60 protein-coding genes (2 of these 60 running past the window's edge) are annotated in these 55,071 nt (G+C 55.2%); 28 read left to right on the top strand and 32 right to left on the bottom strand.

The features are described 5' to 3' along the window. The 3 genes in view from H7U06_RS09200 to imuA are tightly spaced (at most 18 nt apart) and all read right to left on the bottom strand, a layout consistent with a single transcriptional unit that may run on beyond the window. On the bottom strand, window positions 1–142 hold the start of the coding sequence (locus H7U06_RS09200; protein ID WP_175625826.1) for an error-prone DNA polymerase. The gene continues 2,990 nt to the left of window position 1, outside the view; the window shows 142 of its 3,132 coding nt (coding positions 1–142); it begins with the start codon at window positions 140–142; its stop codon lies beyond the left edge, outside the window. Window positions 143–160: 18 nt separating this feature from the next. Then, a complete protein-coding gene (locus tag H7U06_RS09205; protein ID WP_175625827.1) occupies window positions 161–1,675 on the bottom strand; it encodes a DNA polymerase Y family protein in 1,515 nt (504 codons plus the stop codon). Then, the gene (imuA, locus tag H7U06_RS09210; protein ID WP_175625828.1) at window positions 1,611–2,405 is read right to left on the bottom strand and encodes a translesion DNA synthesis-associated protein ImuA; all 795 of its coding nucleotides are present in this window, start codon (window positions 2,403–2,405) and stop codon (window positions 1,611–1,613) included. Before imuA ends, H7U06_RS09205 begins: the two co-directional genes overlap by 65 nt. Before the next feature lie 250 nt (window positions 2,406–2,655). Between imuA and H7U06_RS09215 the strand changes: the two genes are divergently transcribed. Further along, entirely contained in the window at window positions 2,656–3,246 is a 591-nt protein-coding gene (locus H7U06_RS09215; protein ID WP_175625829.1) for a GNAT family N-acetyltransferase, read from the top strand. 11 nt (window positions 3,247–3,257) lie between these two features. Here H7U06_RS09215 and H7U06_RS09220 read toward each other — a convergent pair whose 3' ends face one another. Then, window positions 3,258–4,001: a sulfite exporter TauE/SafE family protein gene (locus tag H7U06_RS09220; protein WP_254873197.1), complete on the bottom strand. Its 744-nt coding sequence runs from the start codon at window positions 3,999–4,001 to the stop codon at window positions 3,258–3,260. Window positions 4,002–4,199: 198 nt separating this feature from the next. Between H7U06_RS09220 and H7U06_RS09225 the strand changes: the two genes are divergently transcribed. After that, a complete protein-coding gene (locus H7U06_RS09225) occupies window positions 4,200–5,180 on the top strand; it encodes a formylglycine-generating enzyme family protein (RefSeq protein WP_175625831.1) in 981 nt (326 codons plus the stop codon). An 18-nt stretch (window positions 5,181–5,198) separates the two neighbouring features. Here H7U06_RS09225 and H7U06_RS09230 read toward each other — a convergent pair whose 3' ends face one another. The 5 genes from H7U06_RS09230 to H7U06_RS09250 all read right to left on the bottom strand — a co-directional run bounded on the left by H7U06_RS09230 (window position 5,199) and on the right by H7U06_RS09250 (window position 8,670). Beyond that, entirely contained in the window at window positions 5,199–6,113 is a 915-nt protein-coding gene (locus tag H7U06_RS09230) for an NAD(P)/FAD-dependent oxidoreductase (protein ID WP_175625832.1), read from the bottom strand. After that, on the bottom strand, window positions 6,110–6,553 hold the full coding sequence (locus tag H7U06_RS09235) for an Rrf2 family transcriptional regulator (RefSeq protein WP_175625833.1): 444 nt from the start codon (window positions 6,551–6,553) through the stop codon (window positions 6,110–6,112). The genes H7U06_RS09230 and H7U06_RS09235 overlap by 4 nt, the downstream gene beginning before the upstream one ends. 81 nt (window positions 6,554–6,634) lie before the next feature. Then, on the bottom strand, window positions 6,635–6,949 hold the full coding sequence (locus H7U06_RS09240; RefSeq protein ID WP_175625834.1) for a chaperone modulator CbpM: 315 nt from the start codon (window positions 6,947–6,949) through the stop codon (window positions 6,635–6,637). 12 nt (window positions 6,950–6,961) lie between these two features. Then, window positions 6,962–7,906: a DnaJ C-terminal domain-containing protein gene (locus H7U06_RS09245; protein ID WP_175625835.1), complete on the bottom strand. Its 945-nt coding sequence runs from the start codon at window positions 7,904–7,906 to the stop codon at window positions 6,962–6,964. A 68-nt stretch (window positions 7,907–7,974) separates the two neighbouring features. After that, window positions 7,975–8,670, bottom strand: a complete 696-nt coding sequence (locus H7U06_RS09250) for a VIT family protein (protein WP_175625836.1) — start codon at window positions 8,668–8,670, stop codon at window positions 7,975–7,977. Between the two features lie 195 nt (window positions 8,671–8,865). Here H7U06_RS09250 and H7U06_RS09255 point away from each other — a divergent pair, with 195 nt between their 5' ends. The 4 genes from H7U06_RS09255 (at window position 8,866) to asd (ending at window position 13,349) form a co-directional block, all read left to right on the top strand. Beyond that, on the top strand, window positions 8,866–10,038 hold the full coding sequence (locus tag H7U06_RS09255) for a nitronate monooxygenase family protein (protein ID WP_175625837.1): 1,173 nt from the start codon (window positions 8,866–8,868) through the stop codon (window positions 10,036–10,038). 122 nt (window positions 10,039–10,160) lie between these two features. Then, entirely contained in the window at window positions 10,161–12,080 is a 1,920-nt protein-coding gene (locus H7U06_RS09260; RefSeq protein WP_175625838.1) for an AsmA family protein, read from the top strand. 105 nt (window positions 12,081–12,185) lie between these two features. Beyond that, window positions 12,186–12,413, top strand: coding sequence for a hypothetical protein (locus H7U06_RS09265; protein ID WP_175625839.1), 228 nt, complete (start codon window positions 12,186–12,188; stop codon window positions 12,411–12,413). 60 nt (window positions 12,414–12,473) lie between these two features. After that, a complete protein-coding gene (gene asd, locus H7U06_RS09270) occupies window positions 12,474–13,349 on the top strand; it encodes an archaetidylserine decarboxylase (RefSeq protein ID WP_175625840.1) in 876 nt (291 codons plus the stop codon). A gap of 41 nt (window positions 13,350–13,390) precedes the next feature. On the opposite strand, the gene H7U06_RS09275 is transcribed toward asd, so the two are convergent. Further along, entirely contained in the window at window positions 13,391–13,576 is a 186-nt protein-coding gene (locus H7U06_RS09275) for a hypothetical protein (protein ID WP_124572397.1), read from the bottom strand. A gap of 149 nt (window positions 13,577–13,725) precedes the next feature. Between H7U06_RS09275 and H7U06_RS09280 the strand changes: the two genes are divergently transcribed. Next, complete coding sequence (locus tag H7U06_RS09280; protein ID WP_175625841.1) at window positions 13,726–14,655, top strand: DedA family protein/thiosulfate sulfurtransferase GlpE; 930 nt, start codon at window positions 13,726–13,728, stop codon at window positions 14,653–14,655. A gap of 21 nt (window positions 14,656–14,676) precedes the next feature. After that, complete coding sequence (locus H7U06_RS09285; protein WP_175625842.1) at window positions 14,677–15,357, top strand: MarC family protein; 681 nt, start codon at window positions 14,677–14,679, stop codon at window positions 15,355–15,357. Between the two features lie 25 nt (window positions 15,358–15,382). Here H7U06_RS09285 and H7U06_RS09290 read toward each other — a convergent pair whose 3' ends face one another. From H7U06_RS09290 to fmdA, 5 genes are all read right to left on the bottom strand, one after another. Next, window positions 15,383–15,919 carry an SRPBCC family protein gene (locus H7U06_RS09290; protein ID WP_175625843.1) on the bottom strand — a complete coding sequence of 179 codons (537 nt, stop codon included), beginning with the start codon at window positions 15,917–15,919 and terminating at the stop codon, window positions 15,383–15,385. Next, complete coding sequence (locus H7U06_RS09295) at window positions 15,919–16,257, bottom strand: helix-turn-helix transcriptional regulator (RefSeq protein WP_175625844.1); 339 nt, start codon at window positions 16,255–16,257, stop codon at window positions 15,919–15,921. The genes H7U06_RS09290 and H7U06_RS09295 overlap by 1 nt, the downstream gene beginning before the upstream one ends. A 144-nt stretch (window positions 16,258–16,401) precedes the next feature. Beyond that, entirely contained in the window at window positions 16,402–16,917 is a 516-nt protein-coding gene (locus H7U06_RS09300) for an AmiS/UreI family transporter (protein ID WP_175625845.1), read from the bottom strand. Window positions 16,918–17,081: 164 nt separating this feature from the next. Then, a complete protein-coding gene (locus H7U06_RS09305; protein ID WP_175625846.1) occupies window positions 17,082–17,429 on the bottom strand; it encodes a zinc ribbon domain-containing protein in 348 nt (115 codons plus the stop codon). A 12-nt stretch (window positions 17,430–17,441) separates the two neighbouring features. After that, window positions 17,442–18,674, bottom strand: coding sequence for a formamidase (gene fmdA / locus H7U06_RS09310; RefSeq protein ID WP_124572390.1), 1,233 nt, complete (start codon window positions 18,672–18,674; stop codon window positions 17,442–17,444). 373 nt (window positions 18,675–19,047) lie between these two features. Here fmdA and H7U06_RS09315 point away from each other — a divergent pair, with 373 nt between their 5' ends. Continuing rightward, window positions 19,048–22,425 (top strand): ATP-binding protein, encoded by a 3,378-nt coding sequence (locus tag H7U06_RS09315; protein ID WP_175625847.1) that lies wholly within the window; start codon window positions 19,048–19,050, stop codon window positions 22,423–22,425. Then, entirely contained in the window at window positions 22,400–23,347 is a 948-nt protein-coding gene (locus H7U06_RS09320) for a response regulator (protein WP_175625848.1), read from the top strand. The genes H7U06_RS09315 and H7U06_RS09320 overlap by 26 nt, the downstream gene beginning before the upstream one ends. A 217-nt stretch (window positions 23,348–23,564) precedes the next feature. Here the strand turns inward: H7U06_RS09320 and H7U06_RS09325 are convergent, their stop codons facing one another. The 3 genes from H7U06_RS09325 to H7U06_RS09335 all read right to left on the bottom strand — a co-directional run bounded on the left by H7U06_RS09325 (window position 23,565) and on the right by H7U06_RS09335 (window position 25,187). After that, window positions 23,565–23,984, bottom strand: coding sequence for a GreA/GreB family elongation factor (locus tag H7U06_RS09325; RefSeq protein ID WP_175625849.1), 420 nt, complete (start codon window positions 23,982–23,984; stop codon window positions 23,565–23,567). A 156-nt stretch (window positions 23,985–24,140) separates the two neighbouring features. After that, complete coding sequence (locus H7U06_RS09330) at window positions 24,141–24,305, bottom strand: hypothetical protein (protein WP_175625850.1); 165 nt, start codon at window positions 24,303–24,305, stop codon at window positions 24,141–24,143. A gap of 87 nt (window positions 24,306–24,392) precedes the next feature. Continuing rightward, complete coding sequence (locus tag H7U06_RS09335; RefSeq protein ID WP_175625851.1) at window positions 24,393–25,187, bottom strand: aminoglycoside phosphotransferase family protein; 795 nt, start codon at window positions 25,185–25,187, stop codon at window positions 24,393–24,395. A gap of 96 nt (window positions 25,188–25,283) precedes the next feature. Here H7U06_RS09335 and H7U06_RS09340 point away from each other — a divergent pair, with 96 nt between their 5' ends. Continuing rightward, window positions 25,284–25,739 carry an NUDIX hydrolase gene (locus tag H7U06_RS09340; protein WP_175625852.1) on the top strand — a complete coding sequence of 152 codons (456 nt, stop codon included), beginning with the start codon at window positions 25,284–25,286 and terminating at the stop codon, window positions 25,737–25,739. On the opposite strand, the gene H7U06_RS09345 is transcribed toward H7U06_RS09340, so the two are convergent. Further along, window positions 25,732–26,457: a sulfite exporter TauE/SafE family protein gene (locus H7U06_RS09345; RefSeq protein ID WP_175625853.1), complete on the bottom strand. Its 726-nt coding sequence runs from the start codon at window positions 26,455–26,457 to the stop codon at window positions 25,732–25,734. The genes H7U06_RS09340 and H7U06_RS09345 overlap by 8 nt on opposite strands. A 149-nt stretch (window positions 26,458–26,606) precedes the next feature. Here H7U06_RS09345 and smpB point away from each other — a divergent pair, with 149 nt between their 5' ends. The 3 genes from smpB to H7U06_RS09360 all read left to right on the top strand — a co-directional run bounded on the left by smpB (window position 26,607) and on the right by H7U06_RS09360 (window position 29,317). After that, window positions 26,607–27,056 carry an SsrA-binding protein SmpB gene (gene smpB / locus H7U06_RS09350; RefSeq protein ID WP_124572385.1) on the top strand — a complete coding sequence of 150 codons (450 nt, stop codon included), beginning with the start codon at window positions 26,607–26,609 and terminating at the stop codon, window positions 27,054–27,056. Between the two features lie 23 nt (window positions 27,057–27,079). Continuing rightward, on the top strand, window positions 27,080–27,535 hold the full coding sequence (locus tag H7U06_RS09355) for a VOC family protein (RefSeq protein WP_175625854.1): 456 nt from the start codon (window positions 27,080–27,082) through the stop codon (window positions 27,533–27,535). Window positions 27,536–27,730: 195 nt separating this feature from the next. Continuing rightward, entirely contained in the window at window positions 27,731–29,317 is a 1,587-nt protein-coding gene (locus H7U06_RS09360; protein WP_175625855.1) for a hypothetical protein, read from the top strand. A gap of 16 nt (window positions 29,318–29,333) precedes the next feature. On the opposite strand, the gene H7U06_RS09365 is transcribed toward H7U06_RS09360, so the two are convergent. Both H7U06_RS09365 and aceE read right to left on the bottom strand, forming a co-directional pair. Continuing rightward, window positions 29,334–29,951, bottom strand: a complete 618-nt coding sequence (locus H7U06_RS09365; RefSeq protein ID WP_175625856.1) for an FMN-dependent NADH-azoreductase — start codon at window positions 29,949–29,951, stop codon at window positions 29,334–29,336. Window positions 29,952–29,985: 34 nt separating this feature from the next. Continuing rightward, complete coding sequence (gene aceE, locus H7U06_RS09370; protein WP_175625857.1) at window positions 29,986–32,658, bottom strand: pyruvate dehydrogenase (acetyl-transferring), homodimeric type; 2,673 nt, start codon at window positions 32,656–32,658, stop codon at window positions 29,986–29,988. Between the two features lie 175 nt (window positions 32,659–32,833). Between aceE and H7U06_RS09375 the strand changes: the two genes are divergently transcribed. Then, window positions 32,834–33,277 carry a MarR family winged helix-turn-helix transcriptional regulator gene (locus H7U06_RS09375; RefSeq protein WP_175625858.1) on the top strand — a complete coding sequence of 148 codons (444 nt, stop codon included), beginning with the start codon at window positions 32,834–32,836 and terminating at the stop codon, window positions 33,275–33,277. Window positions 33,278–33,303: 26 nt separating this feature from the next. Here the strand turns inward: H7U06_RS09375 and H7U06_RS09380 are convergent, their stop codons facing one another. Beyond that, window positions 33,304–34,284, bottom strand: a complete 981-nt coding sequence (locus H7U06_RS09380; RefSeq protein ID WP_175625859.1) for an AraC family transcriptional regulator — start codon at window positions 34,282–34,284, stop codon at window positions 33,304–33,306. A 100-nt stretch (window positions 34,285–34,384) separates the two neighbouring features. Here H7U06_RS09380 and H7U06_RS09385 point away from each other — a divergent pair, with 100 nt between their 5' ends. Both H7U06_RS09385 and H7U06_RS09390 read left to right on the top strand, forming a co-directional pair. Next, entirely contained in the window at window positions 34,385–35,617 is a 1,233-nt protein-coding gene (locus H7U06_RS09385) for an MFS transporter (protein WP_175625860.1), read from the top strand. Between the two features lie 110 nt (window positions 35,618–35,727). After that, complete coding sequence (locus H7U06_RS09390) at window positions 35,728–36,333, top strand: class I SAM-dependent methyltransferase (RefSeq protein ID WP_175625861.1); 606 nt, start codon at window positions 35,728–35,730, stop codon at window positions 36,331–36,333. Between the two features lie 92 nt (window positions 36,334–36,425). Here the strand turns inward: H7U06_RS09390 and H7U06_RS09395 are convergent, their stop codons facing one another. Next, window positions 36,426–36,746: a PepSY domain-containing protein gene (locus H7U06_RS09395; protein WP_175625862.1), complete on the bottom strand. Its 321-nt coding sequence runs from the start codon at window positions 36,744–36,746 to the stop codon at window positions 36,426–36,428. A gap of 122 nt (window positions 36,747–36,868) precedes the next feature. Here H7U06_RS09395 and H7U06_RS09400 point away from each other — a divergent pair, with 122 nt between their 5' ends. The 3 genes from H7U06_RS09400 to H7U06_RS09410 are packed head-to-tail and all read left to right on the top strand — an operon-like array spanning window position 36,869 to window position 39,210. Further along, on the top strand, window positions 36,869–37,171 hold the full coding sequence (locus H7U06_RS09400) for a PepSY domain-containing protein (protein ID WP_175625863.1): 303 nt from the start codon (window positions 36,869–36,871) through the stop codon (window positions 37,169–37,171). 12 nt (window positions 37,172–37,183) lie between these two features. Beyond that, window positions 37,184–37,849 (top strand): response regulator transcription factor, encoded by a 666-nt coding sequence (locus H7U06_RS09405; RefSeq protein WP_175625864.1) that lies wholly within the window; start codon window positions 37,184–37,186, stop codon window positions 37,847–37,849. A gap of 29 nt (window positions 37,850–37,878) precedes the next feature. After that, window positions 37,879–39,210 carry a sensor histidine kinase gene (locus H7U06_RS09410; protein ID WP_254873198.1) on the top strand — a complete coding sequence of 444 codons (1,332 nt, stop codon included), beginning with the start codon at window positions 37,879–37,881 and terminating at the stop codon, window positions 39,208–39,210. An 18-nt stretch (window positions 39,211–39,228) separates the two neighbouring features. Here H7U06_RS09410 and H7U06_RS09415 read toward each other — a convergent pair whose 3' ends face one another. After that, window positions 39,229–40,155, bottom strand: a complete 927-nt coding sequence (locus H7U06_RS09415; RefSeq protein ID WP_175625866.1) for a LysR family transcriptional regulator — start codon at window positions 40,153–40,155, stop codon at window positions 39,229–39,231. Window positions 40,156–40,255: 100 nt separating this feature from the next. Here H7U06_RS09415 and H7U06_RS09420 point away from each other — a divergent pair, with 100 nt between their 5' ends. Together H7U06_RS09420 and H7U06_RS09425 are read left to right on the top strand one after the other, a co-directional pair. Next, entirely contained in the window at window positions 40,256–41,224 is a 969-nt protein-coding gene (locus H7U06_RS09420) for a tripartite tricarboxylate transporter substrate binding protein (protein ID WP_175625867.1), read from the top strand. A 27-nt stretch (window positions 41,225–41,251) separates the two neighbouring features. Continuing rightward, a complete protein-coding gene (locus tag H7U06_RS09425; RefSeq protein ID WP_175625868.1) occupies window positions 41,252–41,956 on the top strand; it encodes a bifunctional 2-polyprenyl-6-hydroxyphenol methylase/3-demethylubiquinol 3-O-methyltransferase UbiG in 705 nt (234 codons plus the stop codon). Here H7U06_RS09425 and H7U06_RS09430 read toward each other — a convergent pair. From H7U06_RS09430 to H7U06_RS09455, 6 genes are all read right to left on the bottom strand, one after another. Beyond that, window positions 41,953–43,233: an MFS transporter gene (locus tag H7U06_RS09430; RefSeq protein ID WP_175625869.1), complete on the bottom strand. Its 1,281-nt coding sequence runs from the start codon at window positions 43,231–43,233 to the stop codon at window positions 41,953–41,955. The two genes, H7U06_RS09425 and H7U06_RS09430, sit on opposite strands and share 4 nt — an antisense overlap. 33 nt (window positions 43,234–43,266) lie before the next feature. Next, the gene (locus tag H7U06_RS09435; protein WP_175625870.1) at window positions 43,267–43,866 is read right to left on the bottom strand and encodes a TetR/AcrR family transcriptional regulator; all 600 of its coding nucleotides are present in this window, start codon (window positions 43,864–43,866) and stop codon (window positions 43,267–43,269) included. Window positions 43,867–44,101: 235 nt separating this feature from the next. Further along, the gene (locus H7U06_RS09440) at window positions 44,102–44,338 is read right to left on the bottom strand and encodes a hypothetical protein (protein WP_175625871.1); all 237 of its coding nucleotides are present in this window, start codon (window positions 44,336–44,338) and stop codon (window positions 44,102–44,104) included. 230 nt (window positions 44,339–44,568) lie between these two features. After that, window positions 44,569–45,078: a DUF1993 family protein gene (locus H7U06_RS09445; protein ID WP_175625872.1), complete on the bottom strand. Its 510-nt coding sequence runs from the start codon at window positions 45,076–45,078 to the stop codon at window positions 44,569–44,571. An 89-nt stretch (window positions 45,079–45,167) separates the two neighbouring features. Continuing rightward, window positions 45,168–45,803, bottom strand: a complete 636-nt coding sequence (locus tag H7U06_RS09450; protein ID WP_175625873.1) for a tRNA-uridine aminocarboxypropyltransferase — start codon at window positions 45,801–45,803, stop codon at window positions 45,168–45,170. Window positions 45,804–45,807: 4 nt separating this feature from the next. Next, window positions 45,808–46,731 carry a LysR family transcriptional regulator gene (locus tag H7U06_RS09455; protein WP_175625874.1) on the bottom strand — a complete coding sequence of 308 codons (924 nt, stop codon included), beginning with the start codon at window positions 46,729–46,731 and terminating at the stop codon, window positions 45,808–45,810. Between the two features lie 131 nt (window positions 46,732–46,862). Here H7U06_RS09455 and H7U06_RS09460 point away from each other — a divergent pair, with 131 nt between their 5' ends. Beyond that, window positions 46,863–47,636 (top strand): 3-oxoacyl-ACP reductase family protein, encoded by a 774-nt coding sequence (locus H7U06_RS09460; RefSeq protein WP_175625875.1) that lies wholly within the window; start codon window positions 46,863–46,865, stop codon window positions 47,634–47,636. A 69-nt stretch (window positions 47,637–47,705) separates the two neighbouring features. On the opposite strand, the gene folE is transcribed toward H7U06_RS09460, so the two are convergent. After that, window positions 47,706–48,296 (bottom strand): GTP cyclohydrolase I FolE, encoded by a 591-nt coding sequence (folE, locus tag H7U06_RS09465; protein ID WP_175626100.1) that lies wholly within the window; start codon window positions 48,294–48,296, stop codon window positions 47,706–47,708. Between the two features lie 295 nt (window positions 48,297–48,591). Here folE and H7U06_RS09470 point away from each other — a divergent pair, with 295 nt between their 5' ends. Further along, window positions 48,592–49,092 carry a DUF1269 domain-containing protein gene (locus H7U06_RS09470; RefSeq protein ID WP_175625876.1) on the top strand — a complete coding sequence of 167 codons (501 nt, stop codon included), beginning with the start codon at window positions 48,592–48,594 and terminating at the stop codon, window positions 49,090–49,092. Window positions 49,093–49,218: 126 nt separating this feature from the next. Continuing rightward, window positions 49,219–49,716 (top strand): hypothetical protein, encoded by a 498-nt coding sequence (locus H7U06_RS09475; protein WP_175625877.1) that lies wholly within the window; start codon window positions 49,219–49,221, stop codon window positions 49,714–49,716. 138 nt (window positions 49,717–49,854) lie between these two features. On the opposite strand, the gene H7U06_RS09480 is transcribed toward H7U06_RS09475, so the two are convergent. Continuing rightward, window positions 49,855–50,469, bottom strand: a complete 615-nt coding sequence (locus tag H7U06_RS09480) for an NAD(P)-dependent oxidoreductase (RefSeq protein ID WP_175625878.1) — start codon at window positions 50,467–50,469, stop codon at window positions 49,855–49,857. Between the two features lie 103 nt (window positions 50,470–50,572). Here H7U06_RS09480 and H7U06_RS09485 point away from each other — a divergent pair, with 103 nt between their 5' ends. The 3 genes from H7U06_RS09485 to H7U06_RS09495 all read left to right on the top strand — a co-directional run. After that, window positions 50,573–51,475: a LysR family transcriptional regulator gene (locus tag H7U06_RS09485; protein WP_175625879.1), complete on the top strand. Its 903-nt coding sequence runs from the start codon at window positions 50,573–50,575 to the stop codon at window positions 51,473–51,475. Between the two features lie 351 nt (window positions 51,476–51,826). Then, a complete protein-coding gene (locus H7U06_RS09490) occupies window positions 51,827–53,137 on the top strand; it encodes an MFS transporter (RefSeq protein ID WP_175625880.1) in 1,311 nt (436 codons plus the stop codon). A 246-nt stretch (window positions 53,138–53,383) separates the two neighbouring features. Then, window positions 53,384–55,071: the 5' portion of an FTR1 family protein gene (locus H7U06_RS09495; RefSeq protein WP_230089555.1), read on the top strand. 190 nt of this gene lie beyond the right edge of the window; the window shows 1,688 of its 1,878 coding nt (coding positions 1–1,688); its start codon is at window positions 53,384–53,386; its stop codon lies beyond the right edge, outside the window.

Genomic DNA, 55,071 nt, shown 5'->3' on the forward strand with positions numbered 1-55,071 from the left:
AACATTCATCGGTAATCGCGAGGCTGCTGTAGCCGAGGTCGCAGGCGCGTTCTACCAGCTCTTCCGGATGCGAAGCACCGTGCAGGAAAGTGAAGTTGGAGCGGCAATGCAATTCCGCATAGGAGGGCAGGCTGGGCAGCATGATGTTCTGTGTCGCATGTCAGGCGAATAATCCATGCAGGAACCAGCCCGAGCCATGGGTGCTGCTGGTAGTGCGCAAGCGGAAGATCCAGAGCAATACATGTTGTTCGTTTTGCGCAATGAAGTAATCGCGTGTGGCCAACGCGTCATCCCACCAGCCGGACTCTATGCGCTCGGGGCCGGTCAGCAAGGTCAGCGGGCTTTGGTAAAAAGGTTTGTGTTGATGCGTGTGCAAGGCCAGTGGCTGTGGCAAGAGCCAGGTCGGTCGTACGCAATGCGGATGTGTATCGGTTACTGCATCGCGTGTATTACGGCGTGCCGCCTGTTGATGGCTGAGTACGCTGCTCATCACGCTTTTCTCCGGCCTGTGATCGGCAAAGACCGAGAGCTGGCGCACGGCCTCGTTGCCAAGTCGGCTTTGCAGACGCTCGACCAGACGTCCGGTATTTTCTGCATCCGAGCTCGGGGTCGGGAATAATTCGGTATTCGGCGCCGCCTGTGCGGTGATCTGATCTGCCTTCAGGCTGATCTCGATAACAGGTGCAATCAAGTCCAGTTGCCCCATGCGTTCGCGCAGCAAGAGTGCAAGGTGATCGATGTCGCGACTCGGCATGCCGAGCTGGATGCTGACCGCGGTGCTGCGATGATCGTGCTGTCGTGTCGATTCATGATGCAGATAAAGTGTGATGCCAGCGACGGCGGCATGGCGTGCACTGAGCCAGCCTGTCAGTTGCAGCAGCAGGCGGCGTGCGGCAAACAGCAGGGCTTCGGTATGCTCGACACGCGCTGGTAATTCCAGTTTGACGTCGAAAATGGCGGGCGCTTCAAACCACTGGTGTGCTTCTGCTTCGGTGCCGTAAGCCCGATCCAGTTCACTCAGCAGCGCCTGGCCAAAGCGACGCGCGACACCGGCGCGCGGCAATTGACGCAAGTCACCGAGACGGCGACAGCCTATGCCAGCCAGCGTATCCAGATGCGCTTGCGCATGGTCCAGCACATGCAGGGGCAAGGGATCGAGCGCTGCGCTGATATCGCCATCATGGGCAAACACTTGCGTGATGCCTGCTGTTTGCGCACGTAACCAGGCACCGCCTGCAGTCGCGGCACTGGCCAGGCGTGCGTGCAGGCCGAGTTCCAGCAAACCGCTGAGTAATTGCGTGGCGATGCGTTGATGACCGCCAAACAGGCGCAGGCTGGCACCGACTTCGAGCAACAAACCATCAGGACGTAATACGACATGTGGTGTGAAGTGCAGACTCCACAGCGCGGCTTCTTCCAGTGCCTTGCTTTCCTGCGCCGGATCGCGCGGCAACGCCTGCAAGTCAGCGGCCAGCGCGCGTGCACTGGCTTCCGAGTTGCCCGCACATATGCCTGCGTCATCCGCCAGTTGATTGCACCAGCCTACGACGTTCCGTTCGCATATGACGATGGGGACATGGTCATATGGATCCGGCTCGCAGGAGATATGCCTAAGCCGGCAACGGAGCGCGGCGTCGAGCGGCAGTTGCGGCAAGTGTAGGGCGATCCACAGCATAGGTAGGAATATCGGAAATGGTTGTGCCTGACATGCGATTCGTGAGTGGCTGCCGCAGGATTTCAGGTATGGCGAGCGGCAGGATTAATGGTGCGGCGTGGACTGGCCCACGTCGTTTGATGAGTTCGACTGACATGCGGCCTGCTTTTGCAGGTTGGCAGACGATACGCAGCGGTGCGGGTGACGAAGTGTCTTGTGTATTGAGTGGACGAAAGACAAAGCTCAGGCCTTCACCACCAGCGGCTGCCAGTTGCAGGCGACGCAGATGATCGGTGCGTGCTTGCGGCAGCCAGCACAGCAGCGCACCGAAGCTGGCGCTTTTCAAGGTTTGTTCTATCGCCCAGATACGATCGGCGGGCTTGTCGGTTTCGATCAGGATCAGTTTCTTTAAGCGTATGCCTAACTCTTCCAGCGCAGCCGGATAAGGGATGTGCGGTGGCCCCAGCAGGATCACGGTTTTATCGGTTTGCGTGAGACGTGCGAGAGTCGGTGCGAGCAAGCGCAGCTCGCCTATGCCGGGTTGCGCCATGAGTAATTCAATCAATACGGAGGGTGGCCAACCGCCGTTCGGCAATTCACGGTCCAGTGCCTGGTAGCCGGATGGCACCGGCGTCGAACGGTAAGAACCCATTTGGTCGGCACGCCAGACGGCATCCGGCAACGATGGCGGAATTTCGGGGGCGGCGACAGGAGGGGCTAAGGATCGGGATAAGTGCAGGGCGGCAGCCATACGACCTCCAAAGTATTGCTTGGCGATAAAGCTTCAGTTGATTTACATGCGTCAATATACTGTATGTATGTACAGTATAAAAGCTTTGTTTGAAAAGGTGCGGATTTATTTGCTGAGGCTTGCCGGAATGCTATCGATGCTGTTGCCGCATCCTGTTTGTGGATTCCACTTAGCAATATTTTTGCATCCGTTTTGCTGCTCGTTTTATGATGAGAGTCCGGCAACGTAACGACACGCGCGCAGACCATCAATGAAACAACAGCTCATCCAGCCTGTGCTGACAGGCCCGACCGTAGAACTCCGTCCTTTGCAAAAAGAAGATGCCGCACAGTTGGTACAGGCTGCAGCCGATGGCGACTTATGGAATCTAAAAGTAACCGTGATCCCGGGACCGGATAGCGTGGATAAGTACATTGGCATCGCACTGGAAGGACGTGAGCAAGGCACCGTCATGCCTTACGTCATCATCCGTCGCGATACCGGACAGATCGTCGGCAGCACCCGTTTCTGGAAGGTCGACCTGGCGAACCGCAAGATGGAAATCGGTCATACCTGGCTCGGCAGTTCTATCCAGCGTTCCGGCATCAATACTGAAGCCAAGTATTTGTTGCTGACGCATGCGTTTGAAACTATGCAGGCGATACGCGTGCAATTCACCACCGATGAATTGAATGAGAAATCACGCGCCGCGATTTTGCGCATAGGTGCGAAGCAGGAAGGCATAGTCAGGCATGAACGCATCATGCCGGATGGCCGCAAGCGCAATTCGGTACGCTTTAGCATCATCGATACAGAGTGGAATGATGTGAAGGCGATGCTGGAACAAAAGATGGCGCGCTAAACGGTGATACGTTAAGACCCGCGCAGCAAGAGCCAGCCAAACCACAAGCCAACTGCCAGCAAGAGCAGCGCTACCATACGCTGCAGTTGCGTCACATTCAGGGCGGCCGCCGCACGTTGTCCGGCGAATGAACCGAGCAGCATCAGCACGCCACAGATCAGCGCAAGTTTGATATCGAGTCGTCCTTCCAGCGCATGCACGGTGCTGCTGGCGATTGCAATCGGAAACTGTATGGCCTGCCCTGCGACGACGGCGAAAGGCAGCGGCTGACGCATCAACATCAGTAGCGGCAGGATCAGCACCGGGCCACCGGTACCAGTCAGGGCCGAACCAAAACCGATTACAGCACCCAGCATAAACAGGCTGTGCGTGCTGAGGAAAGCAGCCGGAGTCACCGCCACATCGAGCGGACGCAAACCGCGCCAGCCGGCAAATAAAACCAGCAGCATCACACCCAACATCAGACTACCTGCAGATAGCCAGTGCACGGTCAGCGCGCCACCGGCAGCACCCAGCAAAGCACCACCCAGCAGCGGCAGGCAGCGTTGCAGCAACTCGGGCTGGCGTCGCATCGGACGCACAGCGACGAGGGCGGGCAGGGAAAAACTAAGGGACGCAGCAGCGATTGCTTGTGGCAGCGGAATACCACCGAGATGCGTCAGGATAGGAACCAGCAGCACGCCGCCTATACCGCACGCACCGATCAGTGCACCAGTCAGCAGGATGGCTGGCAGCATCAGGGCCGCGCTGGCCATGCTCAGCATGTGCTGCTGGCTTTCAGGTGGGGTGCTGCTTTTGTCTGTGAAATCATCCCTGTGATTATGCCAGAGATGAGTGACTGCACATGGCGTGTGGCTGATATTGCGCTGCTGATTTTTTCATGTCAGCATGCGTGAACTATCCCCATTCAAGAAGTATCGGGGCTGTGCATTTTTCTTATTTTTTAAGTGTTTATGCGGACGATACTTTTTCTTGGGCTGAGCCTTGCAGCTTCCTGCGCGTGGTCGCTGGACAGCAATATCCAGAATTCATTGGGCATGAAATTCGTGCTGATTCCGTCAGGTGAATTTGTCATGGGCAGCGATGAATCAGCGGAAGTGCTGGCGCAACAGTATCCGCAATACGATCACAAACGTTTCGTCGAACTGAGCGACGAAGGTCCGGCGCACAAGGTGCGCATTACCCATCCTTTTTATTTGGGCCAGTACGAAGTGACGGTCGGCGAGTTCCGTCGTTTTGTCGAGGCTTCCGGCTATCAACCCGAATCAGAAGCTGATGGCACCGGCGGCTATGGCTATAACCCGGATTACGATCCGGCCAAATCAAGTCGCGGCGATGCCTTTGAAGGACGCAATCAAAAGTACTCGTGGCGCAATCCCGGCTTCCCGCAAGATGAACGGCATCCAGTCGTGAATGTGACGTGGAACGATGCGGTGGCAATGTGCAAATGGCTGAGCAAGACGGAAGGGCGCACCTATCGTTTGCCGACTGAAGCCGAATGGGAATACGCTGGACGCGCTGGTACCCGTACCCGTTATTACAGCGGTGATGATCCGCAATCATTGCTGAGTGCCGCGAATGTATTCGATGTCGATGCGGCGAGGAACTGGCAGCAATGGAAGAAGTTTGCGCTGGATGGGCCGGATGGTTTTGCCTTCACCGCACCGGTTGGCAGCTTCGCACCGAATGCTTTCGGTCTGTACGACATACACGGCAATGCCTGGGAGTGGACTGCCGACTGGCATGATGATCGTTACTACAGCTATTCACCGGTCGATGACCCGCAAGGACCCGCCAACGGCACGGTACGCGTGCGGCGTGGCGGTTCCTGGCATACCTGGTCGTTCTATGCGCGCTCGTCGTATCGCAACTGGAATTCGCAGGATACGCGTTACACGCTGGTGGGCATGCGTCTGTTGCGTGAGGCGGATTAGCTGCTTGTCTGTTCAGTCTTATGCATGCGCGACTTCTGCTGCGATCAGCGATTGATGTACGCCCATCGCCGCCATCACACCATCTGCCATCGCCAGCGTGATGTTGTGCGGCACACGTGCCGCATCGCCGGCGGCGTACACACCTGTCACGCTGGTGAGTTTCACGTTACTGGTGCGCACGATTAAACCCATAGGTGTTTCATCGAAGTCGCAGCCGAGCTGCGCTGCGAGCGGGCTGCTTTGCTCTGCCTGCACCGCCACGAAGAGTGCATCCAACTGAATTTTCCGACCATCGGCCAGGCGTAGTCCATCCAGCGCCGGGGATGCACCTTCTATGCTGATGACAGGTGTGGTCTCTATCTGCACCTTGCGTTTTCGTAGCAGGTTTAGTGCTTCATCATCCAGCTCGATTTTGCCATTGGTAAAGAGCGTGACATCACCCCAGTCGGCGACGATGGAGGCCTGGTGTACCGACATCGGTACGCTGGCCAGCACGCCTATCTTGCCCTGATTGATTTCATAGCCATGACAGTAAGGGCAATGCAATACGGTCTTGCCCCAGCGTTCCGCCAGACCTGCCAGATCCGGCAGGCGATCACTGAGACCAGTCGCCAGCAGCAAGCGTTTGCCTGCGTAGGTTTTACCGCTTTCGGTACGTATGCTGAAGTGGTCGCCGCGGTCTTCCGCCTGTGTCGCGTAGTCACTGACGAAAGACACCGTCGGATAAGCAGCGAGTTGTGCGCGTGCCTGCTCCAGCAATTCATTGCCCGGTGCGCCATCATGTGTGAACACACCATGTGAATGTGCGGCAAAGCGATTGCGCGGCTGGCCGCCATCGATGATGAGGATAGGGCGACGTGCGCGTGCCAGTTGCATGGCGGCAGAGAGTCCGGCAAAGCTGCCGCCTATGATGATGGCGTCGTAGGTATTCATTTGTGTTCCTTTCCATGTGCGGCGTAATGCGGGGGCAATTTGATGCCCTTGAATAAATCCGCCAGCGTGATATTGGCCAGGCTGTTTGCGAACTGCGCTTCTGCTTCTGCGTAGGCATCATTCAATGCATTGCTGACCGCACGTTCGAGCTGGCACACCGGCGCATCTGCTTCCAGTTGCAGCGGGACGGGTTCATTTAATGCGATATACACATCGCGCAAGGTGATCTCGGTGATGGGGCGCGCCAGTGTCCAGCCACCGCCGTGTCCGCGTCCGGATTGCACCAGTCCGTTTTCTCGCAGGCCAGCCATGGTGCGCCTGACCACGACCGGATTGGTTTGCAGGCACAGTCCCAATGCCTCGGAAGTCATGGGGTCGGCCTGGTGTGCCATGTGCATGAGCGCATGCAGGGAAGCGGATAATTTGCTGTTCTTTTTCATGTAACTATAATAGTTACAATATCGGATGCAAGTCAAGCAGAGAAAGTAAGTGAGGGAAATAGGGCGGGGTTTTGCTGGCTGTCAGCGGCTTCTGCGCTTGAGCTGCGCTTCCAGCGCGTCTATACGTTCGAGCAAGTCCAGCGCCAGTGCGACACCCGGCGTATTGACCTCAAGGTCTTGCGCCAGGTGCTGCGCGACCCGCGCACGGCGTACGGCCGCACCGCTGAAACGCCATTCCTGTGGTTGCTGTCCGGCTGGTTCCAGTACGCCTTCCACCACCCAGGCGGTGATCAGTTCTTGCGGTGCATTGCAGGCATGCGACAGTTCGATCAGGGTCAGCGTCACATCATCATCAAGCAGCTGGCTTTCGCAGTAAATACTTGTGGTCTGGTTCATGATGCAGCCTCCTTACAGCGATGCGCGTGGATTGAAGTCAAAGGCTTGCTGCAGCGTGCGATAAGCTTCTTTCGCTGCTTCGCTGTCGGCTGGCGGCAAGGCAATGTTCAGTACGACATACAAGTCCCCAGCTTCCTTGCCCGGGATGCCTTTGCCTTTGAGACGCAATTTGCGCCCCGAACTCGAGTTGGCCGGGATCGTCAATTCCACCGAGCCTTCCGGCGTCGGTACCTTGACGCTGGCACCGAGCGCGGCTTCCCACGGTGCGAGGGGCAGGTCGAGATACACATCACGGCCGTCAACACGGTAGCGTGGATGCGGACGGAAGGCGATTTCGAGGTAGAGGTCGCCCGCTTTGCCTTCGCCTATACCGGCGCCGCCCTGGCCAGCGAGGCGCAAGGTTTGTCCGGCACGTATGCCTTTCGGGATGGTGACGCTGAGTGTGCGTTCGCGCGTGGTGACGTGACCGTTTTCATCGACTACCGGCAGGCGCAGCGAGATGCTGCGCTCGGCGCCACGATAGGCGTCTTCGAGGTCGATCTGGACCTTGGCGTGGTGGTCTTCGCCTTGCGCATGCATAGCACGTCTGTGGCTGCGACCCCAGCCGGTTTGCTGGCCGAACATTTGCTCGAAATAGTCACCAAAGTCGCTGCTGTCGCCGAAGCCGGGATGGCCACCGCGACCGCTGAATTCAAAACCGGCATCGCCATTTGGTGGTGGCTGGAAGTCCTGGCCGTTTTGCCAGTTGGCACCGAGCTGATCGTAGGATGCGCGTTTCTCCGGATCTTTCAGGACTTTGTAGGCTTCACCCATTTCCTTGAAGCGCGCTTCCGCATCCGCTTCCTTGCTGACATCGGGGTGGAATTTGCGTGCGAGCTTGCGATACGCATTTTTGATCTCATCTTGCGTCGCGTCGCGTTTTACGCCCAGCGTTTCGTAGTAATCCTTGAATTTCATGGTTACGACCTCGCAACTTGTTCAGGGAAAAAACTGTGTCTGCTTTCCAGGTAATCTCTATAACGTTTTTAAACTATCGTGCCGAAAAAATCACCGATGACAGATGTCACTATCATCGCCAGTGCACCCCAGAAACCGACCCGCAAGGCAGCAGGAAGTAATGGCGCACCACCGACTTTGGCCGCCAGCGTACCAAGGCCGACCAGGAATAGCAGGGAGGTCAGGCCGAGTGCCGGTATCAGGATCGTACCTGGCACCAGCAAGGCCGTCAGTAGCGGTAGTGCTGAACCCAGCGAGAAGGTAAGCGCTGAAGTAATCGCTGCCTGTACCGGACGTGCAGCAGATGCTTCATGTATACCCAGTTCGTCACGCGCATGTGCACTGAGTGCATCGTGCGCCATGAGTTGCTGTGCTACCTGTTTGGCCAGATCAGGGGTCAGGCCACGCGCGACATAAATCGATGCGAGTTCACGGTGTTCGGCATCCGGTTTGTCCAATAGTTCCTGTTGTTCGCGATCCAGCTCTGCCTGCTCGGTATCGGCTTGTGAGCTGACGGATACATATTCACCCGCAGCCATAGACATGGCACCTGCGACCAGTGCGGCGATGCCGGTCAACAGCATTTCATTGCGCGCCAGATTGGCGGAAGCGACCCCCAATAACAGGCAGGAGGTAGAGATAATGCCGTCGTTCGCGCCGAGCACTGCCGCACGTAACCAACCTATGCGGCCATTGAAGTGTTTTTCGGAACGATGATCAGGCATGGACTAGCTCCCTGTTGAATAGTTGTTATGCATGGTAACGGGCGTAACAGCAGGGCGCAACAGCGTTCTGACAGGAATCATGATGGTGGCGACCCGCGGCTGCTTCAAGTCCTGCAGACTCGCGCATTTTTGATCCACATCAATCCATTCTCATTTCGCTTTGCTACAGTCAGCCATCACTATGAAAAGCGAAGGATGATTGTGCTGGATACCGACTTTCCCAAATTGAAACTGAAGAATAAATTGCTGCTGCCTATCGTGCAGGGCGGCATGGGCGTTGGTATTTCTGCACATAAGCTGGCTGGTAGCGTCGCCAGGCTGGGTGCTATCGGCACCATTTCCAGTGTTGACCTGCGTCGTCATCATCCCGACCTGATGGCGCGCACTGATAAGACCCGCGACAAGGCATTAATCAATGAAGCCAACCTGATAGCACTGGATCGTGAGATACGTGCGGCGAAAGAGATCGCAGCAGGCAATGGCGTGATCGCCGTGAATGTGATGCGCGCGGTTGCCGAGTATGCCGCCTATGTACGGCAGTCTTGCGAGAGTGGCGCTGATGCGATCGTGGTGGGTGCAGGTCTGCCTATGGATTTGCCGGAGCTGACAGCTGAGTTCCCCGATGTCGCCTTGATACCAATTTTGTCCGATGCACGTGGTATCTCCCTGATCCTGAAAAAATGGATGCGCCGCAAACGTTTGCCGGACGCTATCGTGATCGAGAATCCGCAATACGCCGCTGGTCACCTCGGTGCTGCCGGACTGGATAGTGTGAACGATCCGCACTTCGCATTCTCGGTGGTACTGGAAGAAACGCTGCAGCTATTCAAGCAGCTCGGCCTGGAGAATGAAAACATTCCGTTGATTACTGCTGGTGGCATACACAACCCGGAACAGGTGCGAGAGTTGTTTGCACTGGGTGCCAGCGCGGTACAACTCGGCACTCCGTTTGCCGTGAGTACGGAAGGTGATGCGCATATCAATTTCAAGAAAGTGCTGACGCAGGCGCAGCCTGAAGACATCGTCACCTTTATGAGCTGTGCCGGTTTGCCCGCGCGCGCGGTGAAGACACAATGGCTGACTACCTATCTCGACAAGGAAGCCAAGCTGCAAGGCAAGGCTGGTCCCAAGGAATGTACGGTCGGTTTTGATTGCCTGCATCAGTGCGGTTTGCGCGATGGCATTGCGAAAGCCGGGCAATTCTGTATTGATACCCAGCTCGGTTTTGCGTTGAAGGGCGACGTCAAGCGCGGCTTGTTTTTCCGTGGCTCGGAGCGTTTGCCTTTCGGTAGCGAGATCCGGCCTGTGCGCGAACTGGTCGATTACCTTTTGAATGGCGTCCTGCCTGCACCGCTGCCTAGCGTGTAAATTTTGCATGCTCATCCCGTTCGTATAACGGGGTGACGTGTGCTGACATCTGTTATATCCTCGTCCACAGGCTATCAAGCCAGTCCGCAGCCCAATGTTGGTTCCAGACAAGGATGGAGAGCATGCGCAGGTGGCATAAGGTATTACTGTCGGTTGTAGTACTGCTGCTTGTGCTGGCGGCGGCCGGCGGCTATGCGCTGCAAAGACTGACCGATAGTACGCATCTCACTGAATTGGCGCGCAGCAGTCTCAAACAAAACTGGAATCGGGATCTGACCATAGGCGGCTTGTCGCTCGACTTGCTGCCATACCCGCGTTTGCGTGCCAGTGATGTCCGCATCTCGAATCCGGATTGGGCGCAAGACAAATATGCACTTCAGGCCGAAGACATACGGGCACGCCTGGCACTCGCTCCTTTATTGCGCGGCGATGTGGTGGTCGAAGGTTTACTCATCAATGGCCTGACCCTCAATCTCGAAGTCGCAGCAGACGGCCGTCGCAGCTGGGACTTGCCTGCCACACGAAAATTGCGCACCTCTCAATTCGATCTGCTGGCCTTGCGTGCCGATGTCAGCAAGATCAATTTCCGCTCAGCTCATCAGGAAAGTAAAAGCTGGCAACTCGATACCTTGCGTGCGAAAGGTAGCAGCGGCCTGCGCAATCTGGTTTTCAATGGACGTCTGGTACGTGCACAGTACACGGTGCAGTTCAATGGCCAGCTCGATGATTTATCCGGTATGGGAACGCCAGGCGCTGTCACCAAGGGTGTACTGACTGTGCAGTCCGGACAGGCGCAAGCGACGGTGACAGGGCAGTTGCCGCTCGATAGTGCGTTACAGGCATACGATGTTGAGCTGGCAGTGGAAGCCGAGTCGCTCAAGGAGTTGTATGGTTACCTGCAGATAGATCGCATCTCTCCGGTACCGCTGCAAGCAAGTGTCAAACTGCAGGCCAGCGAACAGCAGCATGTCTTTAAAGACTTGAAACTGCAGTTGGGCAAGCTGAATTTAAGCGGCGCAGGGCAGTGGAGTAAACAGAATGGCAGAACCAAGCTGAACGCCAGCCTGCATGCTGATCATATCGATATGAAGCAAACCTTTCTCGATATAGGGCAGCCGCCATTAGCGGAGAAAAAAGAAGGAGAGTTGTTTCGTGATAAGCCTCTGGCCTGGCCCTTGTTGGCTCAGGTAAATAATATCGATGCCAAGGTGGCGGCCGCGATAGACAATCTGAAGTTGCGTTCCGGCGTTGAGGTCGAAGGTGTCCAGGCAGATTTGCGCTTGCATGACGATACGCTGACCTTGCCCGAGTTCTCCGGCAAATTGCTGGGCGGTAGCGTGCATGGCGATATCGTGTTGGAAGGCAAGAAGCAGGCAGTCAAACTGAATCTGCAACTCAACGATACCTCGCTGGGTGCGATGCTAAAAGCCAGCGGCAAGAAATTGGTCGTCAATGGTGGTGCCATGAAAGTTGATGCGAAGGTCACGACGCATGGCAGTTCGATGAAGGATCTGGCCGCAGGCTTGAATGGCCCGGTCGAGATACGCATAGGCAGTGCGCAGATACTTTCTCCTGCGGCAGGACAGGCTGAGTTCTGGTTGACCGGATTGTTTTCCTCCAAGGATTCCAAGCGCATAGATATGGCTTGTGCCAGTGGCCGCCTGCCGTTTGTAGCGGGCGTGGCAAAAGGTGTAGGCATAGTCGGTGCCCGCAGCGATGCCAGCCAGTTGCTGACCAGCGGACAGGTGAATCTGCAAAACCAGACCGTGGATTTGCGTGGCAAGGTCAGGGTGCGCTCAGGCTTTAGTCTGGGTATCTCCAATTTTTCCGATGAAGTAAAGATAGTCGGTGCGCTCGGCAAGCCGGAGCTGAAGCTGGATGAATCTGGTGCGCTGGGTGCGATTGCGCGTATAGGTGCGGCTATTCTTACAAGTGGTGTAAGCATAGTCGCGACTTCGATCTGGGATGGTGCGAATCCCAAGTCGGATCCTTGTCAGGTCGTATTTTCCTCGCGCGCAGCCAAAAAGCAGCAAAGTCGCTGACCTTGGCCATAGTCCAAAAGTAAAAGAAAAAAAGCTTAATAAATGGAATTGCAGCGCAACAAAAGCTATGATGGCGGCAGTTTTTGTTTCGTAATGGGGATGGCGATGGCTACAATCGACGATATCGTCAGCAAGCAGAAGGAGGGCGCGCAGTTTGTCGTGTCGGCTCAGATGCTGCGACTGGAACCTGAAGAATTCGATACCCTGGTGCAGGTCTGGCTGGAAGATGGCCCGCCCGGATTCGAGCTGGCAGGTGTGCCACACCGTTGCTGCCGTGATGGCGAGTTCTATATCGACCGGATTACTGTCAGGAAAACCACCTCAGAAGAATAAGGCGGAACAACCGCTACAATCACGCTTTTTTCCCGTTTATACCTAATCACACTATTTATCGTGTCCAATCGCTTGCCTGTACTACCGCAATACCTACTGCCAAAAAAGGCCCTGACTGCCTTTGCCGGGCTGGTCGCGGGCGCCAAAGCGGGACGCCTGACGACTGCGCTGATACGCTGGTTCGTCGGCAAATACAATGTGAACATGACCGAAGCGGCGAATCCGAATATCGCCAGCTACGCCAGCTTTAACGAATTCTTTACACGCGCCTTGCGTTCCGGTGCGCGTCCATTGGCCGATGCCGATTTCATTTGTCCGGTCGATGGTGCGATCAGCCAGTTCGGCAAGATCGAGCAAGACCAGATCTTCCAGGCCAAAGGCCATAGTTACTCAACCACTGCGCTGGTCGGTGGCAATGCCGAACTCGCTGCGCAGTTCGAGAATGGCAACTTCGCCACGCTCTACCTGAGCCCGCGCGATTATCACCGCATCCATATGCCGTGCGATGGTCGCTTGTTGCGCATGATTTATGTGCCGGGTACTTTGTTTTCGGTGAACCCGACTACAGCGCGTGGCGTGCCGGGTTTGTTTGCCCGTAACGAACGCGTGGTGTGCTTGTTTGAAGGGCCGTCCGGCCCGTTTGTGCTGACCCTGGTCGGTGCGACTATCGTCGGCAGCATGCAAACCGTATGGCATGGTGTCGTCAATCCGCCGCGCCTGGATGCGGTGCGTGAGTGGCATTACGACAAACAGTATTTACAGCTGAAAAAGGGCGAGGAAATGGGGCGCTTCCTGCTCGGCTCTACCGTCGTGATGCTGTTCCCCAAGGATACGCTGACCTTTACGGACAAGTGGCAGCCAGCCGCTGCAGTCCGCCTCGGCGAAGTGATGGGAAACGGCGTGCAGCCTGTGCCTGATCAGACTGGGCAGCAATAAGAAAATAGCCGCTCGTTACACGCGTTTACCGGGTTTGTGGCTCAGTTGCCTTTGGAGGGGAAGGGATGGTCTTCATCCACCAGCCCCTTCAGTTTCTCTTCATTCTTGACTTCATCCGATAGCAAGCTGTGATCCGGATGCTTGACCTTACGCAGTTCTTCTACACTACTCAGTTTGCCGCTTTGCTTTTCCTCATCCTTGCTTTCGGTATTCCATGGCTGTGACATAAGAAACTCCTGATCAGGGTAAACGCTAATGGTAGTGGCCGGTGCGACTAACAGCTGTCGACAGGCCGATGCGAAACTTGCATGGAAACGACCTCTGCCTGCTATGCTAGGCAGACCATAAACTGAACGATCAATTGTACTGCAACAACATGAGCTTCCTGCTGAATCTGATAGAACAATATGGACTGCTCTTTGTTTTTGGCAACGTCTTGCTGGAACAACTGGGTGCACCAATACCGGCTTATCCAACGCTGGTGATTACCGGCGCCTTGCTCGGGCGTGGTGAGTATTCGGCTGTCACGCTGTTGGTAGTGGCAGTGGTCGCGGCACTGATCGCTGACTTCGCCTGGTATATGGCCGGGCGTCGTTACGGCGGACGCGTGATGGCGCGCCTGTGCAAAATTTCACTGTCGCCGGATTCGTGCGTGCGGCAAACCGAAGCCATGTACGTGCGCTATGGCCCGGCTTCCTTATTGGTGGCCAAATTCATACCCGGCTTTGCCTCGGTCGCCAGTGCGCTGGCAGGCGCGATCGGCACACGTCCGGCCAAGTTCATTATTTATGATGGCCTGGGTGCTGCACTGTGGTCGGGCTCGGCCATCTTCCTTGGTTCCTTATTCAGTTCTGCGGTCGCAGACTTACTGGATATCCTGGCGAGCCTCGGCAAATGGGGCATCCTGCTGGTGGCACTGGCATTTGCTGTCTATCTTGCAAAAAAATGGTGGCAACGGCATAGTTTCCTGAAGGATTTGCGCATGGCGCGCATTACGGTCGATGAGCTGGACCAATTGTTGAAGAATGGCAAGCCACCGACCATCATCGATGTGCGTTCCGGCCTGGCGCAGCAAAGCGGGAAAATCCCTGGTGCGATGGTGCTATCAGATGATGACATCAGCGCGCTGGTCGTGAATACTGAGCTGGACTCGGAAGTCATTGTCTACTGTGCCTGTCCGAATGAGGCTTCTGCTGCACGTGTTGCGAAGAAACTGATGGCACGTGGTTATCGGCGGGTACGGCCGTTGACAGGCGGCATAGATGCATGGGTCGCAGCCGGATATAACATAGACGAATTCGTCTGATTTCAGAATGGGAATCCCTACATGCTGATTCTTTTCTTCAAGGCGGCGATCCTGGTGCCCATCACCATGCTGCCCATCATCAATCCCTTCGGTAATGCGCCGGTGTTCGCCAGCTTGCTGGGCAATGTCAGTCGCGATGTAGAAAAGAAACTGGCACGCCAGGTCGCTATCAACTGCTTCTTCCTCCTGCTCGGTGCCATGTTCATCGGCTCGCATGTGCTGATGTTCTTTGGTATCTCGATTCCTATCGTGCGTATCAGCGGCGGTTTGCTGGTTGCGTTCACCGCATGGAAGCTGCTCAACGATAACGGGCAGGATGCGATACGTACGCAGGTTGCGACCAATCCGATGGAGGCGTGGTCGGATGAAGAATTCAAGGTGCGCAGCTTTTATCCGATTAGTTTCCCGCTGACGGTCGGGCCGGGTGCGATTGCAGCATCGATTACGTTGGGTGCGAGTACACCGGCGCGTCTGCTGGATCAGGTGATTTCACTCGGTAGTGCTGCGGTGGGTGCCGCAATGACGGCATTCGTGATCTGGCTTTGCTATAACTCAGCCAACAAGATGGTGAAGATGTTGGGCCGACTCGGCACCATGGTCATGCTGCGTTTGTCGGCCTTCATCCTGCTGTGTATCGGTGTCGAAATCTTTTGGACTGGTGTGGTCGGCCTCCTGGTCGAGGCCGGGGTCGCGGTCAAGTAAGCGATACCAGAGTCTTTTTTATCACTCAGAAGGTAGCGGGAATTCGTTTTTCATATTCCGCTTCCAGCCGCGCATGCGTGGCCCAGAACTGGCGCGGTTGCTGCTGATTCAGGCGGTCCTTCAATATGCCCAGATGGATATGCCAGCCGCTGGAAACACTGACCATCTCTTTGCGATTCGGCAGGCGACTATGGGTTAGCGTGAGCAGGGTTTTATCGCCTTGCGCCTTGAGTTCAAAGCGTACTTCTGACGAGCGGCCATCGCGTTCATTCCATGTGAAGCTAAGCAGGTAGGGCGGTTCACAGGCGGTGACATGACCGTGCTGCCGGTGATTCGATTCATAAGGCAGGAAACGTTCCGGCGTGGTTTCGCTGGTCAGGTTCTTGAAGTTGAAACAGAGGTCGGCCGGGCCGCCTACGTGTAAGCCCATGTCGCCGGAAGCCAGCCAGGTCGCACGTTTGTCTGATTGCGTAAGGTATTCCCATACGACATCGACACTGGCCGGTAATAGCTTGTTCATGTGTACGGTTGTGTTGTCTGTTGCTACGCCATATTCGTCCATTACTTTCTCCTTTTTTTCGCCAGTAATTCCTGTTCCAGCGCATCCAGGCGCTCGGTCCAGAATCCTTGATAAAAGCGCAGCCAGTCTTCGGCGGCGGCTAGTGGTGCAGCTTCCAATGTGCAGATATGCGAGCGACCTTGTACGGTACGACTGACCAGTCCCGCATGTTCCAGTGCCTTGACATGCTTGGACGCGCCAGCGAACGACATTTCGAAAGGCGCAGCCAGCTCGCCTATCGTGCGTTCACCGTCGGCCAGCAGGCGCAGCATCTGGCGTCGTGTCGGATCGCTCAGCGCATTGAAGACGGCATCGAGTTTTGAGGAATTTAATTCAACCATGTGGTTGAATATAGCACGGCAAAATTAAAAGTAAACCATTTGGTTTAATTATTTTTGTGCGGGGGTGAAGGGAGGTGCAGATCAGACAGCTTGGGCGGGATGGAAAAACTGCTCGCGTGCATGGCACACGCAAGCAGTGCAGTCTTACTTCAGTACGCCGTTAAGCAGCAGGAAGCCAGGCAGCCAGCCGGTGAAGATGCCGCACAGCAAGGCAACCACACCAGTGATTTTGGCGATTTGCTTTTCTGCCACCAGCAGCAGGAAGAACATAAACCACAATACCGCCCATGCCGCCCAACTCAGGCCGAACCAGGTGCCCCAGGTAGTGGTTGCGGTTTGCAGGGTTTCGATTGCGACCGGAATCGCCGTGATGGCTACGAACAGACTGAACCAGCCGAGGCCGCGTCCGTCAGCACCGTTAAAGCGATTGAAGGCGACCCACAGGTAGGTGAAAGAAAACAGCAGGGTGAGTGCAGCGCCCTTGATAGATCCGGCATCGGCATTGGCACCGAAGGCCATCTGTAGCGAAATCAGCAGTGTGACGCCGCCGGAAAATACATTGATGACCCAGATTTCCTTGTCGCCTATGCGACCGAGTAGCCACAGGCCGTTGAGGCACAGGACTGCGCCTACGTAGAGTAGTGAAAGACCTAATAGCATGACATCTCCTTGCTGAACGAGGCAGCGATTTTAATTATTTGACGTGCAAAAAGATAATAGGAAACTCATATACGCTCCATATCGATAGCCGTATGCGGAGCAGCGGGATGGTGCCGGCGAACCCTTGCGGATTCGCCGGCGTCCCGTTCATGCCAGATATGACTTCAGTGGCTGATCATCCATGGTCGCTTACCGGCGAAAGCCTTGTTGCCATTCGGCGCGACGATGGTGGATTTACTCTTCTTGCCAGATGAAGAGCAGCAACTGCATCCGGAAGGATGCGCTTTGGATGCGTAGTTCTTGGAGCTCATCGGTTCATGCGATGCTCTTTCGTTGGTGCTCATCGCATGTCGACGGGTTTCCGGCATCAGCGCCAGGCTCGGTGCAGACGACCAGGTACGGTCGGCCTTGGCCGCGCAGTGCGGGCAATCGATAGGATCGTTGCGCGCAGCGATAGTGCGCACCGCTTCGAAGAAACCGCAGTCCTTGCAGACGTAATCGTAGGTTGGCATGACTTTCTCCTATTACTTGAGATCGCGCGACAGAGGCATACCCATGCTTTTGAATTTCTGCACCACAGGGCCGGCAGAACTCGGGTTGATATCAAAGTCAAAGATCTGCGTTGGTAACCACAAGGTAGCGCAGGAGTTAGGAATATCAACCACGCCGCTGATGTGGCCTTGCACTGGTGCCGTACCCAGAATCGAATAAGCCTGTGCACCGGAGTAACCGAATTTTTTCAGATACTCAATGGCGTTCAGGCAAGCCTGGCGGTAAGCCACGTTGACGTCGAGGTAATGCTGCTTGCCGTGTTCATCCACCGAGATACCTTCAAAGATCAGGTAGTCGTTGTAATGCGGTGTGATAGGGCTAGGTTTGAAGATAGGATTCTTGATGCCATAGGTAGCCATGCCGCCTTTGATCACCGTGACCTTCATGTGTACCCAGCCTGCCATTTCGATCGCGCCGCAGAAGGTGATTTCGCCATCGCCCTGGCTGAAGTGCAAATCGCCGACCGACAAGCCTGCGCCTTTGACATAAACCGGGAAGAAGATTTTCGAGCCGCGCGACAAATCCTTGATATCGCAGTTGCCGCCGTGTTCACGTGGTGGCACGGTGCGTGCGCCTTCGGCTGCTGCCTTGTCGCGTGCTGCACCTTTCATTTTGCCCATGTGCGCAGTTGGTGCGAATGGCGCATTGGCCAGTGGTGGTACGCGATCAGGTTCGGTTGCGATCAGGCCGGTTTCGCGCTTGTTCCACTCAGCCAGCAGTTTAGGATCTGGCAGGCAGCCGATCAGGCCAGGGTGGATAAGGCCTGCGTAGTTCACGCCTGGTACGTGGCGTGATGAGGTGAACATACCTTTGATGTCCCAGATCGATTTTTGCGCTTCAGGGAAGTGGTCGGTCAGGAAGCCGCCGCCGTTCTTCTTCGAGAAGAAACCGTTGAAGCCCCACATCGATTCCTGCTTGGCACCGATGTCGAGCAATTCGACGACCAGCAAATCACCTGGTTCTGCAGTGTGTACGCCGACCGGTCCGGTCAGGAAGTGGACGGTGGTGAGATCGACGTCGCGGACGTCGTCAGCACTATCATTGTTCTTGATGTAGCCGCCGGTCCAGTCATATGTTTCGAGGATGAAGTCGTCGCCCGGGTTGACCCAGGTCGCCATCGGAATGTCCGAATGCCAGCGGTTATGGACATTCTCATTATCGTAGGGTGATTGATCCAGATCTACTTTAATCAGGGTTTCAGCCATGATGTCTACCTCTCAAAGTTATGTTTGTATGGATGGAACCCGGATTTCCCCGATGCTGACTATCCAGCGCGCGCGCACCTGGAGACTGCGATCCGAGCATTCCGAACCAGATAATGTATGGACTGTGCGTATATCCCAATACGTCAAACGGCGTACATGCAAAACTGCTGATGCTGCTTGCGGGATGGAAACTCACCTTGTGAAATATTTTCAATTCCTGTAATTTGAAAAAGCAGGCAGAATTTGCAGGAGACTATCGTTGACGATGTATGCGATATAAAAATCAAATAACGCGCATGAACGTGACGACAATTAAGAACCGGCTTGTATTGCGACGCAGCATTTGCAGCCTATCCAATTCTTCATCTAGCTGATGGCCCAACAAAAAATCTTTCGCATACGTCGCGAGTACAACCGATGGGTCGCCAACGAGTCGATTGAAGATTACGCATTGCGCTATACGCCGCGCCATTTCCGCAAATGGTCGGAGTGGCAGCTGGGCAATGCCGCATTCGGTGCGGCATCCTTCCTCGCGCTGGAAGCAATCGGTGGGGCGATTGCACTGAACTACGGCTTCGCCAATGCCGTTACCGCGATCCTGACGGTGATGCTGATTACTTTCCTGACTGGCCTGCCTATCAGTTACTACGCAGCACGTTACGGCATCGATATGGATTTGCTGACGCGTGGTGCCGGATTTGGCTATATGGGTTCAACCATCAGTTCGCTGATTTATGCCAGCTTCACCATCATCTTCTTTGCACTGGAGGCGGCGATACTCGCGGTCGCCTTGCAGATGTGGATACCGTGGCCGCTGTGGATCTGGTATGTGATTTGCGCGCTGTTTATCGTGCCGCTGGTGGCGCGCGGGATTACTTTGATTTCGCGTTTGCAGATGTGGACGCAGCCGCTATGGCTGATACTGCTGGTCACGCCGTATATCGCGATCTACTGGAAGAAGCCGGAGGCCTACACCGAGTTTGCACAATTCGTCGGTGCGATTTCCAAAAGCAATAGCCTGGATCCCGTCATGTTTGGCGTGGCGGCGACGGTCGCGTTTTCACTGGTGGCGCAGATAGGCGAGCAGGTCGACTTCCTGCGCTTCCTGCCCGAGCGTACACCTGAAAACAAACGGCGCTGGTGGACTGCCATCATCGTGGCCGGTGCTGGCTGGATCATCCCGGGTGGTTTGAAAATGTTGGGCGGTGCCTTCCTCGCTTACCTGGTATTCCAGAGTGGCGTGCCTGCAGAGAATGCGATGGAACCAACACGCATGTACCTGCTTGGTTTTTCTTATCTGTTCAGTGATCCGCTGTGGATACTGGCAATCACTTTGTTGTTTGTCGTGGTGTCGCAGGTCAAGATCAACCTGACGAATGCCTATGCCGGTTCGCTGGCCTGGTCGAATTTCTTCGCGCGCCTGACACATAGTCATCCGGGGCGGGTGGTGTGGCTGGTCTTCAATTGCCTGCTGGCTTTGCTACTGATGAACCTCGGTGTTTTCGCCGCACTGGAAAACGTACTCGGTTTGTATAGCAATGTGGCAGTGGCATGGGTAGGTGCATTGGTCGCCGATCTGGTCATCAATAAACCGCTCGGCTGGAGTCCGAAAGGGATCGAATTCAAGCGCGCGCATCTATACGACATCAATCCGGTTGGACTCGGCACCATGCTCTTGTCCGCCAGTATAGGGATAGCTGCTTTCTCCGGCGTATGGGGGCACAAGGTTGCAGCCTTCTCGCCGTTCGTTACGCTGGGCATGGCCTTTATTGTTTCGCCTGTGCTGGCGTGGCTCACGCGTGGTCGTTACTATCTGGCGCGGCGTCCGACTGCAGTCGGTATGCCGGGACAAGCGGTGAAATGTGGCGTTTGCGATAACAGCTTTGAATCAGAAGACATGGCGCATTGTCCGGCATATGGCGCGCCTATCTGCTCGCTCTGCTGCACACTGGAATCGCGTTGCCATGACTTGTGCAAAAAGGAATCGCGTACTGCCGAGCAGGCGCAGCAACTATTGTCCGCCTTGCTGCCGAACGCCTTGTCGCATCTGGTCAACCGTCGCGTCGGCAACTACATGGTGGTGGTGTTGTCTTTATGCGCAGTCGGTGCTGCAGCGCTCGGACTGGTCTATGCACAGGAAATTTCTACACTCACTTCATTGAGTGATCGTGTACTGCTCGACAGTATCTTCCTCAAGATATCTGCCGTGTTGTTGATCATCGTCGCTGTTTCCAGCTGGTGGGTGGTGCTTGGCAGTGAAGGGCGGCATCTGGCGCAGGATGATTTGAACCGGCAAAACGAATTGCTGACGCAAGAGATAGACGCGCACCAACGCACCGATGCCGCCTTGCAAAGTGCGAAGGAAGCTGCCGAGTCGGCAAACCAGGCGAAGACGCGTTACGTTGCCGGTATCTCGCATGAGTTGCGCTCGCCATTAAACAGCATCCTCGGCTATTCGCAAATCCTGCTGAAGAATGAACAGCTGGATGCCGCACCGCGTACCGCGATCCAGACCATACAGCGCAGCGGTGAACACTTGCTCGGGCTGGTGGATGAGTTGCTGGATCTGGCACGCATAGAAGCGGATCGCATGCGGCTGGAACCGACACCGATTTTATTTGCGGCCTTCCTCGATGATTTGCTCAGCATGGTGCGGCCACAGGCAGAAGCCAAGGGCTTGCGTTTGCAATACACGCATGGCGGCGACTTGCCGCATTACGTGCTGGCGGATGGCAAACGTTTGCGGCAGATATTGATTAACCTGCTGACGAATGCGTTGCGCTTTACTGATACTGGTTCCGTTACGCTGCACGTCGAATGCACCAGTGCATCCATGCGCTTCGATGTGATCGATACCGGCATCGGGATTGCAGTGCAGGACAGGCAACGTATCTTCCAGCCGTTTGAACGTGGCGCTGCCGGACGCTTGCGTGGCGAGCCGGGTGCAGGGCTGGGACTGGCGATTACCGAGAAGCTGATCCTGATGATGAATGGCAGCCTCAACCTGATCAGTACGCAGGGACAGGGCAGTACCTTTGTCGTGCGTTTGCCACTGATGGAAATCAATGCATTCGAAGCCTTGCCGCAGCGCGATGTGATCGGTCATACCGGCGCTACACGTACCTTGCTGGTGGTGGATGATCAGCCGGTGCAAAGGCATATGTTAAGCGGCATGTTGATTCCTTTAGGTTTCAATGTGCGCGAAGCGGCTAGCGGACATGAGTGCCTCGATTTGCTACGTGATTTTGTGCCGGATGTGATTCTGCTGGACATCGGCATGGATGGCATGGACGGTTGGGAAACGGCGCGTCATGTGCGTGCATTCAGCGGAACCAATGTGCCGATTATCTTTGTATCCGCTGATTTGTTTGAGAACGATCAGGAAAAATTACGCGCTGCAGGATGCCAGGACTTCGTCGGCAAACCGGTGCTGGAGTCGGAGTTGATGCTGGCCTTGCAAAGACAGTTGGGGCTGGAATGGATTTATGCCAGCACACCGCCGCTCGTGCCTGTTACCGAAGCGGTACCGGAAAGCTTGAGCTTCAGGCAACCTGCGATAGGGCAATTATTACAACTCACACGCATGGGCCACGTCGCCGGTTTGCGTCGTGCGCTGGATCGTCTGTCGCTGACAGAAGACGCGACAGTCGTGGCATCCTGCAACGTAGTAAGATCATTGCTGGACCGTTTTGAGTTGGGCGCATTGGAGAACGCATTAATGGAGAATGAACGTGTCGCATCACCTGATTGATAATCCTGATGACCGTCCGGTGGTATTGCTGGTCGACGATGCTCCGAGCAGCCTCGGCGTACTGTGCGAAACACTGGAAGACGCCGGTTATACCGTGCTGGTGGCCTGCGATGGCGATACCGCCTTGCGTCGCCTGAGCCTGGTGACGCCGGACGTGATCCTGATGGATGCGGTGATGCCGGGTATCTCCGGTTTTGACGCCTGTCGACGCATCAAGGCGGATCTGGCGACCAAACATATCCCGATTATTTTCATGACTGGCTTGTCGGATACCTCGCATGTACTCGAAGGCTTTGCTGCCGGTGGTGTCGACTACGTGGTTAAACCGGTGCGCGCACCGGAAGTGCTGGCACGTCTGCATACGCATTTGGGCAATGCCCGTATGGCGCGCTTCGCGCTGGATGCGATAGATGTATCCGGCCTCGGCGTCATCATGCTGAACAACGAAGGCAGTATCTCCTGGTGCTCGCCATGCGCGCGTCAGTTGCTGACGCAGTTCGGCATCAATCCGGATGCACTGACCGTACCGCAATCGTGGTGGAAAGGCAGCAGCGGCATGGAGCTGGTGGCATCTGTCACCGAACCGGCCGGAGCCAGCCTGCTGGTGCGGAATATGGGCGCGGCAGGTATGGATGAAATCATGTTGCTGATCGAGCTGAGCGGCAGTCACGCATTGCCGACCGGACGCCTGGCCAGTGCGGCGCTCACGCCACGCGAAACAGAAGTTTTGTCGTGGCTGGCCAAAGGCAAGACCAATCGCGACATCGGTGAAATCCTCAAGATGAGCCCACGCACTGTGAGCAAGCATCTCGAACATATATTTGAAAAGCTGGGTGTGGAAACACGCTCTGCTGCCGCAGCGATGGCCAGCGCACAGGAAAGTGCCGACACACGCCTCGGCTCACCGAAGTGGCCGCATTAGCAAGCAACTAGTGTTGGACGGGCAGAGGCCTGCATATTGCATGCAGGCTCTCCTTCAGATCATCCGCGTAAAACGCTGCCCTTATCATCAACACTCCTGCATATTTAATCGACGGCCATGACCAGCATGGCCAGCGTGATGCTGACCGCGATACCTGCGGCAAACCATTTTTTCAGCCGTTTGCCTCGCTCTACCAGCTGTATGGCTGTTACGCGTTTCATGAGAGTGCGAGTTCTCCAATATTTGTATCCAGTGGCAAGACCTCAAGAATCTTGAGTTTCTCGACACGGTTGGATGGCAGGTTAACTTCGACTGTGCTCAATGCCTTGCGTCCGAGCAAAGCCAGGCCGATAGGCGTCAATGCGGAGATCAGTGCCAGTTGCGGATTCGCATCTTGCGGACAGACGATGGTCAGCTTGCGTACTTCTTCGCTGCCGACCGGGCTGTACGAGATGGTTGAGTACAGGGTGACATAGCCTTTGCGCTGTACATCAACCGGCAGGATGATCGAAGTCGAGATGATGTCGAGCAATTGCTCGCCTGCATTGACTTCAACTTCACCCATGCGCAGCAGGTGTTCGGCAATGCGGCTCAAAGTGGCGGCATCGTTTTGGGTCAGGTAACGTTCGTTTTTCATTTTAGTAATAGCTCCGGGCCGATACGATAGATCGACCAAAAAATGGCAATTCAGTGCGGATGCCGACGGCATCAACACAGCGTGGAATTTACGAGAGGGTGGCTCGGGAGCGATGTGGGTGGAACGAAGCTTCGTTCCTGTGGACACTCACCGAGCCTAAGGGAGGCAGGCGAGGTCTCTTACAAAAGATGACTGTGTGTACATCTTTGCGACTGCATGCACGGTGGTCGAAGCGCGAGCCGCGAGCAAAGTACGCACGCGCAACTCTTCCTTGTTCGGCGCAGAACTAATGCGTTTCGACAGGAAGGTTGAGGTGGTCATTGCAAGCTGTGTATGCAAGTTGGGGATAGGGTGAGTATAGCCATTTAGAATATTCCGTCAACCCGGTGCCGTTTTACCAAGTAAAAATCATCTGCCGAGTTCATGCATGGCCAGCTGGGCAACGCCAAGTGCGCAGTCTGGCTGCATGCCGTCTTCCAGCGACCAGGCGGCGGACAGGCCAGCGTAAGCCAGTATCCACTGCAGCAGACGCTTGCGTTCGAGGGAGGTGGCCGTACTCACGACTTCCAGTTGGCGCCGGAAACGTACGGGCTGCACCGCGGTAGATGGATCGGGATTGCAAAAGATATTTGCGTAATCAAAGCCACGCTCTCCCAGCAACCCCTTGGGATCGATAGCAAGCCAGCCGCGCGCGCCAAAATCGAGGATGTTGCCGTGATGGATATCGCCGTGCAGCACCACAGTATTCTGTGGTCGGCTCAGTAATTCACGTGCGACAGCCGCACTATGCGCATAAATCCCGCCATGCCTGGCAGCTGCTGGTTCCAGTGCCTGGAACCAATGTGCCAATGGCACCAGTTCAGGTAAAGGCTGCGGACGCGGTGCATGCAAGTGTGCTGCCACTTTGCACATGATCCGGCTGGCTTCATCGTCCTGGCCATGCATGGCCATCTCCGTCAGCGTGGTATTGCTTATTGCACGTTCCAGCAGAATGGCGTTGTCTTCACGTGCCAGCACACGCGCTGCGCCATCGCCGTTCCACCATTGCATCAGCAGGCCGCCGTTTTTCTCTTCACTAACTGTAGAGATCTTCAGCATGGCAGGCATGCCCGCCATGCGTACCGGCAGCAAGCTGCTGCTATGGGTGACGATCGCAGGGCCGTCGGGGATGAGCTGCCAGCGCTTTAAATATGGCTCGAACATGGATAGAAAGTGCAAAGAGGTAAGCGCTGATTATGGCACGACAGATAGTCGCTACAATGATGGCTTCGTCCGCTGTAGCGTTAACTCCGTCCGACTATGCAAGCACCCGTAAGTACCGATAGCAGTAAACCAATCCCCATCGCAGCCGTGATTGCCGTGCTGATACGTGGCGATGAAATCCTGTTGGTCAGCCGCAAGAACCCGCCTGATGTTGGCTTGTGGGGTTTTCCCGGTGGGAAAATGGAATTCGGTGAATCGCTGGAACAGGCGGCAGTGCGCGAGCTGTTTGAGGAGACCGGTGTGCGCGGCGTCGCGCAACAGGTGCTGACAGCTTTAAATGCCTACGATCGTGATGCACAGGGTGAGTTGCGGCAGCACTTCATACTGGTCGCCGTGCAGTGTGCCTGGCAATCAGGTGAGCCGGTAGCGGCAGATGATGCAGAAGAAGCAGGCTGGTTCCGTTTGCAGACTCTGACGGATGGCACACTTGCCCTGAGTCAGGATGTGCTGGAAGTGGCGCAGATGGCGCTACAGGCGCAAATAATTAACTAAACGCAGCCCACAGCAGGGAAATGCCGGAACACAGCAGCAAGGCATCGAGCAAGTGCTGGAAGGCCTGATTGCTTAGTTTCAGCACCACGGCTTTGCCGATAAAAGTACCGGCCATCAGCGATGCGCCGACCAGCAAGCCTTTGATAAAGATATCCAGCGGCATCGCACCGAATTCACGGAAGGTAATCACCTTGGCGACATACAGCATCAGCGAGCTGGCTGCTTCGGTGGAGAGGAAGGCACCTTTCACCAAACCGTAAGCGGTGAAGGCCGGGACGCTGAGCGGGCCGGTAGACAAGACCAGGCCAGTCAGGAAACCGATGAGGCCGCCTATGATGGAGAGCTGCCAGAGCTTGATCTTATAGTCGCGTGCCACCAGCCAGCGCCGCGCCGGTATCATCAGGATAAAGAAGATGCCGAGGCAGGTTTCGATCAGATGCGGTGGCAAGGCCAGCAGGGTGCGCGCACCGATTGCTGCAGCCGGGATGCCGGTGATGGAGTAAGCGGCAAAGGCGCGCCAGTCAACCAGCTTCCACCAGGCCATGACACGGGATAGATTGGCCATGACAGCGGCGACCGCCATGATGGGTACAGCCTGTTTGGGCCCGAAGGTATAGACCAGCACCGGCAGCAGCATGATGGAGGAGCCGGTACCGATAACGCCACTAATCGCGCCAGCCAGCAATCCGACCATCAGGACAAAAATGTAGGAGCTCATGTTTTATATGGGTGGCATTCGTGAACGCTATGCGTTTCTTGTCGAATGTGTCCGTTATAGTAATGCAAGGCGAAAGTTTTAGCTGGGATGGTTGCTGCTGCAGAAGGCGGCACACAGGGTTAAACTCTCGCTACCTTAAAGAGATCGTCATGAGCATAGTAGATAACAGAAAAGCATTTCACGATTACTTCATAGAAGATCGTTACGAAGCAGGCGTCGTGCTGGACGGCTGGGAAGTCAAAGCAATCCGCGCAGGCCGGGTGCAACTGAAGGAAGCCTACGTCATCGCGCGCAACAATGAAATCTTCCTGTTCGGTGCACACGTCAGTGCACTGAACAGCACATCATCGTTCTCACATCCGGAAGCGGTACGCACGCGTAAACTCTTGCTGCACGCAGCAGAAATCAAAAAATTGCTGAGCAAGGTCGACCAATCCGGTTTCACCATGGTGCCGCTCAACCTGCACTGGGTACGCGGTCGCGTGAAATGCGACATTGCGCTGGCCAAAGGCAAAAAAGAATACGACAAGCGCAACACGGAAAAAGACCGCGACTGGATGCGCGAACATCAAAAAATCATGAAGATACATCGTCGTTAAGACGGGTCATCGCGAACAAAACCATGAAGCTGAAATTCAGTCACATCGATATCCTGGTCGGCAATCTGGAAGAAGCCTGCGCCTATTACGCACGGCTATTCAATGCGCAGATTTCAAAGACACTGGTCTGGCAACGCGACGGTTTGCATGTGCGCTACGCAGTCGTCCGTTGGGATGATGAACGTTTCATGCTGGTCCAGCCCATCAGCGGCAACCTCAAGGAATTGATGGATAGCAAAGGCGAGGGCACGATCTACCGGCATTGTTATACGACGCCGGATATAGAAGCTGCTTATGATGAATTAGTCGCGATGGGCGTACAGCCGGAAAATGAAAACGGCAAAGCCCTGGCGCGTGACAATCTGAGTTCACCTAGCGGGACGCGCATTATCTGGTTGCCCAAGAAGTTTGGGAATTTCTCCATAGAGCTGCTGGAAGAGCAGGAGCTGGAAAAGTTTTTGGTGGAGGCATTTGCGTAGGCTGGTAATGATTTCAGCTGTAATCAGATGTAGGTATGGCTCCAGGTAATTCAAGTTTCCGCCAACCCAGTCGTTATACAAGTCATCCTCTATTCAATGTATGGATACATACATTAGATAAGCCAGCGAGATGATGTTGAGCCCTAGGTATAACGATCTGATGATAAAAATGATAAAAACAGCGGAGTCACCTTTATGACATCCATGTCTGCATTGCAGTCTACGGTGTCGCGTTCCACGGCGTCGTCGACCACTACACAATATGCCGGTTCTTCCCGGGCATCGTCTGGCACGACTCAAGCGCAATCAGCGTCGACGCCACAGCAGTCGACGATCGTCACACTGGGCGCCAACAATCAGAATCTCGCAATAGATCCGACTTATTCGGTATCTGCGCCTATCTGGAAAGTGCGCTCGAACGACGCGGTGTCTGCCCTCATGGGAGGGAATTTTTTCTCGTCATCTGTTAACACCCGTCTCAACGGCCTGGGCAGTGCATTGCTGGGCATGTTGAAGAATGGTGTGGATGGTTTTACGCAATCCGTCTCGCTTGCAAGCAGTGAGGCGGGTGCGATCACGTCTACCGGTACACAGCAGACTTCCTATCCGGCAGCCGAGATAAAGCTGCAAATCCGGACGCAAAGCGGTGTAGACGTCGAGATCGTATTGGGTAGCGAGAATGATCGTCTGCAAGTCCAGATGCAAAGCAGTGGCGATTTGAGCGAAGCTGAACGCACTGCGCTGGGCGATATGGCCGCTGGATTTCAGAATGCTATCGATGGTCTCACCGCGAAGCCGCCGGTACTTAATCTGTCCGGCCTGACGAAGTTCGATACCAAGGTTTTGTCTTCGGTGGATTTTCAGTCCAGCGTCACGCTGGATAAGGATGGGCCGCAAAAGCTGGCCTTCCATGCAGATAGCACGAGCCGGAGTGTGAATGTTGATGGGCCTGTCGGCTCCATGAATGTCAGCGTCGATATGCGTGATTCGTCGATCTGGGGAAATAGCAAACAAAGAGCCGCCGCCATCGATAGCTATCTGAAGCAGTTTGATAAAGCGGCATCGCGCGGTAATGCCGACAAGGCTCTGGTGGGCATGTTCAAGGATGCGTTCTCGCAGATGAATAGCGACTATGTCGCGCCGGCCCAGCAACCCAAGATTTCATTGGCTGACATCGATCATGCGATGTTGACTGGCCTGGCTGATTTCAAGGCATCAGTCAAAGAAGTGACGACGTCGCCGAATCCAAAGAATTTGGGTGAAGTCGATTCTTTTGCTTATGACGCGTCACAGACCACACAGGTAGGCGGCATCAATCAGTTCAATCGCAGCATCTCGCAACAGCAGCAATCGAATCTGAAGGCGAGTTATCACATGTCACTGGTGCCGGATGTGCCGCTGATACTCACCAGCGACAACAAGTCGCAAAATTATTACTACAAGCAGATAGACGATACAGCTCAGAGCAAGGTAGGGATTTCCTATACCAAAGGTGTACTGAGCGAAGCGTATGCAGAGCAATCAGCCAAACAATCTACCCGTACCTCCAAGTATGAATTGGGTGTGTTGACGGATGATTCCACTACGCCATTCAATGCATCACAGAAGCGCGACATACTGGAATCACTGAAGCCGCTGCTGGACGATTTGAAGAATGAGCAACCTTCGGCGCTGTATAACTGGCAGCAAAAATTACTCGAAGTGCACAGTGATATCCTGCTGAAATCTGATCCGGCCGATCTGAAAGAAAAGGGCTGGACTATTCCTGTTCCGCAAGAGTAAGGCGCTCGCAATAGCTTCAGAAAGCGGAAGCCAGTGCGATTGCCTCGGCTTTTGCTTGTTCCAGCGTTTCTTGCGCATGTCTATCCCAGGTGTGCTCGACTTCTATGCTTAAAACTTCTGCTGCGCCTATGAATTTCAGCCAGAAATCCATGTAAGCAGCCTGGTGCTCGAAGCCTGGATTCATTGCGTTCTTGCCCTGGCTTTGACCACGTACGTGTATCACCAGCGCGCGGCTGATGTTCAGCAAGGGGCCGTATTGCGTGCCGTCGAAGCTGAATAGCAGATTGCGCTGGCTGACCAGGTCTATCAACTGCTTCAGCTTATACGGATAAGAAAAATTCCACATCGGTATACCCAGCACGATGCGATCGGCCCGGCGGAAACGCTGTACCAATTTTTCTATGCTGGTCCACGCAGAGTGCTCGGCTTCATTCAGCACTTCATGCGCCACGCGTTTGTACTTGGCGCCTATCGCCCGATTGTCAAAGTCGGGCAGATGCTCTTCCCACACATTCAGCGTATCGACTTCCATCCCGGGAAATCTCTGGCCATATGCCTGGATGAAAGCATGGCTGATAGAGATGGACGCTGACTGCTCTCCACGTGGAGAGCAGACTATATTCAACAAGCGCATGGTGCATGTTCCCGATACAAGAATTCAGTATGCTTTACACAGCAGCAGGATCAACTTTGTCGATGTCTATGCCGTAACGCTGTATTGCCTCTGTCAACTTGGCGCGCGGTATAGTGCCGTCGTCCGCCAGTACTTTCAGTGCCGCCAGTACGACGAAATGCCTGTCGACCTCAAAGAAAGTGCGCAGAGACTCCCTGGTATCCGAACGGCCGAAGCCATCAGTGCCCAATGCTATGTATCGCCTGTCGGTGATGAAGGGGCGGATCTGATCGCCGACTATCTTCATATAATCGGTTGCGATCACAACCGGGCCGCGACGGCTGGCCAGGCATTGCTGCACATATGGGATGCGCATTTCTTCGTCCGGATGCAGCATGTTCCAGCGTTCCGCAGCGAGACCATCACGCCTTACTTCGGTCAGGCTGGTTGCGCTCCAGATATCGCTGCTGACGCCGAAATCCTGTTCCAGTAAATCTGCCGCGGCGATTACCTCACGCAGGATGGAGCCGCTGCCCATTAGTTGTACATGCGGAGCTTTCGCTTGCGGGTTCGCGTGTTCGCGCAACAGATACAAGCCTTTAAGTATGCCGGCCTCCGATCCTTCCGGCATGGCCGGATGTTGATAGGCTTCGTTGAGTAGCGTGATGTAGTAGTAGATGTCTTCCTGCTCTACGTACATGCGCCGCAAGCCATCCTGAATGATGACTGCCAGCTCGTAAGAGTAGGTCGGATCATAGGAAATGCAGCTTGGGATGACAGATGACAGCACATGGCTGTGACCATCATCATGCTGCAAGCCTTCACCCATGAGAGTGGTGCGACCAGCGGTCGCGCCCAGCAGAAATCCGCGCGTGCGTGCATCCGCTGCGGCCCAGGCCAGGTCACCCACCCGTTGCAGCCCGAACATTGAATAGAAGATGTAAAACGGTATCGTCGCCAATCCATGATTGGCGTAGGCCGTACCCGCGGCTATCCACGATGAGATGGCGCCGGATTCATTGATGCCTTCCTGCAGGATTTGTCCATCCTTGGCTTCCTTGTAGTAGCTCAGTTGTCCGGCATCCTGCGGTGTGTAGAGCTGACCGACATAGGAATGAATGCCGATCTGGCGGAACAAGCCTTCCATGCCGAAGGTTCTGGATTCATCCGGCACGATAGGAATGATGAGCTTGCCGAGATGCTCATCCTTGAGCAGTGCGGTCAGGATGCGAACGAAGGACATGGTGGTCGAGACACCGCGTTCTCCGCTGCTTTGCAATTGGCTGGCGAAGGCAGACAACGGTGGTACCGGCAGCGCTTCGACCTTATTGAAACGAGCCGGGATGTAGCCGCCCAGCGCCTTTCTTCTTGCTGCTAGGTAGTGTGCCTCCGCACTATCCGGCGCTGGTCGCAAATAGGGCATGTCTTCCAGTTCTTCATCGCTGACGGGGAGGGCAAAGCGATCGCGGAAAGCGCGCACAGCATCTGCACTCATTTTTTTCAGTTGATGATTAATGTTTTGACCTTCTCCGGCTTCACCCATGCCAAAACCTTTCACGGTCTTGGCCAGTATCACGGTCGGCCGTCCGGTGGTACGTATCGCCTGGTCATAGGCGGCGTAGACCTTCTTCGGATCATGGCCGCCGCGCGCCAGTTTCCAGATCTCGTCGTCGGTCATGTCGGTGACTAGCGCCAGCAATTCGGGATATTTGCCGAAGAAGTGCTGACGTACATAGGCACCGTTTTGCGATTTGAAGGTTTGGTAGTCACCATCCACGCATTCCATCATGCGTCGCTGCAGCAGGCCGCTGCTGTCTTTCTCCAGCAATCTGTCCCACTCGCTGCCCCAGATGACTTTGATCACATTCCAGCCTGCCGCACGGAAGGTCGCTTCCAGTTCCTGTATCACCTTGCTGTTGCCACGCACCGGACCATCGAGGCGTTGCAGATTGCAATTGACCACGAAAATGAGGTTGTCCAGGCGCTCGCGTCCACCGAGGGAAATGGCGGCCAGCGATTCCGGTTGATCCATCTCGCCATCACCGAGGAAGGCCCAGACCTTGCGTCCTTGCGGCTTTTTCAATCCGCGATATTCCAGATAGCGCATATACCGCGCCTGGTAAGCAGCTGTAAGCGGACCAAGTCCCATCGACACGGTAGGAAATTGCCAGAAGTCTGGCATCAGGCGCGGATGTGGATACGATGACAGGCCGACGCGGTCCGATTCGCGCCGGAAGTTGTCCATCCGGGCTTCGTCTATACGTCCCTCTATGTAGGCGCGGCCATAAATGCCAGGTGCGGAATGGCCCTGGATGTACACCATGTCACCATCAAACTCTTCGGTGCGACCACGGAAAAAGTGATCGAATCCGACGTCATACATGACTGCTGCCGATTGATAGGTCGCAATATGGCCACCGACGTTGGAATGTTTGCCAGCACGCAACACCATGACCATCGCATTCCAGCGCACGTAGGCGTTCAGGCGACGTTCGATACCAGTATCACCAGGGTAGGCTGGCTGGCGCTGCCAGGTGATGGTATTGACGTACGGCGTCGTCACACGTCCATGCAAGTTGCCGTGCCGTGCCAGGTCGAGATCAGCCAGCTTGTCAAACAGATAGTGAGCGCGAGAGCGTCCTTCCACATCGATCACGGCATTCAGTGCGTCCAGCCATTCCTGCGTTTCTTGCGGATCGATATCGACTTCGGCTAACGGTTGATTCATGAAGCTCTCCCAGAAAATTTCAGACATACAGAGGCAGCTCGCAACGAGGCGAACGCGGCTTATTGGCGATGGCAGAAAATGAGTTGCAATTGCAATCGTATGGATGGCAATCCTACAGTGGTATCATTTCAATTGCAAATGCAATCGATATAAAAATAAGTCATTAAGGAGCCCAATGAATACGAACGAACCGGATCTGTGGTTCTCTTTTGTACGTACTCATCGCGTACTCATCAAGGAGATAGAGCGTCGTCTGGCAGATGCGGGGCTGCCGACGTATGCGTGGTATGACGTGCTGTGGGGACTGGAGAGCGGCAAGAACGGTACGCGGCGCATGCATGAATTGGCCGAGGCGCTTGCGATAGAGCGCTACAACCTCACACGTCTGATAGATAGGCTCGAACAGGAAGGATTGGTCACGCGTGCACGCTCGGCAGAAGATGGCAGGGCGGCTTACGCTACCATCACCACCGAAGGACGCGCGCTACGCAAGAAGATGTGGAAGGTATACGAAGCGACTGTCGCAGAACTTTTCCTTGCGCAGTTCAGTGATGAACAGCAGCGCTCCCTCGCGCATGGGCTGGATCAGGCAGCGCTTGCCGCGCGCGCCGCTGATTGATATAAAGCTGAACGCAGTTCCTGCGATTATCCGATCCGTGCTTCGCTAGGTGGATGACCGATGATGCGTTTGAAGGCGCGGCTGAAGGAGGCTTCCGAATCGTAGCCGAGGCGACTGGCAACGGTCGCCATGCGCATGCCTTCATGTGCAATCCAGTAGCGCGCCTGGAACATCTTTACGCGCGCGACATACTTGGCTGGCGTATCGCCGACCGCATTGGAAAATTTTTCCACGAAGCTGGAACGCGAAGCACCCATGACGCTGGCCAGTTCCGCGACCGACCATTCGCGTTCAGGCTGATTGTGTATCGCAGCCAGCACACGCCCGATCTGCGGACAACGCACGGCGGCAATCCAGCCGCTGGCACCGCTGGATGCACATTCAACCCATGCGCGTATGATGCTGGCCGCCAGCACATCGGCCAGGCGTGCCAGGATGCCGCAAGCACCAATACGATCGAGTGCCATTTCGCGCTCCATCATTTCCAGCATGACGAGGACAGCAGGATCGCGTTGCGCCAGGTCGCAGGCACGCATGACATCCGGCATCATCGCCAGCAGTGGATGCAAGGGGTCGAGATTGAAGCGCATGACACCGCCGAACAGGATGTGTGCCTTCGTCTCATCCTCTGTCGTGATCTGATGCGTGGGCTTATCGTCATTCAGCAGAAAAAGATTTTCTGAGACGACGGTGCGGGCCAGCGCATCGATGTCGATAGTCGGGACTTCCGGCGAACTCGCCAGTACATGAAACATGCCACGCGGCAGGAGCAGGGCGTCGCCCGGATTCAGGCGCATCCAGTCTGTGCTCTGGGTGCGTATCCAGCAATTACCTTGCGCGATGAAGTGAAAACTGGCTTCCCGGCGCGACGGAAAGGCAATTGCCCAAGGCTCATGCATGACGCAGCGGCCGTATTCAACGCCATCGAGGCGTAGGCCGAGCAGGATTTCAGTCAGGGTGTCGCGTGTGTCTTGCGCAGCGTTATTTGCATCCTTCATGCTCTTCATTCCTTTTTGGACGAATAGTCATGATATAGGATTTTAATGACATGGAAAGTCCAGGACCTTAATCGTAAGCTGTGCACTCTACAACTTTCCGAGTACCGCAATGAATGAAGCAACTTGCGCTGAATGCCCTGATTCTCAATACGTCAGCAGCAACAGTGAGACCTGCAGCACCGCTGTGAGTAGCAGCGCCAATTGGGCAGGCATAGCCAGCTTGGCACTCGGTGTCTTTGGCCTGGTGACGGCGGAATTCCTGCCTGCCAGTTTGCTGACCGCAATGGCCAATGATCTGGGTGTGTCCGACGGGGCGGCTGGTCAGGCGGTAACGGCGACTGCGCTGGTCGCGGCGGGTGCTGCATTGACGATTCCGCTTTTCACCCGCAATTTTGACCGCAAGCGCGTGATCCTGGCGCTGACTACCTTGTTGTTGCTGTCGAATGTGCTGGCCGTCACGGCGGATACACTTTCCGTCTTGCTGGTCTCGCGCGTGCTGCTCGGCATAGGTCTTGGTGGTTTCTGGTCGATGGCGGCAGCGCTGGCAATGCGCCTGGTGCCAGATCATTTATTCGCACGGGCAATGTCCTTGATTCTTACCGGCGTTTCTGTCGCCACCGTGGGCGCAGCACCTATCGGTGCGTATATGGGCAATTTGTGGGGCTGGCGTAGTGCGTTTGTCGCAGCCGGTATCGTGAGCGTGATTACCTTGCTGGTGCAGATCTTCGCGATTCCGTCATTGCCACCGAAGGACAATCCTAGCGTCAAGGTGATGTTTGAACTGCTACGCCGCACCAATATCCGGGTTGCCTTGTTTGCCGTACTGCTGGTGATTTCCGGACACTTCGCAGGCTTTACCTATATCCGTCCATTGATGGAGCACATCACGCATCTGTCGGTCAGCGCTATCTCTGCGGTATTGCTCGGTTATGGCATAGGTGGTTTCTTCGGTAACTTTGCCGGTGGCTTTATTGCCGAGCGCAGCGAGCGCTACGCTGTGGTGTGTGGCGGGGCGCTGATCGTTGTGCTGGCAGCGTCCTTGTGGATGGCGGGTAGTTCACCTGTGGTTGCGGCAGTCGCGATTGCGCTGTGGGGTTTTGCGTTTGGTGCATTCCCGGTCGGCTTCCAGACCTGGATAGTGCGGGCTGCGCCGGATCAGGCTGAAGCCGCGGGTGGGTTGATGGTTGCTGCATTCCAGATCGCGATCGCCAGCGGTGCAATTGGTGGTGGCATATTGGTCGATCATGTCGGTGCGCTGGGTGGTCCAATCTTCGCGACTGTGGCGATTACCCTGGGTACTTTGCTGACATTGCGTTATGGTCCGCGTCCGGTAAGGGCCTGACGCGTGGTGTTGCGGCGAGTAAATTAACGCTTGCCGCAACGCCTCTTTAAGCAAATCTTCATGCAGAATGTTCGTTTACTTCTTTCATAACCATGAACGACTGCTGAACGATGCCGCTAACCACCACCGCATTAGCCTACGATGAGCTCGCAGAACGTTGGCTGGACGATCGATTTGATCCGCTTAACGGGCTGACGCAACACGAGCGTGCATTACGCTTTCTGCCCGATGACGCTGAGGGATGGGCGCTGAATGTAGGATGCGGCTGCAACACGCGATTTAATTCCTTGATGCGTACGCATGGCCTGCAGATCGAGGGCATAGACGTATCCGCTCGCATGATAGAACTGGCGCGGGCAGCCGATCCTGCGTTGAGCCTGCACCATGCAGATGTCTGTAGCTGGCAGCCACCACGCACTTATCGCTTTATCGCCGCGTGGGACAGTATCTGGCATGTAGCTCTGAAGGATCAGCGTGCGTTGATGTTGAAGCTGATGCATGCGCTGGATGCGGGTGGTGTATTTCTCTTCACTGCGGGTGGGCTTGATGCCGAGGGCGAGCACGTCGATGCGTATATGGGCCCTGAACTCAATTACAGCACGCTCGGTATTCCGGGCCTGCTCAAGGTAATAGCTGAAGCTGGTTGCGTATGCAAACACCTTGAGTTTGACCAGTATCCACAGAAACATCTTGCCGTTATCGTGCAACGGGTTTGAGATGACAAGGGGTAGAGGGTTTATCTCTCCAGAGCTCCGACCCCTCGGCACGATCCGATACAGTGCAATCCCGATTTCGTTGTCATCTGCGTTCAATCCCTTTTTATTTCACGTGCCAGGACTTCACCGGTGCGTCTATCCAGCATCATTTTCACTTTGCGGTGTTGGCTGTCATAAGCTGTGACCTTGAGCAAAAGATCGCGTACTTCCGCTTTGCTGATCCGCAATCCTTGCGCGGTGACGCGGCGTTCCAGCTCTTCGTAGCTGAGCGTCTTTGCGGCAGGAATAGGTGTCAGCGTGCTTGCGCTTGCAACGGGTGCAGGTTGCGCTGACGCTGGTTTGGCTTGTACTGCAAAGGCAAGGGCCGCTAAGATGGCTACGATGACGGTGAATTTGATAACGTTCTTGTCCATTTGGGAACCTCTTTTTTTAAGTCTGCCGGATTGGCAGTTCCCGTTATACGCAAGGCTTGCTGACATCTGTCTCACCAGTAGCGTCAGGTAAATGTCAGCCAGGCTTTCTATATACTGTTGCCATGCTGAAAAAACTCTTCTTCCTGCTTTTCCTTTGCATCCCGATCGGGATGCCTTTGCTCGTATCGGGCAAGGACAAGGATCACGACGTCGCTTATGAAGCCTTGCAGCGCGGGCAGATTTTGCCCTTGTCGAAAATCCTGGCGCAAACCGCGACCCAGGTGTCCGGCGAAGTGATCAAGGTCGAGCTCGATAGCAAGCGGCTCGAGTACAAGCTCAAAGTGTTGAGTGCAAATGGGCTGGTGCGTAAAGTACGGGTCGATGCGCGCAACGGGACACTGCTGAGCATCAAAGACGATGATTGAAAGAGATCGCTGATGAGAGCCTTGCTGGTAGAAGATGATCCGGACGTTGGTCAGCACGTACACGATGCGCTGCAAGAAGCAGGCTTCGTGGTGGACTGGTCGCGCGATGGCAATGACGCCTGGTTCAAGGGCGACGTAGAGGAATTCGATGTTGCGATACTGGACCTTGGTTTGCCCCAGCTCGATGGCTTGTCGGTACTCAAGCGCTGGCGCGCTGCCAAACGTACTTTCCCGGTCCTGATCCTGTCGGCCCGCAGCAATTGGGCCGAAAAAGTGGAGGGCATAGAAACCGGTGCTGATGATTATCTAGGCAAACCTTTCGAAGTGGCTGAACTGATAGCGCGTACACGCGCGTTGGTGCGCCGTGCTGCAGGTCATGCCGATCCGGTCCTGACTTGTGGTGCACTGACGCTGGACACGCGCCGCATGACGGCGACGATAGACAAGCAGCCGGTGCGTTTATCGCCACTGGAATTCCGCTTCTTTTCATATCTGGCGCATCAGCCGGGTCGGCCGGTATCCGCCGGAGAATTGGCTGAACATTTGTACGGCGATAGTGACGGCGTTGATACCAATGCGATCGAAGCACTGGTGCTGCGCATGCGCCGCAAGTTCGGTGCCGACCTGATAGAAACGCGTCGCGGCTTCGGTTACATGTTGTCGGGGTCCGGCGATTGAGGGCGCATTCACTTCGTTTGCGGCTGTTATTGGCGGCAGCATTCGCGGTCCTGATTGCGATGCTGATCGCCTGGTTCGTGATGACCTGGCTATTTGCCCGTCATATCGAACGACGCGTGGCGATGGAGCTGGAAAATGAAGCGATTATCCTGCTCGCCGACCTGAAGCTGGACGCCAGCCAGGAACCGCAAGTCGATGAAGGCCCGGCCAATCCCCGTTTTAACCTGCCGTCCAGCGGGCTGTATTGGCAAGTCAGCAATGCACAGGGTATGCAGCGTTCGCGTTCACTCTGGGACGAGTCATTACCGCTACCCACACCCGTGCCACCACTCAGCGCCTGGCGTACTCGCAGCATAGATGGTCCTTTTGGTCAGCGTTTGTTCCTGCTCGAACGAAGCATCTCGCTGTCGCCTGATACGCCGCCTATCCTGTTGCAGTTGGCGCAAGACAAAGTGCTGCAATATGTGGCGCGCAAGGAATTTGGTCGCGACCTGGGTTTATTCCTCGCGATACTGGGCGCGGTACTGATTGCTGCTGCGGCCTTGCAAGTCAGTGTCGGACTTAAACCATTGCGCAAATTGCGGCATGAATTACTCAATCTGCAGAACCATCCTGCGTCGCGCCTGACCGATACCCACCCACGTGAGATTGCACCCCTGATCGATGCGATCAACCGCCTGGCCGATGCACGTGAAGCCGATCTGACTCGCGCCAAACGTCGTGCTGCTGATCTCGCACATTCATTGAAGACACCACTGGCAGCACTGGAAGCACAGAGCAATCGTGCGCGCGCCGCCGGTGCCAGCGAAGCCGCTGACGGGATTGAGCATGCGATTAGTGCGATGACAGCCGCCGTGTATGCTGAGCTCGGACGTTTGCGCGTGGATACGGTGCGCAACAATCTCTACGCCAGTGCGTCATCGCCGCAAGAAGCGGCGGAGCAGATAGTCGGTGTGATCGAACATACAGCGATAGGTGAGTCGCTCGTGTTCAATATCGACATTCCTGCATCCTTGCGCGTGCCGGTGCCGCTGGATGATCTCAAGGAGTTACTGGGAGCGTTGCTGGAGAATGCCGCGCGCTTTGCCCGCAGGCAGGTTTGCATGCGTGGCCAAATGGCTGCGGATGGCAAGGTTGAATTGCAGATAGAAGATGACGGGCTAGGTCTGGATGCGGCCACACTATACACACTCCAACATCGCGGCAAGCTGGACGAAGCTGGCCCCGGTCATCAAGGTTTGGGGCTGATCATTGCGCGTGATTTGGTAGAAGCCACCAATGGCCAGATACAGCTTGCGCATAGTGCGCTAGGCGGTTTGAAGATATTGCTGACCTGGTCAGCGCCACAGCGGACAGACTAATTTACGAGGTGACAGCAGTCACCAGATTATCTTGTCCGCTTCAGTTCTGTCGCGGCGATGGTTTTCAAATGCTTTCAGCATGAAATCGACCAGCGCACGCGTCTTGGCTGATAAGTGATTTTTGGTCGGGAACACGATGTAGATATCCGCCGTAGGGAGTTCCCATTCCTCCAGTACGACCCGCAACCTGCCTGAGCGCAGATAGGGTGCGATGTCCCATTCCGAGCGCACCACGATGCCATGTCCATCCAGTGCCCAGGTGGTTGCACATTCGCCGTCGTTGGCGCTGAGAGTGCCGCGTACTTTGACGGTTTCCTGTTTGCTGCCCGAGCTGAAATGCCAGCTGCCGTAGATCTCGTCGCTTTCACGCAGCAGGATGCAGTTATGGTTTTGCAGATCGCGCGGCACCAGTGGTACACCGTGCTTTTTCAGATAGGTAGGGGAGGCGCAGACCAGGCGACGATTGTCGGCGATCTTGCGCGCCGTGAGTCGCGCATCCGGTAACTGACCGAAGCGGATGTCGGCATCCAGTCCCTGTTCCACCAGATTGACTGGCCGGTCGGTCAGGTGCAGCTGTACTTCGACATCCGGGTATTCACGTGCAAACACAGAGAGTTGCGGCGTGATGTGCCTGCGGCCAAAACCAAAGGTCGCGCTGACTTTTAGCAAGCCTTTGGCAGTAATGTTGCCACCGGAGATGCGTTGTTCCAGCGCTTCCAGTTCGGTCACCAGGCGTGCACCGTCTGCCAGGTAGATTTCTCCTTCCGGTGTCAGGCTGATACGGCGTGTGGTGCGATTCAGCAAACGCACGCGCAGGCGACTCTCGAGTGCCGCCAGTCGCTTGCTGACCGAGGGTGGTGTGACGCCCAGTTCCTGCGCTGCTGCGGCGAGGCTGCCACGTTTGACCAGCAGGGCGAAAAAAGCCAGATCAGAGATACCGTCCATTGATTCCCAAAACGACCGAATGAATTAATTGTGTGGAAATTATATCTGCCGTGATTACGAATAGCATCTGGTCTCATATAAAAAACAAATCGGAGACAACATGAAGCTTCCTACGCTTATCGCGGCGGTCTTGCTACCGCTAGGCCTGAGTGCCTCATTTGCACATGCAGATAACTATCCGACCCGGCCGATCCGTTTGATCGTGCCTTACGCCCCAGGCGGTAGTGCCGACATCGTGGCGCGCCGTATTTCCGACGAATGGGGCAAAGCGCTCGGCGGCAGCATGTATATCGAAAACAAGGCCGGTGCGGGCGGCAATATCGGTGTGGATGCCGTTGCCAAGGCAGAGCCGGATGGCTACACGATAGGTTTGCAGACAGTGTCGCTGGCGATCAATCCATCCATCTTCCCCAAGATGCCGTACGACACTTTGAAGGATTTGGCGCAGATCAGCACGGTTGCGACATCGCAGCACGTACTGGTGGTCAATCCCAACTTCCCGGCCAAGAATGCCAAAGACCTGGTTGCACTGGCGAAGGCCAGTCCGGGCAAATTTAACTATGGTTCGGCTGGTAGTGGCAGCACCTTCCACATGTCTGCGGAATTGTTTAAATCAGTTGCAGCTGTCGACATCACCCACGTTCCTTACAAAGGTGGCGGTCCTGCTTTGATCGATACCATCTCCGGCCAGGTCGATATGTGCTTCCCGGTTCTCTCGGCAGCCGCACAGCATGTCAAAGCCGGTAAGCTGAATGCGATGGGCGTGACCGGGCCGAAACGTTCACCACTGATGCCGGATGTGCCTACGCTGGCTGAAGCTGGTGTACCTGGTTATAGCTTTGAAACATGGTTCATCGTCTTTGCACCTGCTGCAACACCCAAGCCCTTGATTGATAAATTGAATGCGAGTCTGGTGAAGGCGCTGAATAATCCGGTTCTGAAAGAAAAAATGATCAAGGAAGGTTTTGATCCTGAAACCTCGACTCCGGCTGAAGCCAGGGCGAAGCTGAGCAAAGAACTGGCGAGCTGGTCCAAACTGGTCAAGGAACGTGGTATCACCGCTGAGTAATACATGGTCGGCTGTTATTGAGCAGGGATGCAGGCACAGACGCTGTGCCTGAATTGGTGGATACTTACGCTAGTTCTATCCACCCGGAGCAATAAAATTTCAGCCGACAAACTCAATGCGCAGGAACTGGCGCGCATCAGCGACATCACGCTGGATCACTACAACCAGCGTGCAGCAGATTTTTGGGAAGGCACGCGTACGCATGACGTGAGCCAGAACATCCAGGCTTTACTCAAACACATCACAGCGGCTGCGCCGTACACGATACTGGACCTCGGTTGTGGCCCGGGGCGTGACCTTAAAACTTTCAGTGAAATGGGACATATTGCAGTCGGCCTCGACGGTTCCGCCGAGTTCGCGCAGATGGCGCGTGATTATGCGAAGTGCGAGGTGTGGCAGCAAGACTTCCTGCATCTTGATTTGCCGGATGCGCATTTCGATGGCCTGTTTGCCAATGCATCCTTATTCCACGTGCCTAGTCAGGAATTGCCGCGCGTCTTGCGGCAACTGCATGCAACGTTGAAAACCGGCGGTGTACTGTTCAGCTCGAATCCGCGTGGTCAGAATGAGGAGGGCTGGAATCGAGGCCGTTATGGTGCTTACCATGAGCTGGCAAGCTGGCGCGTTTACATGACGGCTGCCGGTTTTACCGAACTCGAACATTACTATCGGCCAGCCGGCTTGCCGCTGGAGCAGCAACCGTGGCTGGCCACTATCTGGCGTAAGGTCTAAGCTGTGGCCTTCACAGGTTTCTTGATCATGAACACGATCACGGCTGCAAACAGACAGGCGATGCCCGCTGCGTACAGGGCAGGGGTGTAAGCCATCAGGATGGTGCGCGACAAACCTGCGCCATACGCTGCCACTGCGCCGCCGATCTGATGCGCGGTAAAGATCCAGCCGAACACCATGCCGGCTCTTTCCTTGCCGAACTCGGCACCCGCCAGCTTCACTGTGACAGGCACAGTAGCGAACCAGTCCAGCCCGTAGAACATCGCGAACAGCGACAAGCCATACAAAGTGAATTCCGAGTGTGGCAGCCAGATCAACGACAAGCCACGCAAGCCGTAGTACCAGAACAGCAGTTTGCGGTTGTCATAGCGGTCCGACAACCAGCCGGAAAGGATGGTGCCGACGAAATCAAACGCACCCATCATCGCCAGTACGCTGGCAGCAGGAATCGCTGCCATGCCGTAGTCGCCGCACAGCGAAACGAAGTGGGTCTGGATCAGGCCACTGGTGCTCAGGCCGCAGATAAAGAAGGTACCGGCCAGCACCCAGAAAGTGCGGTTACGCGAAGCGCCGAGCAAGACACGGAATGGCTCCATCATGGTCATCTGTGCGGTAGCCGGTGGTGGCGGTGGCACGCTGTCGGGTGCAGCGCCATAAGCGACAGTGCCTACATCATGTGGCCGGTCACGTACCAGCAGGAAGGCCAGTACGGCGACCAAGGCACAGCACAGGAAGACCGGGATCACCGACATGCGCCAGCCATAGTTCTGAATCAGCCATGCACCGAACGGCAGGAAAATCAGTTGTCCGGTAGCCGAGCTGGCAGTCAGCAAGCCGAGTACCAGGCCGCGACGTTTTTCAAACCAGCGATTCGCCACTACCGCTCCCAGCACGAGTGCGGTCAGGCCGGTACCGGTACCAAGCAGCAAGCCCCACAGCAGGAACATTTGCCACAGCTCGGTCATCATGGTCGAGAGCGCGAGACAGGCAGCCACCAGTACCAGCGCAATCGTAATCACCTTGCGCAAGCCAAAGCGTTCCATGAAGATGGCGGCGAACGGGCCGATGAAGCCAAACAGCACATAGCGTACCGCCACGGCCGATGAAATCTGGTCATTGCTCCAGCCGAATTCCTTGCTCAATGGTTGCAGCAGGACGCCCGGCAACCCAAGCGCTGCGGATGATGTCAGCATCGTCAGGAAGGTAATCGCAACGATTACCCATGAGAAATGTATTCCTCTGCGATCCAGCCAGGTAGACAGCGATTGAGCGTACATAAAGATCCTATTGTTGGAACTATGAGTGAAGGTTTAAGGAGCGACTGCAATATTGCCGAGCAATTGTTCACGGGCGACCGCCAGTAGTTCACCGGCTATTGGATAACCTTCGGTGGCGCGTGCCAGCGCCATCGAGCCGACCATCATGCTCCACTGCGCGAGAGCGGTCTTCCGACGTACCGCCGGGTCAGGTGAGGTGCACAGCGAGGCAAGGATTTCGACCAGCTCTTCGGTACCTGCCATGTAGGCAGCGCGTACCGGTTTATCCAATGCTTCGCGTGCGACATCAGTGGTCAGTGCTGCTCCCGGGCAGCCGTTGCCGACGTCGCGTACTTTTTGTGAAGACAGGTAGCCGTCGATGATGGCGTACAGCGCTTGCTGCTCATCCGGTTTGCCTTCCATGCGTTTTTGCCAGCGCTCGGATGCTTCGCTGAAGGCAGTGGCGCAGGCAACCGCTGCCAGTTCATCCTTGGATGAAAAGTGGCCATAGAAGCCACCGTGGGTCAGACCTGCTGCAGCCATCAGGTCGGCAACGCTGACGCCGTTAAACCCTTTTTCGCGGAACAGCTTGGAAGAGGCTTGTTCGATGGCGGTACGGTTGAGATCGGTTTGTTCCTTGGATACGCGTGGCATGATGATTCCACCTGAGAAATTGATTAAATCGGATAATAGATGACGTCCATCATAAATGCAATAGATGTCAGTCATCATTTATAAAGTGTGGGGAATCAGCAACCGGCATTAAGCATGGCAGGTGCGTGCGGGGATTGCTGTTGATGGCTAAAGACGGCAGTTGCTAGCCGGGTTGGTCGCAGCTATGGCTGCGACCGGTGCGAGAGGGAGCGAGGCGAGGCAGGTAATAAAGGGATTAGAAGTCATTCCAGTTATTGCCGCGAACTTCGCTGCGACGTCGTATCTCCTCAAGAATTAAGGGCTCCGCTTCCTGCCAGCGCAGCATGATCATCGGATCGTCGGATTCGCAAAACAGCGAACCGAAGAGATGATGGTCAACGGCATAGATATTGAAGAGTGCGGTGTTGATGATCCGGGAATAGAAACGTTGCGTTTCGATATCCATATCGGCAAACATTTTTCTGTCGCTCATGGCAATCTCCCGCACAGAGATGGGTTGAAGTTGCACTTCATTATATGCAGCGATGTCGCAAGCGATACCTTTTTATGCTGCCAGATAATTTTTTTGTCGCTTACTTGCCGTAGTTTGTCTTTTCTCGCCTATTCTGTGGCGCAAATGAGAAGGGCAGACATCGCCGTCTGCCCTTGCTGTCATGAAATGAGGTGAGCTACCTATACCTTGCTCGCCGATTCATAGCTCTATTAATACGCACCCATGTAATCACGTTTGCCGATTTCTATGCCGTTGTGGCGCAGGATGGCGTAAGTGGTCGTGACGTGGAAAAAGAATTGCGGCAAACCAAAGCTGAGCAGATAAGCCTGGCCGTTGAATTTCTTTTCTTTCGGTGTGCCCGGGCGCAGCACGATGTCACGCGCTTCCTGGCCGTCGATTTGCTCTGGTTTGATCGTGTCAATGAAGGCCAGGGTTTTGGCGATCAGCGCTTGCAGGTCTGCAAAACTTTTCTCGCTGTCGTCGAATTTGGGTACTTCAAGACCTGCCAGGCGGGCCGACACGCCACGCGAGAAGTCGCAGGCTACCTGTACCTGGCGCAGCAGCGGGAACATGTCCGGGAACAGGCGCGCCTGCAAGTAGGCTTCCGGTGCGATGCTTTTGGCGGTCGCATACTCTTCGGTTTTCTTGAGGACATCGCTGACGCTGTTAAGCATTTGCTTGAAAACAGGAACTGAAGCGGCGTAGAGAGAGATGGTCATGTGACTTCCTAGTGTGAGTGTGACGTAAGTTGCGATCCGAATTCTGGACAGATTATAGGCAGGTTTGGGAAGCTGCGTTGGCGGCAGCTTTAAACTCGTGTTTCAGGGCGATACGCCTGTTGTTGCGCAACGAAGCCATCAAACGCCGCCAGCAGCGGCAGATACTTTTCGGCATCATTTTCCATTTGCATCAGCGCATAGCAAGTCGCTTCAAACGATGATAGCTGATCCGGTTTGTGCGCCTTGCGTATCGCGTAATGTGAGGCCGGCATATCGGCCAGCGGCAGTCGGGGCAGCTGTTGCAGCATGGGGTTCAGGTACAGCATCTTGCGGCTCTTGCGCCAGGTCGCGTCCAGTACCACCAGGCGATAAACGCCATCATCACCAGGCGCTTCCGGCCAGGCTGGCGGCATTGCAATCTTGTGGTCGGCGCTGGTGTCGGGGTAGAGCAGGACAGGGCGTACGGCGTGTTCCTCGTCATTGACACCATCGTACAGCAGCCGATGCAGTGCATCGTCATCGAAGGTCTCGCCGACGACCAGGCGGCTATGCGGCAGGCTCAGATGCAACAGGCGTGCACTGTTCTTCGCATTGCCGACTTCCAGCGGATGCTGCAGGAACAGGACTTCCACCTGATGTTCTACCGTGCGTACCCAATGGCAGATGCAAGCGCTTTGCGCACGCAGGCATAGATTGCACATAGAACGTTTGGTAGTGACGGACATGGGATCAGAAGGCGGAAAAGCGTTTCGCGAGGTTTTGCGTACGGAAGTGTTCGACCACATAGTCGACAAAGGCACGTGTTTTTGCAGGCAATAATTTCTGTGCCGGGAAGTATAGCGAGAGCGTACCCATATCGACATACCAGGCCGGCAGGACGCGTTTCAATAGGCCGCTTTCCAGATAACGCAATGCGTTCGGCATGGACACCAGTGCGATACCGAGTCCGCTTTGTGCTGCTTCGCAAGCTGCATCCGGATCGCTCATGGTCATGCGTACCCGCATCGCCGCCGGTGCCTGTTCATTGGTTTGGTTGCGCAGTGACCATGGACGTATGCGTCCGGTTTGTGGTGAGCGTATGAAGATGCCGTCATGTTGCGGCAGCTCGGCGGGTGACTTGAGCTGCGAATGATGTTCAAAGTAATCCGGTGCCGCCACCAGTACGCCGTGTCCGGGCGACAGGGAGCGCGCCACGACCCCGGGTGGCAATTCAAAGCCGCCGCCTATTGCAGCATCAAAACCTTCGGCAATCATGTCGACGCGCCGGTTATCGAAGTGCCAGTCCGGTGTGATGGCTGGATAGCGCGTCAGGAAGTCGCGCAGCAACGGCACGATATAGGTTCGCCCGAAACCTGTACCCATGCTGATCTTGAGTGAGCCTGCCGGTTGACCATCGGCACTGGCCAGATTGGCGACCGCGGACTGGATCACAGCCAGGCCACCGCTGACTTCTGCCAGGAAACGCTCGCCCGCCTCAGTCAAAGTCAGGCTGCGGGTACTGCGCTGGAATAGCCGTACACCCAGGCTGGCCTCCAGCCGCGCCACGTTTTTGCCCACCGCTGCCGAGGTCAAACCCAGTCGCCGTGCGGCTTCCGAGAAGCTGCCTGCCTCTGCGCTGCGGACAAAACACTCTATGCTGGTCATGGATTCCATAGATTCACTTTAAACTTTTAGTATCAATAGATTATATAGATTGCTGGCTAGTCACAACATAATCCTTGCCGGATACTGACTTCGTACTGCTTTTACTGATTCCTTTTAAATACACCTACGGAGAATTCATCATGACCAACAGCAAATCGAATACACAAACCAACGGCCAACAATTCACAGGCAAAGTGGCCTTCATCCAGGGCGGCTCACGCGGCATAGGCGCAGCCATTGCCAAACGCCTGGCACGAGAAGGCGCTGCGGTCGCTTTCACTTATGCCAGCTCGGCCGATAAGGCAAAAGAAGTGGCACAGGCGATCGAAGCTGCAGGCGGCCGTGCGCTGGCCATTCATGCCGATAGCTCGGATGAGAAAGCCGTACGGCAAGCGATACAAGCTGCTGCCAAGGCATACGGCGGCATCGACATCCTGGTGAATAACGCAGGTGTGCTGGCACTGGCGCCATTGGAAGATTTCAAACTGGAAGACTTCGATCGCACCATCGCCGTGAATGTGCGCAGTGTGTTCGTGGCGGCACAGGAAGCAGCGCGTCACATGGGTGATGGTGGGCGCATCATCACCATCGGCAGCACCAATGCTGACCGTATGCCATTCGGTGGTGGCTCAGTGTATGCGATGAGCAAGTCGGCGATCGTTGGCCTGACCAAAGGCCTGGCACGCGATCTCGGTCCACGCGGCATTACGGTTAACAACGTGCAGCCAGGTCCGGTTGATACCGATATGAATCCTGCGAACGGTGATTTTGCTGAAACACTGAAAGGCATGATGGCGATTCCGCGTTACGGCAAGGATGAAGAGATCGCCAGCTTCGTGGCTTATCTGGCTGGTCCGGAAGCGGCTTACATCACAGGTGCCAGCCTGACGATAGATGGTGGCTTTTCGGCTTAAGTGTTAAGCGAAATAAAAAAGGCCTGCACATGATGCAGGCCTTTTGACGTGCTGAGATACTGCGGGCGATTAGTCTTTTTCGCGTGCCAGCATCATGAATTCATTACGCAGTCCGAGATTGGTGCGCATTTCTCCCAGCAGTGCCGAGGTTACGGTTTCTTCGCCTGGCGTGCGTATGCCGCGGCTTTCCATGCACATATGGCGGCAGCGGATGACTACGCCGACCGACAAAGGCTGCACATGTTCCATCAATGTATCGGCGATCTGTATGGTCAGGCGTTCCTGTACTTGTAAACGTTTGGCAAAGCAATCAACCAGGCGTGTCAGCTTGGACAAACCGACGATCTTGCCGTTAGGTGTATAGCCGATAGTCGCAGTGCCGAAGAAGGGCGCGAGGTGATGTTCGCAATGGCTATAGACCGGGATGCCGCGCACCACGATCAATTCATTGTATTGCTCGGCACCATCTTCAAAGACCTTGAGGATCTCTGCCGGGTCCTGGTCGTAGCCCGAGGTCCAGTGCTTCCATGCTTTCTCCACGCGTTGCGGCGTTTCAAGCAAACCCTGACGGTCTGCATTTTCACCGAGGTGGGTCAGCAGGCGACGCCAGTCATCGGTTGAGAAATCGTCGTTGTGCTCAGTGTTGATAGGATCTTTCAATGGTGCTCCATCTGCAGTGTTCGTGTTGATCGTCGTATTCATCGACTACGGTTGTGGCTCCGGTATAAGTCGTCTGTATTGCCGTTTTCGGACTTAAGTGAAACCGCGATTGGCATGATTGTAGCCTTTATGTGGCAGAGCCTGCAGACGATGCTGTTTTTCGGCAAGTTTTATCCTGTGTTTACATATGTGGATAGCAGGCATTTTTCATTGCGCGCAGGCAAACACTTGTGCATTGCATGTCCGCACAAACTGCCTATACTGAATTTGGGAGCAGGTAAGTAAAGGAGACATCATGAGACACAGACTTTATTATTTTCTTCCGGATATCAATAGTGCCCGTCGCGCCTTTGACAATATGTTGCTCAGCCGTATCGAGCAAAAATACGTGAGCTTTATTTCTGGTGGTGCGCCGCTTCCACATGATTTGCCGGAAGCTAACTTCCTCGTTAAAACCGATGTGCTGCACGGTGCTGTAGCCGGAATGATCATGGGCGCAATACTTGGTGCCGCTTTCGGTGCCTTGCTGATCAATTACTACGATGTGGGACCGGCAACCGTACTGGTGACGACCCTGATGGGTATCCTGTTCGGTGGCTGGGCTTCCAGTATGGCTGCCGCGGCGATGCCGAATTCACAGCTGAAAAAATTCATGCCGGAACTGGAACGCGGCAAGGTGCTGATGATCGTGCATGTACCTGCACGTCGCGTTGAGGAAATTGAAAAGATGCTGGCAGAACGTCATCCGGAAATTCGCTTTAGTGGTGAAGAACCACATATCCCGGTTTTCCCATAAACGAGCTGCGTGGTTGTAATGCTTCATGCCGTTACCGGAGCGGACATACAACGGCAGGGTGCAGATAGGGTAGTTACCGAGTCCGCAGGCAAGTGATCGGTGACTGTATTTTTAACGGAGGTTGCTATGGAACTTCACATGCATTCGCATCGTTGGGAGCAACGCATGCCAGATTGGACTGTGGCAGCGGTTTCCGGGTTTGCGGCAGGCGCGGTTTTAATGGTGTTGGAACTACTTTGGTCGACGATTATCCAGGGCACAAGTCCATGGGTGACGTCACACATGATTGCCGCGATCGTGCTCGGACGGGATGCGCTGCAATCCACTGACTTCAGTCTGGAAGTAGTCAGCGTGGCGCTTGTTACGCATTATGTATTGGGTATAGGACTGGGTCTGGTACTGGCTGCGATTATCGTACCTTTCCGTTTTGATTCAAGCATAGGTATGGTCTTGCTGACCGGTGCTGTATTTGGTGTATTGGTGTACCTGTTTAACTTCTACGGCATGGTACGTTTCTTCTCGTGGTTTACTGAAATGCGGGGCTGGACCACCATGCTGGCCCACGTGATTTTCGGTATGGTCGCAGCGGCCATGTACTGGAAGTTGGAACAAACAGAAAGATAAGCTGTACTGCAGAATAAGTTGTACTGCAGATCAGTTGTGCTGCGCATAGTGCAAAAAAGTCGCGCTTGTGAAAAACGGTGAGAGTCTGTCCAGACCTCACCGTTTTTTTCTGTTTGTTTTAATCAGTGTGATTCCTGATTAATAGCCGATGGTAAAGCGCTGACGGCTGTGTGCTGGTTTTTCCAGTTCGTCGATGTAGGCAATCGCATAATCCTTGAACGAGATCCAGCTGCGACCATTTGCATCGACCAGCAGATGGTCTTTGCCCAAGCGGAATTTTTCCGTGCGGGCTTCTTCGACGAATTCTGCAGATGGCGACAGGAAGGTCCAGTCCAGTTCTTTTTCTTGCAGCAGTGTATCGAGGAAGATGCCGCCGGCAGTTGCTTCTGCCTTGTACGCTTCCGGGAAGTCTGGCGAGTCGATGACGCGCACGCCGGGTGCGACCAGCAGGCTGCCTGCGCCGCCGACCACCAGCAAGCGTTTGACGCCAGATTTTTTGACCGGATTGATAATCGCGCTGGCAGGGATGCCGCTGAAGTGTGCCGCACTGAACACAGCATCATGTCCGGCCACTGCTTTTTCCAAAGCTGCCGCATCCAGTACGTCCACATCAACGGTCTTTACGCCGGGACGACCTGCCAGTTTGCTTGTATTGCGTGCGATGGCTGTGACGCTATGACCGCGACGCAGGGCTTCTTCCAGTAATTGGCTACCGGCACGACCAGTGGCACCGATGATGGCAATCTTGCTCATATGTTGCTCCTAAAGGGTTAAGTGACGTAGGTAGCTTAGTTGCTTAAAGCAGATATAAAAAGCGTATTATGCTAGATAGTTTGTTTCTAAAATCGGTCAAATCATGGATCGCATCACCGCAATGCAAGTGTTTGTCAGTGTAGTCGATAGCGGCAGCCAGTCTGCCGCTGCGGAGCAGCTCGACCTGTCGCGCCCGGTCGTCTCCCGTTACCTGGCGGAGCTGGAAGAGTGGGCCGGAGCGCGCTTATTGCACCGGACTACACGCAAGCTGAGCCTGACCGCAGCCGGAGCCGAGATGCTGCCGCGCTGCAGGCAAATGCTGGAACTGACTACGGATATGAAAAACGCCGTGGCGATTCCGGAGGATGCGCCACAGGGTTTGCTGCGTATCACGGTCAGTACTTCGTTCGGACAGGCGCAATTGGCGGCAGCGGTGGCTGACTATGTAAAGAAGTATCCAGGCGTGACGGTCGATATGCTTTTGCTGGACAGGGTAGTGAACCTGGTCGAAGAACGCATCGATCTGGCGATACGTGTCAGCAAAGAGCTGGACCCGAATCTGATCGCACGTCGCCTGACTGTGTGTCGCTCGGTGGTATGTGCAGCGCCTGCTTATCTGCGCGAACACGGCCGGCCAACGCAGCCGGAACAACTAGCGCTGCATAACTGCCTGACGCATGCTTACTACGGCAGTGTGTGGTTGCTGGAGCGTGGCGATGAGCCGGTGAATGTTGCGGTAAAAGGAAATATCAGTGCCAACGATGCAACTTCGCTGGTACAGGCGACGTTGGCCGGAGCAGGGGTGGCATTGCTGCCTACCTTCCTGGTGGCACCCTTAATCCGTTCAGGGCAGTTGCAAGCCTTGTTGCCGGAATACCATCCACAGGAGTTTGGCGTATTCGGTGTATATGCGTCGCGCAAACATATGCCCGCGACTTTGCGCACCATGCTGGATTTCCTGGCGGAGCGGTATACGGAAGAGCCGGACTGGGATCAGGCGATCTGATGATAAATTTGCAAGTGCAGCAATAATTCGTTGGTCGGCATCCGTTTATATTCTGAAAACAGATGAATTTTGCATTGCTGTCCTGCAGCATTATTTTCATCTGTAGATGAATTGTTTGCATGTGTGTGCAAAAAACCGGGTGCTATGATCGCCAAGTCAGCAAAACTGGCCACCTATCCATGCCCGGTAATATCCCAAACCGGCACCCGCAAACGTCTGTCAATCCAGCATTTGTAGCAGTTTAGTAGATAGCACCTGTCTTTTTGAGGCAGTGCACCATCCGGCATGATCAGAGGGCAGTTTATCTCCTTCTGTGCTTTCGGCCTGACAATTCTGATTTAACACTTATATATGAGCTCCATTCCTCTCAGTACTACCGCCAGCGATCGTACCAAGCTGGAGGACAGCATTTACGCCAAGGTAACCCTGCGTTTGCTGCCTTTCCTGTTCCTTTGCTACGTTGCCGCTTACCTTGATCGCGTCAACGTGGGCTTCGCCAAGCTCAGCATGTTGAACGACCTGCAATTCAGCGAAACCATTTACGGCCTTGGCGCCGGTATCTTCTTCATCGGTTACTTCCTGTTTGAAGTACCAAGCAACATCATCATGCACAAGGTCGGCGCCCGTCGCTGGATCGCCCGCATCATGATTACATGGTCCATCCTGTCGGCTGCGACCATGTTCGTCACGACACCAACCATGTTCTACGTCATCCGCTTCCTGCTGGGTGTTGCAGAAGCTGGTTTCTTCCCAGGCATCGTTCTGTACCTGACCTACTGGTTCCCGACTTCGCGTCGCGGCCGCATGAACGCATTGTTCATGATTGGTATTCCTATCGCTGGTGTAGTTGGTGGTCCTTTGTCGGGCTGGATCATGAATGCCTTCGCTGGCATGAATGGCTGGCACGGCTGGCAATGGCTGTTCCTGCTGGAAGCCTTGCCATCGCTGGCGCTCGGTATCATGACTTTGTTCTACCTGCCTAACAGCATCCGCGCTTCGTCGTGGTTGTCGGAGAATGAAAAAGCGATCCTCGAAGCCAACATCGCAAAAGACAATGCCGGCGGCGAAAAGTCGCACTCGGTAGCAGGCGTCTTCACCAATCCAAAAGTTTGGCTGATGGCTGCAATCTACTTCTGCTGCATGATGGGTCTGTACGGTATCAGCTTCTACCTGCCAACCCTGGTCAAGGCTTCCGGCGTGAAAGACGCGCTGGATGTTGGCCTGTTGACCGCGATTCCATACACCTGCGGCGTGATTGCTACCTTGCTGGTGGCACGTAGCGCTGACCGCATGCGTGAGCGTCGTTGGCACTTTGCGATTGCAAGTGCACTCGGCGGCCTCGGCTTGTTCCTCAGCACCGTCTACGGCAACAACGTCGTACTGGCACTGATGGCCTTGTCGCTCGGTACCGCTGGTATGTTGTCGACCATGCCTGTGTTCTGGACCTACCCAAGCGCAATCCTGGGTGGCGCTGCAGCGGCAGCTGGTATCGGCCTGATCAATTCGGTCGGTAACCTGGCTGGCTTCGTCAGCCCGACTATCGTCGGCTGGTTGAAAGACGTAACCGGCAGCACCAACGCTGGTATGTACTTCGTCGCTGGTGCGTTGGTACTGGGCGCATGCCTGGCACTGTTGCAACCACGTTCACTGGTGAACAAGTAAGCTCTGCTTACTAGTCACTGACTAAAAAAAGCCCGCTGATGCGGGCTTTTTTATTGTGCGTGCCATGCACAAAAGGATTTAAGAGGAGGCTGGAAATCCATATATGGATAAATGGTAATGAGAAACATTCTCATATTATCTGCTACCATCGAGGTTTTCTTTCCTCACACTTTTTTAACAATGCATCTTCAACATACATCCCGGGTCTCTACCATCCACCTATTTGTCTTTTTCGTATTGAGCCTCTTGCTGAGCGCATACAGCGTGGCGGCGACCACCGATGACGAAAAAGCGCAGACCGTGGTGCACATGCTTGATTACATCAGCGTCGACTATCCGGAGTTTGTGCAAAACGGGAAAGTGCTGAACCAGTCCGAGTTTGAAGAGCAACTGGAGTTTTCTACCCAGGCTTTGAGCTTGCTAAAGGAAATGCCGGCCAACGCCGAGCAGGCCAGCCTGCTCGATAAAGGCCAGGCACTGCGTAAAGCTATCGCCGGTAAGGCAGAAGGTGCGGAAGTATCGAAGCAGGCTAACGCTTTGCGCGCAGATGTCATCCGCGTCTACAAAGTGGCAGTGGCGCCGAAAGGCACGCCTGATCTGGCGCGCGCGGCACAACTGTATGCGGCGAACTGCGCGGCCTGTCACGGCACTACTGGTCGTGGCGATGGTCCGCTCTCCAAAGGCATGGACCCTGAGCCTAGTGACTTCCATGACCAGGGGCGCATGAAAGTGCGCAGCATCTACGGCCTGTACAACACCATCGCGCTGGGAGTAGGCGGCACGCCTATGCGTCCTTTCACTGAAATCACAGAAGAAGATCGGTGGGCACTTGCCTTCTTTGTCGGTACCTTGCGCGGTACGGATGAGGAAGTGAAGCAGGGTGAAGCCGAATGGAAAAATGGCACAGGCAAGAAAGAATTTACCAATCTGCGTGCACTGGTTACACAAACACCTGATGAGATAGAACAAAGCGGCGGCAGCGCGCTCACCAAAGTGCAAAGCTATCTGACCAGGCACCCGGAAGCGATCAAGGTTGCTGCGCCTTCGCCATTGCAATTCTCACGTGAAAAACTGGCGCAATCGCTGGCCGCGTATCAGGCTGGTGATGCCGGCACAGCGCGTCAACTGGCGATTACCGCTTACCTTGAAGGCTTCGAGCTGGTTGAGGGTAGTCTGGATAACGCAGACGGCGTACTGCGCCAAAAAATCGAACTGGAAATGATGGCCTTGCGTGCATCGATAGGTGCGGGCAAGCCAGTCGAAGAAGTCAGCAAGCAGGTGCAAGACATCGAAGCCTTGCTCGATGATGCGGAAGAAGCGCTGTCCGGCGACTTGTCGGCAACCACAGCCTTCATCAGTGCCTTGCTCATCCTGTTGCGTGAAGGCCTGGAAGCAATCCTGGTATTGGCCGCGATCATCTCCTTCGTGGTCAAGACTGGTCGCCGTGACGCCTTGCGTTACATCCATTACGGCTGGATGGCGGCAGTTGCGCTGGGCATCCTGACCTGGGTCATCGCGAATTATGTAATCAATATCTCCGGCGCGAACCGCGAATTGACGGAGGGTATTACTGCGCTGATTGCGGCTGCCATGTTGCTATACGTCGGTTACTGGTTGCATAGCAAATCCTACGCACAAGCCTGGCAAAAATTCATCCGTGAACACGTCAGCGCTGCGCTGGAAAAGAAAACGGTGTGGGCGATGGCAGGTGTTTCCTTCCTTGCGGTTTACCGTGAGCTGTTTGAAATCATCCTGTTCTATCAAGCTTTGTGGGTGCAGGTCGGCAACGATGGCCACGTCGCGGTACTGAGCGGGATCGCCACTGCGGCTGTACTGTTGGCGATCATCGGCTGGGCGATCCTGAAGTACAGCATACGCCTGCCTATCGGTCCGTTCTTTGGCGTGACTTCGGCCTTGCTGGCATTCCTGGCAGT

Origin of the sequence: Herminiimonas sp. Marseille-P9896 (assembly GCF_903993245.1) — a bacterium.
GTDB lineage: Bacteria > Pseudomonadota > Gammaproteobacteria > Burkholderiales > Burkholderiaceae_D > Oxalicibacterium > Oxalicibacterium contaminans.

Excerpts from the sequence above, each read along its gene's own strand:
- H7U06_RS09205 (WP_175625827.1), bottom strand. The coding sequence starts at position 1,675 with ATGCTGTGGATCGCCCTACACTTGCCGCAACTGCCGCTCGACGCCGCG.
- imuA (WP_175625828.1), bottom strand. The coding sequence starts at position 2,405 with ATGGCTGCCGCCCTGCACTTATCCCGATCCTTAGCCCCTCCTGTCGCC.
- H7U06_RS09215 (WP_175625829.1), top strand. The coding sequence starts at position 2,656 with ATGAAACAACAGCTCATCCAGCCTGTGCTGACAGGCCCGACCGTAGAA.
- H7U06_RS09220 (WP_254873197.1), bottom strand. The coding sequence starts at position 4,001 with ATGGCCAGCGCGGCCCTGATGCTGCCAGCCATCCTGCTGACTGGTGCA.
- H7U06_RS09225 (WP_175625831.1), top strand. The coding sequence starts at position 4,200 with ATGCGGACGATACTTTTTCTTGGGCTGAGCCTTGCAGCTTCCTGCGCG.
- H7U06_RS09230 (WP_175625832.1), bottom strand. The coding sequence starts at position 6,113 with ATGAATACCTACGACGCCATCATCATAGGCGGCAGCTTTGCCGGACTC.
- H7U06_RS09235 (WP_175625833.1), bottom strand. The coding sequence starts at position 6,553 with ATGAAAAAGAACAGCAAATTATCCGCTTCCCTGCATGCGCTCATGCAC.
- H7U06_RS09240 (WP_175625834.1), bottom strand. The coding sequence starts at position 6,949 with ATGAACCAGACCACAAGTATTTACTGCGAAAGCCAGCTGCTTGATGAT.
- H7U06_RS09245 (WP_175625835.1), bottom strand. The coding sequence starts at position 7,906 with ATGAAATTCAAGGATTACTACGAAACGCTGGGCGTAAAACGCGACGCG.
- H7U06_RS09250 (WP_175625836.1), bottom strand. The coding sequence starts at position 8,670 with ATGCCTGATCATCGTTCCGAAAAACACTTCAATGGCCGCATAGGTTGG.
- H7U06_RS09255 (WP_175625837.1), top strand. The coding sequence starts at position 8,866 with ATGATTGTGCTGGATACCGACTTTCCCAAATTGAAACTGAAGAATAAA.
- H7U06_RS09260 (WP_175625838.1), top strand. The coding sequence starts at position 10,161 with ATGCGCAGGTGGCATAAGGTATTACTGTCGGTTGTAGTACTGCTGCTT.
- H7U06_RS09265 (WP_175625839.1), top strand. The coding sequence starts at position 12,186 with ATGGCTACAATCGACGATATCGTCAGCAAGCAGAAGGAGGGCGCGCAG.
- H7U06_RS09275 (WP_124572397.1), bottom strand. The coding sequence starts at position 13,576 with ATGTCACAGCCATGGAATACCGAAAGCAAGGATGAGGAAAAGCAAAGC.
- H7U06_RS09280 (WP_175625841.1), top strand. The coding sequence starts at position 13,726 with ATGAGCTTCCTGCTGAATCTGATAGAACAATATGGACTGCTCTTTGTT.
- H7U06_RS09285 (WP_175625842.1), top strand. The coding sequence starts at position 14,677 with ATGCTGATTCTTTTCTTCAAGGCGGCGATCCTGGTGCCCATCACCATG.
- H7U06_RS09290 (WP_175625843.1), bottom strand. The coding sequence starts at position 15,919 with ATGGACGAATATGGCGTAGCAACAGACAACACAACCGTACACATGAAC.
- H7U06_RS09295 (WP_175625844.1), bottom strand. The coding sequence starts at position 16,257 with ATGGTTGAATTAAATTCCTCAAAACTCGATGCCGTCTTCAATGCGCTG.
- H7U06_RS09300 (WP_175625845.1), bottom strand. The coding sequence starts at position 16,917 with ATGCTATTAGGTCTTTCACTACTCTACGTAGGCGCAGTCCTGTGCCTC.
- H7U06_RS09305 (WP_175625846.1), bottom strand. The coding sequence starts at position 17,429 with ATGCCAACCTACGATTACGTCTGCAAGGACTGCGGTTTCTTCGAAGCG.
- fmdA (WP_124572390.1), bottom strand. The coding sequence starts at position 18,674 with ATGGCTGAAACCCTGATTAAAGTAGATCTGGATCAATCACCCTACGAT.
- H7U06_RS09315 (WP_175625847.1), top strand. The coding sequence starts at position 19,048 with ATGGCCCAACAAAAAATCTTTCGCATACGTCGCGAGTACAACCGATGG.
- H7U06_RS09320 (WP_175625848.1), top strand. The coding sequence starts at position 22,400 with ATGAACGTGTCGCATCACCTGATTGATAATCCTGATGACCGTCCGGTG.
- H7U06_RS09325 (WP_175625849.1), bottom strand. The coding sequence starts at position 23,984 with ATGAAAAACGAACGTTACCTGACCCAAAACGATGCCGCCACTTTGAGC.
- H7U06_RS09330 (WP_175625850.1), bottom strand. The coding sequence starts at position 24,305 with ATGACCACCTCAACCTTCCTGTCGAAACGCATTAGTTCTGCGCCGAAC.
- H7U06_RS09335 (WP_175625851.1), bottom strand. The coding sequence starts at position 25,187 with ATGTTCGAGCCATATTTAAAGCGCTGGCAGCTCATCCCCGACGGCCCT.
- H7U06_RS09340 (WP_175625852.1), top strand. The coding sequence starts at position 25,284 with ATGCAAGCACCCGTAAGTACCGATAGCAGTAAACCAATCCCCATCGCA.
- H7U06_RS09345 (WP_175625853.1), bottom strand. The coding sequence starts at position 26,457 with ATGAGCTCCTACATTTTTGTCCTGATGGTCGGATTGCTGGCTGGCGCG.
- smpB (WP_124572385.1), top strand. The coding sequence starts at position 26,607 with ATGAGCATAGTAGATAACAGAAAAGCATTTCACGATTACTTCATAGAA.
- H7U06_RS09355 (WP_175625854.1), top strand. The coding sequence starts at position 27,080 with ATGAAGCTGAAATTCAGTCACATCGATATCCTGGTCGGCAATCTGGAA.
- H7U06_RS09360 (WP_175625855.1), top strand. The coding sequence starts at position 27,731 with ATGACATCCATGTCTGCATTGCAGTCTACGGTGTCGCGTTCCACGGCG.
- H7U06_RS09365 (WP_175625856.1), bottom strand. The coding sequence starts at position 29,951 with ATGCGCTTGTTGAATATAGTCTGCTCTCCACGTGGAGAGCAGTCAGCG.
- aceE (WP_175625857.1), bottom strand. The coding sequence starts at position 32,658 with ATGAATCAACCGTTAGCCGAAGTCGATATCGATCCGCAAGAAACGCAG.
- H7U06_RS09375 (WP_175625858.1), top strand. The coding sequence starts at position 32,834 with ATGAATACGAACGAACCGGATCTGTGGTTCTCTTTTGTACGTACTCAT.
- H7U06_RS09380 (WP_175625859.1), bottom strand. The coding sequence starts at position 34,284 with ATGAAGAGCATGAAGGATGCAAATAACGCTGCGCAAGACACACGCGAC.
- H7U06_RS09385 (WP_175625860.1), top strand. The coding sequence starts at position 34,385 with ATGAATGAAGCAACTTGCGCTGAATGCCCTGATTCTCAATACGTCAGC.
- H7U06_RS09390 (WP_175625861.1), top strand. The coding sequence starts at position 35,728 with ATGCCGCTAACCACCACCGCATTAGCCTACGATGAGCTCGCAGAACGT.
- H7U06_RS09395 (WP_175625862.1), bottom strand. The coding sequence starts at position 36,746 with ATGGACAAGAACGTTATCAAATTCACCGTCATCGTAGCCATCTTAGCG.
- H7U06_RS09400 (WP_175625863.1), top strand. The coding sequence starts at position 36,869 with ATGCTGAAAAAACTCTTCTTCCTGCTTTTCCTTTGCATCCCGATCGGG.
- H7U06_RS09405 (WP_175625864.1), top strand. The coding sequence starts at position 37,184 with ATGAGAGCCTTGCTGGTAGAAGATGATCCGGACGTTGGTCAGCACGTA.
- H7U06_RS09415 (WP_175625866.1), bottom strand. The coding sequence starts at position 40,155 with ATGGACGGTATCTCTGATCTGGCTTTTTTCGCCCTGCTGGTCAAACGT.
- H7U06_RS09420 (WP_175625867.1), top strand. The coding sequence starts at position 40,256 with ATGAAGCTTCCTACGCTTATCGCGGCGGTCTTGCTACCGCTAGGCCTG.
- H7U06_RS09425 (WP_175625868.1), top strand. The coding sequence starts at position 41,252 with ATGCAGGCACAGACGCTGTGCCTGAATTGGTGGATACTTACGCTAGTT.
- H7U06_RS09430 (WP_175625869.1), bottom strand. The coding sequence starts at position 43,233 with ATGTACGCTCAATCGCTGTCTACCTGGCTGGATCGCAGAGGAATACAT.
- H7U06_RS09435 (WP_175625870.1), bottom strand. The coding sequence starts at position 43,866 with ATGCCACGCGTATCCAAGGAACAAACCGATCTCAACCGTACCGCCATC.
- H7U06_RS09440 (WP_175625871.1), bottom strand. The coding sequence starts at position 44,338 with ATGAGCGACAGAAAAATGTTTGCCGATATGGATATCGAAACGCAACGT.
- H7U06_RS09445 (WP_175625872.1), bottom strand. The coding sequence starts at position 45,078 with ATGACCATCTCTCTCTACGCCGCTTCAGTTCCTGTTTTCAAGCAAATG.
- H7U06_RS09450 (WP_175625873.1), bottom strand. The coding sequence starts at position 45,803 with ATGTCCGTCACTACCAAACGTTCTATGTGCAATCTATGCCTGCGTGCG.
- H7U06_RS09455 (WP_175625874.1), bottom strand. The coding sequence starts at position 46,731 with ATGGAATCCATGACCAGCATAGAGTGTTTTGTCCGCAGCGCAGAGGCA.
- H7U06_RS09460 (WP_175625875.1), top strand. The coding sequence starts at position 46,863 with ATGACCAACAGCAAATCGAATACACAAACCAACGGCCAACAATTCACA.
- H7U06_RS09470 (WP_175625876.1), top strand. The coding sequence starts at position 48,592 with ATGAGACACAGACTTTATTATTTTCTTCCGGATATCAATAGTGCCCGT.
- H7U06_RS09475 (WP_175625877.1), top strand. The coding sequence starts at position 49,219 with ATGGAACTTCACATGCATTCGCATCGTTGGGAGCAACGCATGCCAGAT.
- H7U06_RS09480 (WP_175625878.1), bottom strand. The coding sequence starts at position 50,469 with ATGAGCAAGATTGCCATCATCGGTGCCACTGGTCGTGCCGGTAGCCAA.
- H7U06_RS09485 (WP_175625879.1), top strand. The coding sequence starts at position 50,573 with ATGGATCGCATCACCGCAATGCAAGTGTTTGTCAGTGTAGTCGATAGC.
- H7U06_RS09490 (WP_175625880.1), top strand. The coding sequence starts at position 51,827 with ATGAGCTCCATTCCTCTCAGTACTACCGCCAGCGATCGTACCAAGCTG.